General features: G+C 50.5%; 53 protein-coding genes and 2 tRNA genes (1 of these 55 running past the window's edge). 27 read left to right on the top strand and 28 right to left on the bottom strand.

The window, feature by feature from the left end; all coding sequences use genetic code 11:
• The 7 genes from PsB1_RS07660 to PsB1_RS07690 all read left to right on the top strand — a co-directional run.
• On the top strand, positions 1-197 hold a 197-nt coding region (locus tag PsB1_RS07660; protein ID WP_284360220.1), incomplete at its 5' end, for a hypothetical protein.
• Between the two features lie 20 nt (positions 198-217).
• Complete coding sequence (locus PsB1_RS07665) at positions 218-1,006, top strand: hypothetical protein (protein WP_284360222.1); 789 nt, start codon at positions 218-220, stop codon at positions 1,004-1,006.
• A gap of 192 nt (positions 1,007-1,198) precedes the next feature.
• The gene (alaS, locus tag PsB1_RS07670) at positions 1,199-3,841 is read left to right on the top strand and encodes an alanine--tRNA ligase (protein WP_284360223.1); all 2,643 of its coding nucleotides are present in this window, start codon (positions 1,199-1,201) and stop codon (positions 3,839-3,841) included.
• On the top strand, positions 3,842-4,294 hold the full coding sequence (locus tag PsB1_RS07675) for a hypothetical protein (RefSeq protein ID WP_284360224.1): 453 nt from the start codon (positions 3,842-3,844) through the stop codon (positions 4,292-4,294).
• Positions 4,295-4,372: 78 nt separating this feature from the next.
• Entirely contained in the window at positions 4,373-4,729 is a 357-nt protein-coding gene (locus PsB1_RS07680) for an Mpo1-like protein (protein ID WP_284360226.1), read from the top strand.
• 69 nt (positions 4,730-4,798) lie between these two features.
• A complete protein-coding gene (yaaA, locus tag PsB1_RS07685; protein WP_284360227.1) occupies positions 4,799-5,587 on the top strand; it encodes a peroxide stress protein YaaA in 789 nt (262 codons plus the stop codon).
• A 4-nt stretch (positions 5,588-5,591) separates the two neighbouring features.
• Positions 5,592-6,626 (top strand): patatin-like phospholipase family protein, encoded by a 1,035-nt coding sequence (locus PsB1_RS07690; RefSeq protein WP_284360228.1) that lies wholly within the window; start codon positions 5,592-5,594, stop codon positions 6,624-6,626.
• Here the strand turns inward: PsB1_RS07690 and PsB1_RS07695 are convergent.
• Complete coding sequence (locus tag PsB1_RS07695) at positions 6,615-7,301, bottom strand: SOS response-associated peptidase (RefSeq protein ID WP_284360230.1); 687 nt, start codon at positions 7,299-7,301, stop codon at positions 6,615-6,617. The genes PsB1_RS07690 and PsB1_RS07695 overlap by 12 nt on opposite strands.
• Positions 7,302-7,323: 22 nt before the next feature.
• On the opposite strand from PsB1_RS07695, the gene PsB1_RS07700 reads away from it, so the two are divergent.
• Positions 7,324-7,788 (top strand): NUDIX hydrolase, encoded by a 465-nt coding sequence (locus PsB1_RS07700; protein WP_284360231.1) that lies wholly within the window; start codon positions 7,324-7,326, stop codon positions 7,786-7,788.
• Here PsB1_RS07700 and PsB1_RS07705 read toward each other — a convergent pair.
• Positions 7,785-9,374 (bottom strand): hypothetical protein, encoded by a 1,590-nt coding sequence (locus PsB1_RS07705; RefSeq protein WP_284360232.1) that lies wholly within the window; start codon positions 9,372-9,374, stop codon positions 7,785-7,787. The genes PsB1_RS07700 and PsB1_RS07705 overlap by 4 nt on opposite strands.
• 255 nt (positions 9,375-9,629) lie before the next feature.
• On the opposite strand from PsB1_RS07705, the gene PsB1_RS07710 reads away from it, so the two are divergent.
• Positions 9,630-10,358 (top strand): class I SAM-dependent methyltransferase, encoded by a 729-nt coding sequence (locus PsB1_RS07710; protein ID WP_284360234.1) that lies wholly within the window; start codon positions 9,630-9,632, stop codon positions 10,356-10,358.
• On the opposite strand, the gene PsB1_RS07715 is transcribed toward PsB1_RS07710, so the two are convergent.
• The 3 genes from PsB1_RS07715 to PsB1_RS07725 are packed head-to-tail and all read right to left on the bottom strand — an operon-like array spanning position 10,355 to position 13,314.
• Positions 10,355-11,905 carry a hypothetical protein gene (locus PsB1_RS07715; RefSeq protein ID WP_284360235.1) on the bottom strand — a complete coding sequence of 517 codons (1,551 nt, stop codon included), beginning with the start codon at positions 11,903-11,905 and terminating at the stop codon, positions 10,355-10,357. The genes PsB1_RS07710 and PsB1_RS07715 overlap by 4 nt on opposite strands.
• On the bottom strand, positions 11,898-12,323 hold the full coding sequence (locus PsB1_RS07720; protein ID WP_284360236.1) for a GtrA family protein: 426 nt from the start codon (positions 12,321-12,323) through the stop codon (positions 11,898-11,900). The genes PsB1_RS07715 and PsB1_RS07720 overlap by 8 nt, the downstream gene beginning before the upstream one ends.
• Positions 12,310-13,314, bottom strand: a complete 1,005-nt coding sequence (locus PsB1_RS07725; protein ID WP_284360238.1) for a glycosyltransferase family 2 protein — start codon at positions 13,312-13,314, stop codon at positions 12,310-12,312. The genes PsB1_RS07720 and PsB1_RS07725 overlap by 14 nt, the downstream gene beginning before the upstream one ends.
• 144 nt (positions 13,315-13,458) lie before the next feature.
• Between PsB1_RS07725 and gcvA the strand changes: the two genes are divergently transcribed.
• Together gcvA and PsB1_RS07735 are read left to right on the top strand one after the other, a co-directional pair.
• Positions 13,459-14,379, top strand: a complete 921-nt coding sequence (gene gcvA, locus PsB1_RS07730) for a transcriptional regulator GcvA (RefSeq protein WP_284360239.1) — start codon at positions 13,459-13,461, stop codon at positions 14,377-14,379.
• Positions 14,380-14,425: 46 nt separating this feature from the next.
• A complete protein-coding gene (locus tag PsB1_RS07735) occupies positions 14,426-14,770 on the top strand; it encodes a chorismate mutase (RefSeq protein WP_284360240.1) in 345 nt (114 codons plus the stop codon).
• Positions 14,771-14,796: 26 nt separating this feature from the next.
• Here PsB1_RS07735 and PsB1_RS07740 read toward each other — a convergent pair whose 3' ends face one another.
• Positions 14,797-15,171, bottom strand: coding sequence for an Hpt domain-containing protein (locus tag PsB1_RS07740; RefSeq protein WP_284360241.1), 375 nt, complete (start codon positions 15,169-15,171; stop codon positions 14,797-14,799).
• A 150-nt stretch (positions 15,172-15,321) separates the two neighbouring features.
• Between PsB1_RS07740 and PsB1_RS07745 the strand changes: the two genes are divergently transcribed.
• The 4 genes from PsB1_RS07745 to PsB1_RS07760 all read left to right on the top strand — a co-directional run bounded on the left by PsB1_RS07745 (position 15,322) and on the right by PsB1_RS07760 (position 21,023).
• Positions 15,322-15,843: a hypothetical protein gene (locus PsB1_RS07745; protein WP_284360242.1), complete on the top strand. Its 522-nt coding sequence runs from the start codon at positions 15,322-15,324 to the stop codon at positions 15,841-15,843.
• Positions 15,844-16,009: 166 nt separating this feature from the next.
• Positions 16,010-16,085, top strand: a tRNA-Lys gene (locus tag PsB1_RS07750).
• 226 nt (positions 16,086-16,311) lie between these two features.
• Positions 16,312-18,231, top strand: coding sequence for a tetratricopeptide repeat protein (locus PsB1_RS07755; protein ID WP_284360243.1), 1,920 nt, complete (start codon positions 16,312-16,314; stop codon positions 18,229-18,231).
• Between the two features lie 272 nt (positions 18,232-18,503).
• Complete coding sequence (locus tag PsB1_RS07760; RefSeq protein WP_284360244.1) at positions 18,504-21,023, top strand: coiled-coil domain-containing protein; 2,520 nt, start codon at positions 18,504-18,506, stop codon at positions 21,021-21,023.
• Here PsB1_RS07760 and PsB1_RS07765 read toward each other — a convergent pair.
• From PsB1_RS07765 to PsB1_RS07780, 4 genes are read right to left on the bottom strand one after another with little or no spacing between them, the layout of a single operon-like run.
• Positions 20,990-21,646, bottom strand: a complete 657-nt coding sequence (locus tag PsB1_RS07765; protein WP_284360245.1) for an ABC-type transport auxiliary lipoprotein family protein — start codon at positions 21,644-21,646, stop codon at positions 20,990-20,992. The genes PsB1_RS07760 and PsB1_RS07765 overlap by 34 nt on opposite strands.
• Positions 21,646-22,740, bottom strand: a complete 1,095-nt coding sequence (locus PsB1_RS07770; RefSeq protein ID WP_284360246.1) for an MlaD family protein — start codon at positions 22,738-22,740, stop codon at positions 21,646-21,648. The genes PsB1_RS07765 and PsB1_RS07770 overlap by 1 nt, the downstream gene beginning before the upstream one ends.
• 1 nt (position 22,741) lies before the next feature.
• Positions 22,742-23,554 (bottom strand): ABC transporter ATP-binding protein, encoded by an 813-nt coding sequence (locus PsB1_RS07775; RefSeq protein ID WP_284360247.1) that lies wholly within the window; start codon positions 23,552-23,554, stop codon positions 22,742-22,744.
• The gene (locus PsB1_RS07780) at positions 23,551-24,681 is read right to left on the bottom strand and encodes an ABC transporter permease (protein WP_284360248.1); all 1,131 of its coding nucleotides are present in this window, start codon (positions 24,679-24,681) and stop codon (positions 23,551-23,553) included. The genes PsB1_RS07775 and PsB1_RS07780 overlap by 4 nt, the downstream gene beginning before the upstream one ends.
• A gap of 300 nt (positions 24,682-24,981) precedes the next feature.
• On the opposite strand from PsB1_RS07780, the gene dgcA reads away from it, so the two are divergent.
• Complete coding sequence (dgcA, locus tag PsB1_RS07785) at positions 24,982-25,959, top strand: N-acetyl-D-Glu racemase DgcA (RefSeq protein ID WP_284360249.1); 978 nt, start codon at positions 24,982-24,984, stop codon at positions 25,957-25,959.
• A 32-nt stretch (positions 25,960-25,991) separates the two neighbouring features.
• Positions 25,992-27,110, top strand: a complete 1,119-nt coding sequence (locus PsB1_RS07790; RefSeq protein ID WP_284360251.1) for a M14 family metallopeptidase — start codon at positions 25,992-25,994, stop codon at positions 27,108-27,110.
• On the opposite strand, the gene PsB1_RS07795 is transcribed toward PsB1_RS07790, so the two are convergent.
• A complete protein-coding gene (locus PsB1_RS07795; protein WP_284360252.1) occupies positions 27,107-28,321 on the bottom strand; it encodes an MFS transporter in 1,215 nt (404 codons plus the stop codon). The genes PsB1_RS07790 and PsB1_RS07795 overlap by 4 nt on opposite strands.
• A 42-nt stretch (positions 28,322-28,363) precedes the next feature.
• Positions 28,364-30,436 carry a S46 family peptidase gene (locus PsB1_RS07800; RefSeq protein ID WP_284360253.1) on the bottom strand — a complete coding sequence of 691 codons (2,073 nt, stop codon included), beginning with the start codon at positions 30,434-30,436 and terminating at the stop codon, positions 28,364-28,366.
• A 233-nt stretch (positions 30,437-30,669) separates the two neighbouring features.
• Between PsB1_RS07800 and PsB1_RS07805 the strand changes: the two genes are divergently transcribed.
• On the top strand, positions 30,670-31,575 hold the full coding sequence (locus PsB1_RS07805) for an SDR family NAD(P)-dependent oxidoreductase (RefSeq protein WP_284360255.1): 906 nt from the start codon (positions 30,670-30,672) through the stop codon (positions 31,573-31,575).
• 61 nt (positions 31,576-31,636) lie between these two features.
• Here PsB1_RS07805 and PsB1_RS07810 read toward each other — a convergent pair whose 3' ends face one another.
• The 3 genes from PsB1_RS07810 to PsB1_RS07820 form a co-directional block, all read right to left on the bottom strand.
• Positions 31,637-31,927, bottom strand: coding sequence for a putative quinol monooxygenase (locus PsB1_RS07810; RefSeq protein WP_284360256.1), 291 nt, complete (start codon positions 31,925-31,927; stop codon positions 31,637-31,639).
• A gap of 73 nt (positions 31,928-32,000) precedes the next feature.
• Positions 32,001-32,492, bottom strand: coding sequence for a hypothetical protein (locus tag PsB1_RS07815; protein ID WP_284360257.1), 492 nt, complete (start codon positions 32,490-32,492; stop codon positions 32,001-32,003).
• Positions 32,489-33,286, bottom strand: coding sequence for a crotonase/enoyl-CoA hydratase family protein (locus tag PsB1_RS07820; RefSeq protein WP_284360258.1), 798 nt, complete (start codon positions 33,284-33,286; stop codon positions 32,489-32,491). The genes PsB1_RS07815 and PsB1_RS07820 overlap by 4 nt, the downstream gene beginning before the upstream one ends.
• Positions 33,287-33,537: 251 nt before the next feature.
• Here PsB1_RS07820 and PsB1_RS07825 point away from each other — a divergent pair, with 251 nt between their 5' ends.
• On the top strand, positions 33,538-35,118 hold the full coding sequence (locus PsB1_RS07825) for a methyl-accepting chemotaxis protein (protein WP_284360260.1): 1,581 nt from the start codon (positions 33,538-33,540) through the stop codon (positions 35,116-35,118).
• Between the two features lie 143 nt (positions 35,119-35,261).
• Here the strand turns inward: PsB1_RS07825 and PsB1_RS07830 are convergent, their stop codons facing one another.
• From PsB1_RS07830 to PsB1_RS07840, 3 genes are all read right to left on the bottom strand, one after another.
• Positions 35,262-36,665 carry a putative 2OG-Fe(II) oxygenase gene (locus tag PsB1_RS07830; RefSeq protein ID WP_284360262.1) on the bottom strand — a complete coding sequence of 468 codons (1,404 nt, stop codon included), beginning with the start codon at positions 36,663-36,665 and terminating at the stop codon, positions 35,262-35,264.
• Positions 36,666-38,183, bottom strand: coding sequence for a tryptophan halogenase family protein (locus PsB1_RS07835; protein ID WP_284360264.1), 1,518 nt, complete (start codon positions 38,181-38,183; stop codon positions 36,666-36,668).
• Between the two features lie 117 nt (positions 38,184-38,300).
• Positions 38,301-40,820: a TonB-dependent receptor plug domain-containing protein gene (locus PsB1_RS07840; protein WP_284360265.1), complete on the bottom strand. Its 2,520-nt coding sequence runs from the start codon at positions 40,818-40,820 to the stop codon at positions 38,301-38,303.
• 327 nt (positions 40,821-41,147) lie between these two features.
• Between PsB1_RS07840 and PsB1_RS07845 the strand changes: the two genes are divergently transcribed.
• Entirely contained in the window at positions 41,148-42,269 is a 1,122-nt protein-coding gene (locus PsB1_RS07845; protein ID WP_284360266.1) for a glycoside hydrolase family 68 protein, read from the top strand.
• Positions 42,270-42,344: 75 nt separating this feature from the next.
• Entirely contained in the window at positions 42,345-43,355 is a 1,011-nt protein-coding gene (locus PsB1_RS07850; protein ID WP_284360269.1) for a LacI family DNA-binding transcriptional regulator, read from the top strand.
• Between the two features lie 5 nt (positions 43,356-43,360).
• On the opposite strand, the gene PsB1_RS07855 is transcribed toward PsB1_RS07850, so the two are convergent.
• From PsB1_RS07855 to groES, 3 genes are all read right to left on the bottom strand, one after another.
• Entirely contained in the window at positions 43,361-44,686 is a 1,326-nt protein-coding gene (locus tag PsB1_RS07855; RefSeq protein ID WP_284360271.1) for an MFS transporter, read from the bottom strand.
• A gap of 516 nt (positions 44,687-45,202) precedes the next feature.
• The gene (gene groL / locus PsB1_RS07860; protein ID WP_284360273.1) at positions 45,203-46,852 is read right to left on the bottom strand and encodes a chaperonin GroEL; all 1,650 of its coding nucleotides are present in this window, start codon (positions 46,850-46,852) and stop codon (positions 45,203-45,205) included.
• 36 nt (positions 46,853-46,888) lie between these two features.
• Entirely contained in the window at positions 46,889-47,179 is a 291-nt protein-coding gene (gene groES / locus PsB1_RS07865; protein ID WP_284360274.1) for a co-chaperone GroES, read from the bottom strand.
• A 228-nt stretch (positions 47,180-47,407) separates the two neighbouring features.
• Between groES and prmC the strand changes: the two genes are divergently transcribed.
• Positions 47,408-48,274, top strand: coding sequence for a peptide chain release factor N(5)-glutamine methyltransferase (prmC, locus tag PsB1_RS07870; protein WP_284360275.1), 867 nt, complete (start codon positions 47,408-47,410; stop codon positions 48,272-48,274).
• A 490-nt stretch (positions 48,275-48,764) separates the two neighbouring features.
• Positions 48,765-49,733 carry a DUF4167 domain-containing protein gene (locus PsB1_RS07875; RefSeq protein WP_284360276.1) on the top strand — a complete coding sequence of 323 codons (969 nt, stop codon included), beginning with the start codon at positions 48,765-48,767 and terminating at the stop codon, positions 49,731-49,733.
• A 443-nt stretch (positions 49,734-50,176) separates the two neighbouring features.
• Here PsB1_RS07875 and PsB1_RS07880 read toward each other — a convergent pair whose 3' ends face one another.
• Positions 50,177-50,545, bottom strand: a complete 369-nt coding sequence (locus PsB1_RS07880) for a hypothetical protein (protein ID WP_284360277.1) — start codon at positions 50,543-50,545, stop codon at positions 50,177-50,179.
• On the opposite strand from PsB1_RS07880, the gene PsB1_RS07885 reads away from it, so the two are divergent.
• The gene (locus PsB1_RS07885) at positions 50,536-51,117 is read left to right on the top strand and encodes a tyrosine-type recombinase/integrase (RefSeq protein WP_284360278.1); all 582 of its coding nucleotides are present in this window, start codon (positions 50,536-50,538) and stop codon (positions 51,115-51,117) included. The two genes, PsB1_RS07880 and PsB1_RS07885, sit on opposite strands and share 10 nt — an antisense overlap.
• Positions 51,118-51,161: 44 nt before the next feature.
• Here PsB1_RS07885 and PsB1_RS07890 read toward each other — a convergent pair.
• Positions 51,162-51,251, bottom strand: a tRNA-Ser gene (locus tag PsB1_RS07890).
• Between the two features lie 124 nt (positions 51,252-51,375).
• Between PsB1_RS07890 and PsB1_RS07895 the strand changes: the two genes are divergently transcribed.
• Positions 51,376-52,137 (top strand): HAD-IB family phosphatase, encoded by a 762-nt coding sequence (locus tag PsB1_RS07895; protein WP_284360279.1) that lies wholly within the window; start codon positions 51,376-51,378, stop codon positions 52,135-52,137.
• A 35-nt stretch (positions 52,138-52,172) separates the two neighbouring features.
• Complete coding sequence (locus tag PsB1_RS07900; RefSeq protein WP_284360280.1) at positions 52,173-53,150, top strand: mitochondrial fission ELM1 family protein; 978 nt, start codon at positions 52,173-52,175, stop codon at positions 53,148-53,150.
• A 93-nt stretch (positions 53,151-53,243) separates the two neighbouring features.
• Here the strand turns inward: PsB1_RS07900 and PsB1_RS07905 are convergent, their stop codons facing one another.
• Complete coding sequence (locus tag PsB1_RS07905; RefSeq protein ID WP_284360282.1) at positions 53,244-53,375, bottom strand: hypothetical protein; 132 nt, start codon at positions 53,373-53,375, stop codon at positions 53,244-53,246.
• Positions 53,376-53,799: 424 nt separating this feature from the next.
• Between PsB1_RS07905 and PsB1_RS07910 the strand changes: the two genes are divergently transcribed.
• Positions 53,800-54,360 (top strand): GNAT family N-acetyltransferase, encoded by a 561-nt coding sequence (locus tag PsB1_RS07910; protein ID WP_284360283.1) that lies wholly within the window; start codon positions 53,800-53,802, stop codon positions 54,358-54,360.
• Here the strand turns inward: PsB1_RS07910 and PsB1_RS07915 are convergent.
• The 4 genes from PsB1_RS07915 to purD all read right to left on the bottom strand — a co-directional run.
• Complete coding sequence (locus PsB1_RS07915) at positions 54,357-55,352, bottom strand: CorA family divalent cation transporter (protein ID WP_284360284.1); 996 nt, start codon at positions 55,350-55,352, stop codon at positions 54,357-54,359. The two genes, PsB1_RS07910 and PsB1_RS07915, sit on opposite strands and share 4 nt — an antisense overlap.
• 55 nt (positions 55,353-55,407) lie before the next feature.
• Positions 55,408-56,340, bottom strand: coding sequence for a response regulator (locus PsB1_RS07920; protein ID WP_284360285.1), 933 nt, complete (start codon positions 56,338-56,340; stop codon positions 55,408-55,410).
• Positions 56,341-56,411: 71 nt separating this feature from the next.
• On the bottom strand, positions 56,412-57,485 hold the full coding sequence (locus PsB1_RS07925; protein WP_284360286.1) for a phosphotransferase family protein: 1,074 nt from the start codon (positions 57,483-57,485) through the stop codon (positions 56,412-56,414).
• Between the two features lie 53 nt (positions 57,486-57,538).
• Positions 57,539-57,671 carry the end of a phosphoribosylamine--glycine ligase gene (gene purD, locus PsB1_RS07930; RefSeq protein ID WP_284360288.1) on the bottom strand. The gene runs 1,172 nt beyond the window's last position, so the window shows 133 of its 1,305 coding nt (coding positions 1,173-1,305); the start codon falls outside the window, past its right edge; the stop codon is at positions 57,539-57,541.

A 57,671-nucleotide genomic window follows, 5' to 3' on the forward strand; every position in this document is an offset into this window, starting at 1 on the left:
AAATGGCCTTGATAATAGACGTCACAGCGGCTGGGGTCGTAGTCGGCCATCACATGATCGGAGATCTTGATGATCTCATGATATGCGAAAACGCAGGGGATTTTGCCCGCTCCTTTGATATTTTGTTCTCGAAGACTTTGATGCAAGTTACGTCCAAGCTAACTTCTGTGCGTCTTCTTCGCGTCCAAGTTCGATAAGCGAAACTGCATGTGAGGAGATGACCATTGGAAGCGGGGGTTACGTCCTGATCAATCCAGGTAAACCTGTTATTGTAGACGTTGATGTAGAAGGAGACGGTAAACTAACTGAAATCAATATTCCGGTTTCAATTGTAGATTTACCACGTGCGAAACGTGAAACCACATCGTTTGAATTCCGCTTTGAACGTCCTTGGGATGGGAAGTGGCAATTACAGGGGTCTTATGTTTGGTCTAGGTCTTATGGAAATTATGAAGGCGGCGTCAAATCTGACAATGGCCAAAATGATACAGGCCTTACACAAGATTTTGACGAACCAGGCTGGATGGACGGCTCAACAGGATTGTTACCCAACAACAGAACCCATGCATTTAAACTGTTCGGCTCGTATGCGATTAAGAACAATTTGATTGCTGGCGCGAATTTGCGGGTTGTATCGGGTCGCCCCTATGGTTGTATTGGTACCTACCCTAAGGACGACGGACGGGCATCACTGACCGGTGTGTCTGCATGGTATTGTAACTTAACCGGGAAAGACGATGGCGCAAAGCTCACACCTCGCGGTAGCCAGTTTACAGGCGCATGGACAAGTAATTTAGACCTATCCCTGGCTTATAAACTTGAATTTACGAAGTTTGGCCAATCTACATTGCGATTGGATATCTTTAACGTTTTGAATAGTCAAAGAGCGGTTGATTATAATGAGATCGGCAATGAGGCTGATGGTAAGCCTAATTTGTTTTATCGTGTGCCAACTCAATACCAAGCGCCCCGCTCGGTTCGTTTAGGCTTCTCATACGAATTCTAATCTTACTGACACTTATGGAATAACATGCGGGCTCTAACATTCGTTGGAGCCCGCATTTGTTAGGCCAAGGATCAGGCGTTGAAACACTCCCCTGCAATCGATCGCGCGTAGCTCTTGGCGATGGGTGGCAGGCTCCCTATAGCTTTGATAGGACACCAGTAAGCTCTTAATTGAGGTGATTGGACGGAATGCATGGCCAGCCTTAATGATATTCGTACAGCCTTTTTGGACTTCTTTAGATCCAAGGGCCATCAAATCATGGCCTCAAGCCCCTTGGTGCCGCAAAATGACCCTACCTTGATGTTCACCAATGCCGGCATGGTGCAGTTCAAGAATGTATTTACTGGTGCCCAAACCCCGCCTGAGCCGCCGCGCGCAGTGACCAGCCAAAAGTGCGTGCGCGCTGGGGGCAAGCATAATGACCTTGATAATGTGGGCTATACTGCCCGCCACCACACATTTTTTGAAATGCTGGGCAATTTCTCCTTTGGCGATTATTTCAAAGCAGAAGCCATCAGCCATGCTTGGGAACTCCTAACCCGGGTCTTTGGGATAGATGCGGCCAAGTTGATCGTCACCGTCTATCACACCGATGAAGAGGCGCGAGGCTTGTGGCGCAAGATCGCGGGGCTCAGCGATGATCGGATTATCTCCATTCCAACCAACGATAATTTCTGGTCGATGGGCGATACCGGGCCTTGCGGGCCGTGTAGTGAGATTTTCTATGACCATGGCGAGCATATTTGGGGCGGCGTGCCTGGAAGTGCAGAAGAGGACGGCGACCGCTGGATTGAAATCTGGAACTTGGTATTTATGCAGTTTGAGCGCCACGCCGATGGCAGCCAAACAAGCCTCCCCAAGCCTAGTATTGACACCGGCATGGGGTTGGAGCGTGTATCAGCCGTGCTGCAAGGTGTGCATGACAATTATGACATTGACTTATTTCGAACCCTCATCGCGGCCTCTGAAAGCCTAACGGGCGTTAAAGCTGAAGGCGATCAACGCGCCAGCCATCGGGTGATTGCTGACCATATTCGGGCCTCAAGCTTTTTGATCGCCGATGGGGTAACGCCATCGAACGAAGGGCGCGGCTATGTGCTTCGGCGCATCATGCGCCGCGCGATGCGCCATGCCCATATGTTGGGGGCCAGTGAGCCGTTGTTGCACCGTTTGGCCCCGGTGCTGATCCAAGAAATGGGCGGCGCTTATAGCGAATTGCGCCGCGCAGAGGCCTTTATCACCTCAACACTGGAACAAGAAGAAGTGCGCTTCCGCCGCACCCTTGGCCGTGGCCTGTCCTTGTTGGACGAAGAAAGTGCGGCTTTATCGCAAGGCCAAGAATTGTCGGGTCAAGCGGCTTTTCAGCTTTATGACACCTATGGCTTTCCCGTTGACCTCACCCAAGACGTGCTACGCGCCCGTGGTATCGGCGTCGATATGGCAGGCTTTCACGCTGCGATGGACGAACAAAAAGCCCTTGCCCGTGCCGCTTGGTCGGGCAGCGGCGCGGCAGGCACCGATGCAGTATGGCTCAGCCTCAAGGATCAATATGGCGGCAGCGAATTTTTAGGCTATGGCCAAGATGAAGCCAGCGGACAGGTACTGGCTATCGTTGTGGATGGGGCCGAGATTGGCGAATTAAGTGCGGGTCAAGAAGGCGAACTTGTGTTCAACCAAACCCCATTTTACGCCGAAAGCGGCGGTCAGGCAGGCGATAAGGGTAAGATCCAGTTTGATACCGGGGCCATCTTTGAGGTTTATGATACCCAAAAACGCGCCGGGACGATCCATGGCCATAAGGGTCGTTTGATCCAAGGGCATATTAAGGTCGGGGATGCTGCAAGCCTTACAATTGATCTCGACCGCCGCACGGCCATTCGCGCCAACCATAGCGCCACCCATCTATTACATGCCGCCCTGCAAAATGTGCTGGGTCCCCATGTCACCCAAAAAGGCTCGCTGGTTGAGGCGGAACGACTTCGCTTTGACTTTGCGCATGGCTGCGGGCTCACCCGCAGCGAAATCGATGCGATAGAAGCCGAGGTCAATGCTGTCATCCGTCAAAACACCAAAGCAACCACCCGCTTAATGACGCCAGATGAGGCGATTGAAGAAGGGGCGATGGCTTTATTTGGCGAAAAATATGGTGATGAGGTGCGGGTCCTAGCGATGGGGCGCAAACTCAATCAGACGCCTAAATCCTATTCAGTGGAGCTGTGTGGCGGCACGCACGTTAGCCGCACAGGCGATATTGGCAGTTTCGTTATCGTCTCAGAAGGTGCCGTTGCGGCTGGGGTGCGCAGGATTGAAGCAGCAACGGGTCAAGCCGCCCTTGATCACCTCAAAGGTGAAGCCGCGATTGCGCGTGCGGCAGCCGAACCTCTCAAAGCCCAATTGCCCGATCTGCCTGCGCGGATTGAAGCACTTATGGGTGAGCGTAAACGGCTTGAAAAAGAGCTGACCGATGCGAAACAAAAGCTCGCCTTGGGTGGCAGTGGGGATGGCGCGAAAGCTGTTGAAGAGATCAATGGGATCAAGCTTGATGCGCGCATTTTAGACGGCATTGGTGCCAAGGATTTGCGCCCGATGGTGAATGAAGCCATCCAAAAACTGGGTCAAGGTGTCGTGGCCTATATCGCCTGCGCCGACGGTAAAGCCGCCATTGCAGTGGCCAGCACCATCGCTAGCGTCAGTGCAGTTGATCTGGTTAAGGCTGGCGTCTTTGCCATGGGCGGCCAAGGCGGCGGCGGTAGACCCGACTTTGCCCAAGGTGGCGCACCCACCGATGCGCAGGCAGCGGCAGGATTAGAAGCGGTAATGCAGGCAATGGCTTAGATGAAAGCGCTCAGCTATCTCATCCTGATCCCAACCGATCCCATTTATGTGCCGACCGAAGAGCAAGCCGAAACCGGGGCCGACGCGCTAGAGGCATTGATGCCAGCGGCCGAAGAAGTCACCTATGACATGTTTGACGACGTGCGCTTCATTGATGGTGGGCAAGCGTTCGAGGCAATCACCTGCCCATTATGCGGTAAGGATGCGCAGGCATGGTGGCATAATGCGATGGATAAAGCGGCAGAAGCCGAGTTTGAAGAGCTTGAGTGCACCGCCACGTGCTGTGGTGGCCAAACCAGTTTGAACGCGCTGATCTATCAACCCGCCGCGGCGTTTACGCGTTTTACTCTGGTTGCTACCAATGCGGGGGTTGGCGGCCTAAACGAGACGGATTTGACCGCCATTGGTGTGCCGCTTGGGTGTAAGCTTCGCGTGGTGACGCAGAGCATTTAGCAGCCATTGCACATGGTTTTTTGTTTTTTGCGAGGGCACACTCTTGCACTGCGAACCCTTCATGCGCATGTTCAAAATATGACCGACGAACACACCACCACCGCCCGCGACCATGAAACCACCCCTGCCCGCTTTGCGAGCTTTGAGGAGTTTTATCCGTTTTACATTTCTGAGCATCAAAATGTGATCAGCCGCCGCCTTCATATCGTTGGCACGGCTCTCGTTTGTTTATGTTTGCTCAATGTGGTACTTTGGGGCGTTGTGGGTGGCTTTCAATATTTGATCGCCGCACCCATCGTCGGCTATGGTTTTGCATGGGTTGGTCACTTCTTTTTTGAGAAGAATAAGCCTGCCACTTTCACTTATCCAGTTTGGAGCTTAATGGGTGATTTTCGCATGTTCGGCGAGACTATTATGGGCAAGCGTCCGTTTTAAGCCAAGCATGCATCGCTGTGGAGCAGTTGCCCCCTCGCCATCAGGGGGGATCAAGCCTAATTGAGTGGTATGCTGATACTTCTTTCCCCAGCTAAGAAACTAGACTTTAGCCCTGCCCCGATAGAGCTTTCGGCAACAAAGCCGCGCTTGACCGCCGATATTGCCGCTTTGGCCAAGGTCACCAAAAAGCTGAAGCGAAACCAAATTGTGAAACTGATGCATCTATCGGACAATCTGGCAGAGCTTAATTATCAGCGGTTTCAGGCATTTGATCCAGCCTTGGACGGGCCAGATGTGCTGCAAGGCGTGTTGGCCTTTAATGGCGATGTCTATCAAGGTCTGCGCGCCCGCGATTTGAGCTGCAATGATTTGGCCTGGGCGCAGGAGCATGTGCGCATACTCTCAGGGTTATACGGGATTTTGCGGCCACTCGATGTGATTGCCCCCTATCGACTGGAAATGGGCACACGCCTTAAAACCAGGCGTGGCGAGAGCCTTTATGCATTTTGGGGAGACCGTTTGGCCAAAGCGCTCAATGGCGATCTTAAGGAGCAAAGCAACCCCATCGTCCTCAATCTGGCTTCGACAGAATATTTCAGCGCCATCGCAACCAAGGCCCTCAAAGCGCGCGTAATTACGGGAGTTTTCAAAGAGATCAAGCATGGCCAAGCCCGTACCTTAAGCTTCTACGCTAAGCATGCGCGCGGGGCGATGGCGCGGTTTTGCATTGAAAACCGCATTGACGACCCTGAAGCCATCAAAGCCTTTAATATTGATGGCTATCGTTTTGATGCGGCGGCTTCCAAAATGGACACTTGGGTGTTTTCCCGCCCACAACCACCCGGCAAGATAGGCTGATCCCATGATCAAACCCGCCCTGAATATCGCGCTCCAAGGCGGTGGCTCGCATGGCGCTTTTGCGTGGGGGATTTTGGATGGCCTACTAGAAGAAGGCCGCTTTGAGATTGCGGCCATCACCGCAACCAGTGCCGGGGCGATGAATGGCGTCATCTGTGCGGAGGGTTGGCGCACGGGCGGACGAGAGGGTGCGCGCACAGCACTTGAAACCTTCTGGCTTAAAATCAGCCAAGCACGGGGCCCCTTTAGCCCGGTTAGCATGAATGCCATCGCCAAAGCGCTTGACCCATTTGGCGTATTTCGTGCTGCCCGCTTTCAATGGTTTGACGCTTTAACCAGCGTCGCAAGCCCCTATGAGTTTAATCCTTGGAACTTTAATCCCCTGCGCGATACTTTGTTGGAATGCGTGGATTTTGATGCACTGGTTCAAGACGCGCCGTTCCAATTATTCGTTGCCGCCACCAATGTGAAAAGCGGGCGTGCGAAAGTCTTTAAAACCGGGGAGCTTTGCGTCGATGCCATCTTGGCGTCGGCTTGCCTGCCCTATCTATTCCAAGCGGTGGAAGTAAACGGAGAATCCTATTGGGATGGTGGCTATATGGCCAATCCTGCACTTTGGCCGCTCTTTTACGAGGAGAGTTTGCCCAATGACGTTCTTTTATGCGCGCTTAACCCACAGACTTTAGAGAGCGTCCCCAAGACCAGTGCGGCTATCATGGACCGCCTCAATGAAATTACTTTCAATGCGAGCCTGATTGCAGAGCTGCGGGCCGTTGCCTTCGTGCAAAAGCTGCTAAGGGACGAGGTCGTAGCGGACCAACTCAAAGACCGATACCGGGCCATCAAAGTACATGCGATCAAAGCCGATGAGGCCTTAAGTGGCCTGGGTGCGGCCAGTAAATTCAATACCGATTGGGACTTTTTGCTCGACCTGAAGAATAAAGGGCGGGCGGCTTGGCAGGCTTGGTCAAGCGAGAACGGCGATGCTGTTGGCCACCATAGCACAGTTGATTTAACCAAGGATTTCTTAGACCGCTGATAGAAGCTCATTATCCAAGGGTACCAGACAGTTGGGGTCATCATGGGCGACCTTATTGACATGATCGCTGACCTGATAAGCGACCATGAAATCCGCCGGCGGTGGCGCGATCAGGCTTTGTAATGTAGAGGCCGGCGTATCATGGGCCAACCAATCGCGCCAATCGGGCTGTTGGACCACCACTGGAAAACGATCATGGAGCGGGCGAAAGCTGTCGTCGGCGGCGGTTGTAACAATCGCCATCGAGATCAGAATTTCTCCACCCTCAAGGCTTGCCGCCTCCCAAAGCCCCGCGAACGCAACGGGTTCCTTTGAAGGCTGCGCAATAAAATGGGGCGTGCGCAGCTTGCCATCGCGCTTCCACTCATAAAAACCATCCGCCGGGATCAGGCATCGCTTGCGTGCGAAGGCACCCCGAAACGCAGGTTTGTCGGCGACGGTCTCACCGCGCGCATTAAACAATGGGCCTGTTGGGGGATCCTTGGCCATCCAAGCGGGCCTTAAGCCCCAGCGTGCCATGATGATTCGTGTGTCACCCGCTTTACCGATCGCCACCATCGGCGCGAATTGGCTCGGGGCAACATTATAACGTGGGGCAAGATTGGGCCGATCAAGGGAGCCATACATATTAGCCATGGCTTCGGCGGGTAAGGTAATGGCGTATCGTCCACACATGCTTCCATGCTAGCATAAAGCCATGATGAAAAAAGCCACTCCCAGCCCGGTCCCTTCTCCGATTCCTGCGGTCGGCATTGTTTGTTTTGATGACGAAGGTCGGGTCCTGTTGATCAAACGCAGCAAACCACCGCGCCAGAATGAATGGTCCATTCCTGGTGGCAAGATTGAATGGGGCGAAAAAGCAATCGACGCCGCGCACCGTGAGCTGTTCGAGGAAACGGGCATTGTCGCAGATATCTTTGGCTTGATTGATGTGGTGGACGCGATTTTTTCATGCCGAACAAGTGGGCTGATTCATGGTCACTATGTGTTGATTGACTATGTTGCCAACTATACGCGGGGCACGTTGCAAGCAGGCGACGACGCGTGTGAGGTTTGCTTTGTCGCGATGGATGATTTGGATCGGTTCAATCTATGGCCGCAGACACGTGCCATCATTGATAAGGCTTGTGTTCAATGGTGCCAGACAGCCAAATTGGCTTAGGGCTGGCGTTTACACACCTGATCACGCGGGCGATCACCCGATAGCCGCCAGACAAATTGATGATATCCCAAGGGCTTTTCAAACTTGTAGTGTTTCTCAAACCAGCTATCGAAGAGCGGATCCTCACGCAGATAGGTCAAGGTGTTGAAACTGACAGGACGATTGGAAAACACACGACCAGATTCTTCAATCACCACATCGGGCGGACGGCATGTAAGGTCGGCGATATATTCGCGGCGTACCCGGTCTAATTCCTGGCGCCGCAGCATTTCTGCATTCAAATCCTTTTGTGGTACTTCAAGGCCAACCAACATCCACATGCCATAATGACGCGAAATGATCGGGCGATATAATATGCGAAGAATGTAAAAGGCATGCTCTGGCGAGATCGACAAGACCGAAATCCGGCTGTCTTCTGGCTCATGCATCACAAATGTGCGCAAAGTCGGATAGACCGGCTGCCCCTTGGTGAGGAGAACACGTTTGATCGGCTTATAAATAGCCTGATGAGAAAGAATAGCCAGACCAAGGCCCGCAACCGCAGCAATCAACCAACGTTTGTCGGCAAGAAACTTGGCACCAATGCTGGCCACAATCACGACGGAAATCCCTTGAGCAGCCAATAAATGATAGCGCCAGCCCTTAAGCTGTAGCCAAATCGCCAGCACCATAGCAGCCAGAGTCACTAAAAGACCCAAGATTAAAACGCGTCGATCACGCGCCACCAGAACTACCAAGAAAGCTACCAGTGCAAAATCGGTTTTCTGGAAGATAAACCCAAGGCGATGGCTAGGCGATAATTGCATGACCGGCCCGAAATTCGTATAAGCCAGCATGACTAAAGGCACAATCCGTGTGAAAAAGTCTTGGGCAAATAGGACTAAGGCCAGGGTGTAAAGCACGGCGCAGGCCGCTAAACCCAATGTCTCAAATCGGATCGGGCGATAATTACGCCCCATGCGCAGCCCCATAAAGCCTTCAATCAGAACAGGTACCAACACAAAAAAATGTTTGAGCGCAAAGCCATAAGCGCTAAAAGCCAGAGTAATTAATAATGCGGGCGTTGAAACCCTGTGCCCCTCGATACGCGCTGCCGCTAAAGCCGTCCATAATAGTGATGCCACCAAAAACGCATGCTCGCGCTGGCCGGTCTCACCCAAGGGTAAAAGGACATAAGACAAAGCAATAGAAAGCAGAATGACCTGACGCTGGCCCAAATCGACACTATCACGGGTCAGGTTGTTAAAGGCCCATAATGCCCCACCCGCTAGAAAGATAACCCCGATCGCCAAGACGTTATAGGCGGGCACATGCAGGAGTTCGCCAACATAATGCCACGGCAAAGCGGCCCAAAACCACAAGGGCGGATTGATCTCAATCACATCTTGATAAATGACTTTTCCAAGCGCCACTTGCTCCGCGACATAAAGCCGCCAAACGATATCCCCGGTTGGCGTAAGGTTGAGCATTGCCCATAAGCCAATGGCCAATATCCCCGCCAAACACATACCAAAAAGCGTCGTCCAGAACGGCCTGGTCCAAAACCTTGGTCTAGTATCAACTAAGATCGAGGTGGCAATGTTCATCAAGAGCTTCATTTCCGGGGTGGATTTCAAGGTACGCAAGCACTTCACCTAGCAGTTCTTGTGCATTGCTCATACGTGTGGTGCTGCGCTAGCGTACAATGGATGCAAAATAAAGGGTCAATTACCCCAAACGTACAATCAAATCGTCCATCTAATTGCAGCAGCAACTGCGATGTCTGCCCCTTTGACCATACTGTTTTGCTAAACAATCTGCAAAATTACGCGCCAGTTCGCACACTTTAGGAATTAAAGGACATGGAACGTTCAGCCTATACTGAAATGGCTGCCATTGACGAAAACCATTGGTGGTATCGGGCACGGCGCAGCATTGTGGCGGACGTCATTCAAAAAAATATCGTAAAGGGTCACCCCTTATCGATTGGTGAGATTGGCTGTGGCACGGGCTCAAACTTGCCGACATTACGCCACTTTGGTGACCTAATTGCGGTGGAGCCTGACGCGCAAGCACGCGCAATTGCCGCCAATCGCTGTGACACAAAAGTCCTTGCAGGCAGACTTCCAGATGACTTGCCACTTGGTCCTAACAGCCTAGATTTGGCCGTCATGCTCGATGTGCTTGAACATATTGAAGATGATGTGGCGGCACTCAAGGCAGTCCTACAAACTTTAAAGCCACAGGGTAAATTGTTGTTGACGGTTCCAGCCTTACCCTCGCTCTGGAGCCCCCATGATGAAGAACATCATCATAAAAGGCGTTATACGGCCTCCAGTCTTAGTCTAGTTCTAGGGCAAGCTGGTCTACGAATTGAGATGAAAAGCTATTTCAATACTTTATTGTTACCCATGATTGCGGGCATTCGGTGGCTAAAAAACCTAACCGGAAGCAAAAGTGTGGATACGGGTATTCCCGCCCCATGGCTCAATGGCCTTCTAGAAGCGATTTTTGCCTTTGAGCGCTATTTAATCGGTACACTGCCAATGCCACTGGGCGTGTCTTTGATTGTGATTGCGCGCGCGGATTAGGGGTAAAACCCGCACAATTTTGGTGCCGGCCGCTTATCTTTCAAGCGCCAAACCGGAAATGGCCCAGACTGGGCCCCTTGTTGATAAAACTCATCCAGCCATGCCTTCAGTTGAAGGTCTTGCGTCATGAAAGCCATAGCATCAAAAAGCTTGCGCTGGGGATTTCGATAAAAGCCCACTTCGCCAATGATGAGATCGGGCGAGCTGCACATGAGATCCGCCACAAATTCGCTGCGAACGCGCTTAAGCTCTTCTTGACGCATGGCTTCTAGGTGCGGATTTTGGCGCGGCGTTAGCAAAGCGGGCAGCATCCACATTGAATAATGACGTGACCCATAAGGTCGGCCGGCACGCGCTAAGGGATAAAATGTTCGTTCCGGCGCGGTTGAAAGTATCATAATTCTGTTATCTTTTGGTTGTTGGGCGATGAGGACCTTCAGTGCAGGTTCAATCCATTGGCCCTCATTTTTGACGGAAGCTAGTGCGGGTTGGACAATGGCAGTCCACACCAGAGGCGCTAATGCCAAAGGTGGTAAGACCCTTGCTAAACGGCCTGATCGCTGGCTCTCCCCATCGGGACAACACATCAAGCTAAGAACCATGATGGATAAGCCATTGGCCGCGATAAAATGATAGCGCCACCCCTTTTGCTGTAGCCATACAATCACACAACAAGTCAAGCTGGCCAGAAGGAGAGCGCTGGCCATGGTGCGTCGCTCCTTCACGCAAACAAACGCTATAATAGGGAGTATAATGAAGCTGCATTGGGCTATTAATTTTAGCAGGCGTTCTTGCGGAGTAAAAGCATTCCAAGGACCAAACCCGTAATAACTCAACTGGACTAGGTTCAATACACGGGTCAGAAATTCCGGTGCTAGCTTGAAGACCAAGCCAGCATAGAGGCAGGCGCACCCCAGTAAGACCACATTTTCAGGCCGCCATGGTCGCCAGATACGCCTTTGATGCCAAAGAAGCCATGCTTCCAACACCACAGGGATCAGGATAAAATAATGCTTTAGGGCAAATCCGTAAGCACAGAAAAAGCCTGTTAAACATGCAATAGGAAAGCTAATCGGATGCTTTTCTGCCCGTGCAGAGATCAGGGCAACCCAAAGGCCACTGGCTAGAAGCAACGATTGCTCCCGTTGGCCCAAATCCCCCATACTCATCAGGCATAAGCCAGCAATATAAGCAACTGTGACCCAACGGGCACTGCCCCCATCCAAAGTCTTGCGGGCAAGATGTATGAATAAGAAGGAAGCACCCACGATCCCCCAATTATGGAAGATAGCCAACGCCAAAGTGCTCGATAAAGGCGTAATCTGCGCCACAAAGGCGGCTGGCAGTGCCGCCCAAAACCACAAAGGCGGATTGACTTCTATGATATCACGATAGAGTTTCTGGCCCGCTAAAATCGCTTCCCCAATATGAAGACGCCATAGAATGTCGGGGCCTGGGGGTAAGACGATAGAAGCGGCAATACCTAGACCAAATATACATAAGCCCACAATAATTGGACCGGCTATACCTTGTGTAACATTAATCATCTGTGTCTGATTTATTGGCATTTGTTTCACCGGCAAAGACCCAAAAATTGAAGAATAAAAAATTGGTACCAGCAATAATAATCATCACGATGACCGAAACTAAGACGTCGGGTAGGTTATAGAGTTTTCGATTGGCCTGACTAATCGCTGCAGCGATTAAAAATCCAACGCCCACGGCAATCAAATAGCGCCATAAAGTGCCGGAATTGTGGAGTCGGTGGCCAAAAGTAAACTTGCCATGCGCGCTGTATTGCACCAGCAAAGCAGCACCATAGGCCAGATTTGAGCTTAAAAAGCGTACCAAACCAACGTAAACAAATGCGTTATAAACAAGGATATAAACCAAGGACGTCACACCACCAGCGATGACGTAGCGCACAAAAACAATGGCGCGCTGGTGCCATTCAGCCGCGGTCATGAAAACCAAAATGGCGCTTGATCAGATAAAGCGGGCGCTCTTTGGAGGCCATATAAATGCGCCCGACATATTCGCCAATCATACCCAAAACCATTAATTGTACACCGCCCATAAACATGACGGCAATGAATAACATGGTCCACCCACTGACCCATCGATCGGTAAAGAGGCGGTTAATCAATGCATAAAAGATGCCAAAATTGGCCAGCACTAAAATCAGGAGACCTAACAGAATAACAACGCGCAAGGGCACTAGAGAAAAAGACAACATACCGTCAAGTGCAAACAAAATCATTTTCCGTAGCGGATATTTGCTTTCCCCCGCTGCGCGGGCTTCACGACGATACGGGAGCCCAATTTGACGAAAACCTACCCAACTGACCATGCCACGTAAAAACCGATCCCGTTCCGGCATGGATTTGATGGCATCCACAACTTGGCGGTCCATCAAGCGAAAGTCACCGACATCAAGGGGAATATCCACATCAGAAAGCCGGTTCAGACCCCGATAAAAAGCCTGTGCTGTAGCGAGTTTAAATGCGCTTTCGCCATCACGGTCTGTACGCTGACCATACACAACATCATACCCACTTCGCCACAATGTAACCATATCTGCAATCAATTCGGGGGGGTCTTGTAAATCCGCGTCAATGAGGACGACACAATCTCCATTTGCCAAATCTATCCCCGCCGACACAGCCGGCTGATGGCCGAAATTACGCGACAGCATCACCACTTTGACCGCAGGATCAGCTTGGCTTAGGTCAATCAATTTTGAGGCCGTGGAATCCTTACTGCCATCATCCACATATATGATTTCATATGCCGCCAGATCATGTTGAGCCATGCCTTTAAGAACTTGGCTAAGTCGAGCATGGGAAATATTAATCACTGCTTCTTCGTTAAAGCACGGCACCACCACGCTAAGCCTGATTTTAGCGTTCCGGCGTGGTTCAAGGATTTGGGTGGTTTGAGTATCTGTGTGCAACATCAAATTTGTCTTAGCCTGTCGTGCCTCTAAGCACAAACAAGTATGCACCCACTAAGAAAGTTGGCGTCTATCAAGCGCGACTGACAAGTCACAATAGTATATCTAATCGTTGTGAAATTATACGTATGTTATTAGAGATACTTAATGAACAATGCTTACCCTCCCCTCAATGCCCTGCGCGCTTTTGAGGCAGCAGCGCGCAGACTCTCATTCACGAAAGCTGCCGAAGATCTTGATGTAACACCAGGGGCCATCAGCCAGCAGGTCAAGATTTTAGAAGATTTTGTCGGCCAGCCCCTTTTTCGCCGTCTGGGCCGCGCGGTTGAATTAACTGACGCTGCGCGCGTTTCCATGCCTTTACTGCGCGAGGCGTTTGAGCGGATCGACGATGCTGTGCGCCAAATGCGTTTACCATTACGGCGAGAGAGGGTATCGGTATCCGCTGCCCCTTCCTTTGCATCCAAGTGGCTGGTGCCGCGCATTGATCGGTTTCAAGCAGCTAATCCAGACGTTCAAGTCTGGGTAGCCGCGGATATGAACCTTGTTGACTTTGCCTATGCCGATGTCGATTTAGCCGTCCGTTATGGCCCTGGATATTATGAAGGTGTGACCTCTGAAATGCTGATGGGGGAAGAAGTGCTGCCGGTTTGTAGCCCGGCACTTTTAGAAGGCGGACGACCCCTTAAATCCCCGCAAGACCTTGTTGGCCACACCTTGCTGCATGATGTGAGCCCAGATAATGATCCTTCTTGCCCCGATTGGTCAATGTGGCTGGCCGCGCGCGGCATTGCGCGCGCCGATGGCAATCAAGGTTTGCGGTTTAACCAATCTGCTATGGTCATTGATGCTGCAGCTTCCGGGCGTGGGATCGCTTTGGCCAAGCGTGCGATTGCGGCTGCCGACCTTCAATCCGGGCGTCTGGTCGCCCCATTTGCCGGTGAAGGAGATAAGGTTGGCTTTGCTTATTGGCTTGTTCGCCCCAAGGGGCGTACCATGACCCCTGCGTTGAAGTCTTTTTTGGACTGGATCAAATCGGAAGCCACTGGAGACGATTGGGTCATCTAGTGATTGAGGCTTTGCCTCGGATGTCGGTCTAGTCTATCTGGCCGCCATGACAGATCTTGCATCCTCACCCCGCCATAGTGCACAAACCTGCCAGACTATGGCCGATGTCCGCTTTGAAATTGACCGCATAGACCGTCAACTGGTGGCCCTTTTGGCTGAACGCCAAAGCTTCATGGACGCTGCTGCCCGCATCAAGGGCAATCGAAACTTGATCCGTGACGAAGCGCGCATAGCTGACGTGATTGCCAAGGTTGAAATCAGTGCTCAGGCTGCGGGCCTGTCCATGGCGATTGCAGAACCGGTTTGGCGCACCTTAATGGATCGGTGCATCGCTTATGAGTTCAGAGCCTTTGATAAAAACCAAGTTCCAGCGGATCCAACAGGAAACTAAACTGGCTTACGCGCAGTTTGCTTACTTTAAGACGCCAGAGCGATTTGGTGCTCAATCACGGCAATGGCCCCCATTACCTCCTGCATCTGAATGGTCATGGCTTCATAAAAGGCGCGCTTTTGATCGCGGCTTAATGGAGCATCGCGACTTGCGGCCTCCGCCTGCGCGCACACCTCCCCCAAAGCCCATGCGCCAATACCGCGCGCTGCACCTTTGAGCGAATGGGCGGTATCACTCCAATCCTCCTGCGCCACATCTGGTTGAAGTGATTGACTCCATAATGCCATTTGCTGGCGGAAAAGCCCCAGAACTTCAAGAGTAAGTGCCTGGTCGCCACCAGTCATGCGATCGAGATGCGCACGATCAATGACAGGCCCATGTTCATACTTGTGCGGGTTCATACTCATGGGTTCTTGTTACCAGATCGAAATGAAAGGCGCATCTACAAACTAAGCAATCATAACAAATCAAAGATGAAGGCATTGTTCATCCCTGTTTCAGCTAAGCTTTGGCAAAATCGCCTTTGGGGCAACGAGCAAGGAAGTTCTGACATGCGACTTTTTTTTCCCGCAATGGTGCTTGGCACCCTCATCACCTGCACGACATCGGCTTTTGCGCAAACGGTGATCTATAAGACTTCACCACCCACGCCTCACTATGTAGGCGGTCGTGGGGATAGTTATTTTGGGCCACATGGTTATTGGCGGACATGGGATCAAAGTTGGGGTGATCCGGTCCGATATGCCCACCAATGGGGCTTTGATGAATATCATCCAAGGCGTGGATGGCGCCGCGAGCGCGACTGGTATGCCCACCCATCTGATTGGCGCGGTTGGGGTGGCTGGAACTGGTCATTTGAACTGCGCGGCGGCAGGGACCGCTGGGACGGGTATGACCGTCGCCATTACCGCCGCGACCGTGATGGCCCCCGCTATATCGCCTGCTATCGCCAATTTGGTCACGACTGGGTGCGTGGCCGCATGGCGCAAGTCAGCTTTAAGGTCTGCACCGACCGGCATGGAAGCAGCTATGAACAACCTGGCACACGACGGTTTGAAGCCTGGCTGTGGTAGTTAGGCAAGGCGACGGCGGACACAGGGTGGCGCTCATGCAGACAATAATGTTAAAGGACTTGAACCCTGCCCACTTTTAGGCCATACGCCCCAGCCTTGCTTATGCCGTAAGGATCGCGAGTTTGACTTTCACCCGTCACACCCGCCCGAAATGGCAAAGCCGGTCGGGTGATTAGCTCAGTTGGTAGAGCAGCTGACTCTTAATCAGCGGGTCGCAGGTTCGATCCCTGCATCACCCACCAAGTTTTTGCGGGCATGGGCGGTATCATAGTTTAGGTCGCTCGGAGCCTACCGCTTAACCTGCCCACCCCTTTTTGCTCCAAGCGCATGCAGCGCGGCGCAATAATTCCCAATCGGCCCAAGTTTGTTGGCTATCGCATTCAGCCTTAGATTGACAGAATATCTAGCTTCCTAAATATTGTCGCGCGTTAATCTCAATTGGATTTCGTTGATTGAAGGGCCACAATAATGCGACTGAAAGTAAAGCCTTCGATGATTGCGGCCATTGGCGCCTTGTTAAGCTTAAGCGGAACGGCATTCGCTCAGCAGACCGAAATTGTTACCGAGAATAGAACGCTAGAACTTGTTGCTTCTTCCGATCAAGGCATCGCGGCCTATAAAGCAGGCGATTACAAACGGGCCTTAAGTATTTTTGAGCCGTTGGGCCAAGCCGGAGATGCTCGGGCTCAAAATATGCTTGGTATGATGTACCGTTTTGGGAGAGGAGTAGAGCGCGATGGCGCAACCGCCGTCGACTGGTTTCAAAAAGCTGCGGAGCAAGGTTACGCCGAGGCACAATATCAGCTTGGATTTATGTATTCCAAGGCTCGTGGTGTGAAGCGAAGCGACGTTGAAGGTGCCGCTTGGTTCCTCAAGGCCGCTAACCAAGGGCATATTGATGCTCAGGTGGAGCTAGCCCTCCTGTATCAAAATGGACGCGGTGTCCCTCTTGACATTGCCGTGGCACTTTTTTGGTATCAAAAAGCTGCAGCACAAGGGCATTTGCTGGCACACCGCCAAATCGCAAGAATTTATCTTGAAGGCTTTGGCGTTCCAAAGGACGACGCATTGTATGCAAATTGGTTGGAAAAGGCGGCTGCGCTGGGGGATCCAGACGCTCAAACGTACCTCGCATGGAGCTATTTAGATGGTGTTGGAGGGAGGAAAGACTTTAGCAGTGTGGAAAGCTGGCTGCGAAAAGCAGCTGGAAAAAACTATCCCCCAGCGCAACAAGCTTTGGGATATATGTACCGATATGGCAAAGGGGTCCAAAAGGACTTTTTAACCGCCGCAAGCTGGTACACAAAAGCTGCTGACCAAGGCTTTGCCCCTGCTCAACATGGCCTTGGTGAACTTTACGAGAAGGGCGAAGGGGTTCCGCTCGACGATGTTGTGGCACTGAACTGGATTCGGAAAGCGGCAGATCAAGGGGATAGAGCGGCGAAGGCAAACCTAAGAAAACGGAGTGCCGTGGTTTCTGGTTCGAGGGGCGCCTTATCCATAAGCCGAAAGCGTTTCTGGGCTGAAGCAGGAGAAGCGAAAGCGCAATATGATCTTGGGTATTTGTACTTTGACGGAGATGGTCTGCCTCAGGACTTTATGGCGGCCGCATCTTGGTTTCGAAAGGCCGCTGAACAAGGGCACAAAGGCGCTCAGCTCAACCTCGGCAATATGTACCGATTGGGGCTTGGGTTGCCAAAAGATTACGCCAGTGCGGCCAGTTGGTACCTAAAGGCTGCCGAACGCGGGGATGCTGACGCTCAAAACAATCTCGGCAGCCTTTATTCCATTGAAGACAGCTCCATTCAGGATTATTCAACCGCTTTAAGTTGGTTCGAAAAAGCAGCCAAAAAAGGCCATTGGGCAGCAAATATCAATATTGGGCTAATGTATTCAAAAGGTCAAGGTGTACCAAAAGATGATTCAATTGCTTTTAGTTGGTACCTAAAGGCTGCCGAACGCTGGTCTTGGACTGCCCAAATAATTGTTGCAAATAGCTATGCATCTGGAAAAGGTGTGAAACAAGACTTTGCGACTGCGTTCAAGTGGTATGAAAGAGCAGCAAAACAAGACGTCGACTCCCAGTTTTTACTGGGACAGTGGTACGAAATAGGCCGCGGGAAAGAAAAGAGTGAAATAAATGCCTTTACATTCTACAAATTGGCCGCAGAAAAAGGCCACCCTGGTGCACAACTTGCGATTGGATCTATGTTATCTGACGGTCGAGGCATGACGCAAGACTTCATTGAAGCTTATAAATGGATTGAGATCAGTGGCAATTGTATGTGTGCCGAGAGTAAGCAAGCTAAAGATCAGCTCGCAGCGGAAATGACCGTCGCCCAAATAGCGGAAGCCCAAAGACTAGCACGCGAATGGCAGAATAAATGAGGGCAGTAAGGACGGCAGACAGTCGCTTTCCAAGAGAATGGTTTTATTCAGAGATAAAATTCTCGGCATATCGTCTATACAACCACAGTAATCGACCAGCATCCACGCCATGGCGGAATTGCCCTTCCACTGAAGCTATCACACCCCACCCACCCCCAATGTAAATCAATTTGCTTGGCCACGCTTGGTGAGGCATGTTGGGGCGATGTAGGGGCCGGATGGCACCAAGCGTTGACGAAGTTCTGAAGTTGCTGCGGGTTGGGCACGAAACAATGAGTAATAAGTCACATAAGGATGCTTCTGAGTTGGGGCCAAAAGATAAGTCAGAGCATATACACAAAGTCACTCAATCTATGGAGGCTCCTGCACCTGCCACAAAGACTGCCAAGGCTATGCATGCCGACAACCAAACAGAGGTAGAAGCCACGGCTCAGAAAAAATCAGTGCCGTCCCTATCGACATCCGTTGAACTCTCTCAAGCCTCAGGCGGGGATCTAGCGGCGCGCTCAGATAGCGACCTAGACAGCACTGAACCAATGCAAGCGGCTGAAGCCAAAATGGCGTGGCAGACGGCTGCGGAAGAACCAGATGGCAATGTTTCGATCAAAAAACGGCCAGCATACAAATCGACACCAACCTTGCTTTTTAGTTCTATTGGTTTAGCTATGATTTGGGTGGCCGGGGTTGGTCACTATATCGTTCAGAACATCAACACGCTTAAGACTGATGAAGCGACGATGCTTGTCAGTTTTGCTGTCTTACTTTTTGGACCGGTATTTGCGCTGCTTTCTGGCCTATTGGGGGAAAGTTTAGCTAAGTCACAACGCGAGTCTAAATTATTGTTGACTGCAGTGAGGCGCTTGTTACATCCCAATCATGTTGCTGAGGGTGCCATTCGATCCACGGCGCAAGCTGTACAAGGTGAAATTGGCCGTCTTGAAGCAGCACTCGACCAGGTTGAAGAACGTCTTGCCCAAATTGAAACCCATGTTGACCAGCGTACGAAAGCCTTAAACCAAGCCGGAGAAATTGCCCGCCACAGCGCACAAAGCCTTGTCGTAACAATGGAACAAGAACGCGATCACCTAAAGCAGGTGTTGGCTTCTTGGTCAGAAATAACCACACTTGCGGCCACCACAACCGCCCAAGCTACGGTGGATTTAGATCAACGTGCCGCGCGATTGACCGAAGTGGCACAAAGCTTGGCTGTCCAATCCAGTCAAGTATCGGAATTAGCAGCTGGGTCGGCTGAACGCCTAGACCTTGCTGCCGGGCGGGCTACGAGTGCGATTGCGGATTTAGATAGTGCCGCGATGCGGGGCGAGGCTGCCCTAACACGCGCGCATGATCTCATGTTTCTTGCCCGCATGCGTGCGGACGAAGCTATCACAAGTTTGGAAACTGCGGTGCAATCTCTCAATCAAGCCGCCACCGGGGCGAGCCAGTCTGCCCGCGAGGCATCCGCTACCATTGTCGGGCAGGCAAAAGAAACACGCGACCTGTCGCTCGCCACCCTTGATGATGTCCGCACCACTGCAGAAGCCAATGCGCGCGCCGTAGTGGAAGCGCTTCGTGCTGAAGCCGCGGCTGCCCGCCTTGCAGGGGAAGAAACCCTAAAAAGCTTAAAGGCAAGTGGTGAGGTCATGCGTGAAACAGCCGAAGAAGCGCGCGAAAGGGCAAGCCAGCAAGTGATAGAAAACCAGCAAAGACTTGAACAGGCACGCCAAACGGCCTTTGATGTTGGTCACGCTGCAGATGAATTCCTTGAATCTCGGGTGAAAGAAGCTCAGGCCTTGATTGAACAATCATCTGGCCTGTTGGATCAAACCGGTGTCCGTATCCAAGAGCGCTTTAGTGCTCTGGCGGCTGCTTGTGCCGATCAAGCACGTTCGGTTGAAGATGTGTTGGATGCCATGGATCGGCGGCTTGATCAATTACCACTTGAAGCTGAAGCGCGGGCGCATGCAATTGAAACCGCTTTGAATGAAACGCTAGCCCGCCTCAATGCAGCTGGACGAAAGGCAGCCGACGAAACAGCAGCTTTGGACGAGGCTTTCCAAGTGCGTTTGCGCGATTCCTATGCTGCCTTAGCCGAAGTGGTTCATCGCCTTGGCGGGCTTTCCAGTGTTATGGCTCCTATCGGCCTTGGGGGTGCACAATCCGCATCTACGCTCACTGCAATGCAAACTGCCCCATCTGTGCCCCCACAACCAGAGGTTTCGCCTCCAAATCCAATGGGTTCTAGTTCACTGGGTTCTAGTCCTACCGACACCCACATTTCAACACCCAATACCTATAGGCCCCCTGACGGTTTGAACGCTGGTACACCTTCATTAAGGGGACGTTTGGCGATTTCCAGCCCAATCCCCTTAGAAGAGGATCCATTTGCAGAGCTACAGACGGATCGAAACGCGGCAGCCAATTCTGGTAGAAAGGGGAATTGGAGTTGGAAACAAGTCCTATCAACCCTCGACTCTAAAGATGGATCAACAGAAACATCCATGGTTTCAGCTTTAGTGAGCGATCTAGGCCTTGACCTATCCCTTAACGAGACGGCACTAGAAGAGCTCAATGGATTAGCAAGCCGATCCCGCGATCAAGCACGTCGTGCCGTTCGAAATATCATCCCAACCAAAGTCCTCGCGATGCGTCACCGCCTCTCCTCCGATACAGATTTACGAGGCGCCATTGTGCGATTTGTTGAGGCCCGTCGCGAAGCCGCCTCTAGAGGGCGGCTTAGAGATCACGAAGCCCGTCTCTATTTTACCGCAGATGCGGCCCTTGAAGCCTGATCGGCCTTGATGGCTTCAAGTGACCAGTTCATGGTCTTTAAAGCAAAGTCCCTAGTGGCCAGTTCAAGCGCACGTGCAGGTTGGGTGACATTGCCGCGGGGCGCAATTGCTTCGCCAACGATAACCCTGGAAGCAATTGGTTTACCGCTATAAGCGTCGATCAGACGGGCTGAAGCCTCAATCCGTGCTACACCTTTTTTACGTCCTTGGGGTTCAGTGACTTGAAAATCACTAACGTCAAAATGAACTTCATAGTCAGGGCGGGCTATTGTGACCGCACGAACCGCCGACACAAAAGCTCCAGCACGGTCAAAGGTTTCGAGCACGACGTTTTGGATCGATATTGCCGAAGATGCAGAAAACTTTAATCCTTCAACATAAGCGTAAGTCTTATCCTCCCGCATCACCGCAATGCCATTCCCATCTAAAACCGTTGGCAGGTTTGGCAGGCCAATTCCAATGCTAAAGGGGCTTTGCTGAGCCAAGCGGACCGTATTTGGATCCGCGCGCATGGCAACTACCAATGGGGCTTTTGCGGGTTTTGGCAGTAAAGTGATACATCCTGCCACAGGGATTAAGACCAACATAACCGCCAGAATCAAACCAAGTCGTTGAGGGTGCATTATTGTTTCCATTTCACTGTCGCAGGAGGTGGGCGATTAACCAATTCCATTGGATTGCGATTGATCTGCTGACCAAGTGCATCAAAAGTCATCGCTGTATTGCGAATTTCCTGCGATGCCCTGCTCAAATCAGGCAAGGTTTGTTCGGCACCCGTTTTGAAAAAATGATCAATCGAGACCACGGCACGGTTTGTATTCTCGGCCACAGCTCCAAATTGGTTGGTCGCGATACGCATAGCAATGGCGGTATCATTAAACTCTTTCATGGTAGCCTGCGCTTGGGTTAGGGATTCCATGGTTTTAGCTAATGTCAGTTCCGCGCCCCCAGACAAAGAATTGGCATCCTCATTGAGACCTTCAACTAAAAGACGGCTCGCACGGATTAAGCCATGAGACTCATCACTTAAAGTCTTGGATTGAACAATTAGGTTTTTTCCTAATACATCATAAGTGACTGCTACCTTTAAACTTTGGTCTGAGAATTTTCTCGCTGTGCGAGCCAAAACAATTGCTTCCTGATTGGTCTGACGAAATGCTTCAGCGGCGAGGCTCGCTTCCTTTAAGATATTGGTAAAATTGTCCATGTTTTCAGCGCTTAAAAGCTTATTTAGGCGCGTGACGGCTTCAAGGGAGGATGAAAGTATACTTTCCCCATCCTGTAACACACGATCTAATTGGCCACGTTGGCTACGAATAATTGGCGGGTTTTGACCGATGCGTGGATACAGGCGTTTTGCGCCATCTGAACCTGCCAGAATTTGGATATAGGCAGATCCGGTTAATCCAGAAGGTTCCAATTGGGCTATCGAATCAGTCTTGACCGGCGTCGCACTTTGAACGCGTATCCTTGCCACCACGTCCTTGGGGTTTTTCACACTGAGATTTAATGCCGTGACTTCACCAACTTTGATCCCATTAAACCTAACTTCGCCGCCGACTTCCAATCCTCGGACTGGACCTTCAAAAATGACTTCAAAATGGGATTCTTGTTTATCAATCCCTGAATTGCTCATCCAGAGGGTAAAAAAGATCGCGGAGAAAAGCGCTAATATGGTGAACAATCCGATCATCACATAATTGGCACGTGTTTCCATCTCACCCTCCAACCAATCCCAATGCGGCACGCCCGCGCGGCCCACCAAAATACTCAGCCAACCAACCCGTGGCGTGTTGGCGTAAATAATCTAAAGGCCCGATAGCTATAACTCTGCCTTCTGCCAATGCTGCAACACGATCGCACGCGTCGCGCAAGGTATCTAAATCATGCGTAATGAGGAAAATTGTTAGCCCTAAAGTCTCTTTAAGTTCATTAACCAGTTCATCAAACCGACCAGCCGTGATAGGGTCAAGACCGGCTGTAGGCTCATCCAGAAACAAAATATCTGGATCAAGGGCGATTGCGCGCGCTAAGGCTGCGCGTTTGCGCATCCCACCAGATAATTCTGAGGGCAATTTATGGGCAGAGGATAAAGGCAGACCCGCCATTAAAATCTTCAAATCAGCAATCTCGGACGCTAAACTCTTGGGCAAGTTTGTATGTTCGCTGATCGGAACCAACACATTTTCATGCACGGTTAAGTTTGAAAATAAAGCGCCATCTTGAAACATAACGCCCCATTTTGAATCGAGTGCTTGGCGCTGGCCTGCATCACCCGACCAGACATTATAGCCAAGGACATGGACTTGGCCTTCAGAAGGCTGGCGTAACCCGATAATGCCCCGCATCAAGACCGATTTTCCAGTACCCGAACCACCGACAATACCGATGGTTTCACCCCGCATTACGTCCAGATCCAAATTTTCATGAATGGTAACTTTGCCAAAGCGATTGGCAATACCCCGCAAACGGATCGCGATTTGATCCTCCGGCAAATCCAGAATGGGGGTGAGGGCATGCGCCGGGTTCATATCCCTAATTCCATATAGATTAATGCAAAAACCGCCTCGACCACAATGACCATAAAAAGAGCTTGCACCACCGAAGCGGTGGTGCGCTGACCAAGTGAAATGACATTATTGGCCACATTTAGTCCTTGGCGACAGCCAATGATAGCGATGATAATGGCAAACACTGGTGCTTTAGCCATGCCAGCCCAAAATTGATCTACACCGACATTATTGGTTAGGCGTGTGAAGAATAAAGTCAGACTAAGGTCCAAAGTGAGTACCGTGACCAATGCCCCGCCAGCTATCCCCGCAAGCATCGCTAAAAACGTCAAGATCGGGAACATCACTAAAAGGGCAATGACCCTTGGTACCACCAGCATATCCATAGGATTCATTCCCAAGATACGTAACGCATCTATTTCTTGAGTCATTTTCATGGATCCAATTTGGGCGGTAAAGGAAGAATCTGACCTTCCAGCCAATATGATCGCAGTGATCAAGACGCCAAATTCTCGCAAAACTGCAAAACCAACCAATTCGATCGTGAAAATCGATGCCCCAAAATCTTGCAAAATCGTTTTGCCTAAAAAAGCAAGAACCGATCCGATAAAAAAAGATAAGGTCATGACGATTGGTACTGCGTTAACACCAGCACTTTCTGCTACCGCAAACGTCGGCAACCATCGAACACTACTTGGATTTAAAATGGCGCGCCAACAGGCCACAATGGTTTCGCCTAAAAAACCTAAAGTATCGACCATTTCATCATAAATCTGAACGACACTGCGGCCAATGTGCTCCAAAAATTGGTGAACAGATGAAGTGATGCGGGTTTCAACATTTCTTCCCTGCGTGTGTTTGCGGACTTCGCCCAACATACGCCCTGCTACTGGGTGATCACCAATTAAAATGGCAGGACTTTCTAGCGAAGAGGCTAATGCCTTTTCGATGGCATAGGCACCGGCTGTATCGAGATCTTTTAACTGCGCAACATCTACAATAGCCGGGCGATGTGCATTTAGCCCACGAACAACGCGCAATCGCGCATCCAACGCACCAATTGTATGAATGGTCCAATCACCAGACACCCGCAGGACGGGCCCCTTACTGCTCGTAACGATCGAAAATTGGGCCTCTAAGGGTGACAATGAATGGCCTTCCTCATTTGTCAGCCGACAACAGCATAGTTGGTTGAAACATGAATGGCCTGTTTATCCCAGAGTTCCAATGCAAAATAGGGGGGGCATGCCTCTTATTTCATCAGATTGTTTCGACCTATATCATGCCCGCCTAGCATTATGGATCAACGGTTTTATGTGACTTCTAGACGTGCATGTCACCTACTGCTTGACCTGCTTCAACGTGATTAGACCGTAAAATCGAAACGATAGTTGGATCGTGGATGGAATGTCTGTTAAGCAGATGTTGATCAAGCAAGTAGAAGCAAGATGCAGTTTCATATCACTCAAGAGGTATGGCCCTTAAAAGGGGTGTTTCGCATAGCACGCGGTGCGCGAACCCAAGCCGAAGTCGTCACTGTTACCTTGTCGGCGCATGGATATGTCGGGCGCGGTGAATGCGTACCCTATGCCCACTATCAAGAAGATTGCAACACCGTGATTGCGCAACTAGAGGCTGTTCGCCCCCTAGTTGAGTTAGGGATTGATCGAACTAGGTGTCAGGAAATCTTACCAGCCGGGGCAGCGCGAAATGCACTTGATTGCGCGTTGTGGGACTTGGAAGCCAAGACATCGGACCAGCCAGTTTGGGCTTTAGCAGGCTTACCTGAACCCAAGCCTGTCATCACTGCTTTGACCATTTCACTTGATACCCCCGAAGCTATGGCACGGGCGGCACAATTTGCCCACCTTTGGCCGGTACTGAAAGTCAAATTGGGTGGGGAGCATGACCTAGAGTGTGTACGCCAAATTGCCAGCGCCCGTCCCGATGCCCGATTGATTGTCGATGCTAACGAAGGCATGAGCGCGCAAACCTTGCCAAAGCTCTTAGCTCAAGCGCGCAAGCTGAACATCGACCTAGTTGAACAACCCTTTGGCGTTAAAAAAGATAAAAAATTGGGGCAATTGGCTGCCCCTATTGCAATCTGCGCCGACGAGAGTTTTCATACCAGTGCCGATATCGAGCACTTGGTGCAAAACTACGATGCTGTGAATGTCAAATTGGATAAAGCGGGAGGCTTCACAGAAGCCCTCGCCTCGATCAAAGCTGCACGTGCCGCTGGTTTGCGGGTGATGATGGGATGTATGGTTGGTACAAGCCTTGTCACAGCGCCAGCTGTCCTTTTGGCCCAACTGGCCGATTGGGTTGATTTGGATGGCCCCATATTGTTGGAGCTCGATCGTGAACCCAGCTTAGTGTATGAAGGTCCTTTTGTTCATCCCCCCCTTAAAGCCTTATGGGGATGAAGGCTTGGTATGATCACCCTAACGTGGCTTGAATGACTTATTGGACAGACCTTACTCCGATTAGTACATATTTTTCGGCTACTTATCTGGAAGCGCGCGAAAAATTTTTAATGGTGGCGCAAAGCCACAATGCAAAGATTGAGCGACATATCCTCCCCCACGCGCGAGGGCCTGGAGGGCTTGAACTTTCACTCGATTGCGCTATCCTTGGGCCAGATCAACCCAGCGCGGCCATCGTTATCATTTCAGGCACCCATGGTCCTGAAGGATATTGTGGGTCTGGGGTACAGTTCGGACTAATGGCGAGTGGCTGGGCGCAAACTTGGGCCAACAACATAAGGCTGGTCTTCATTCATGCTCATAACCCTTTTGGCTTTGCCTGGGATAGTCGGTTCAACGAAGACAATATCGACCTGAACCGAAACTACTTACCAGATTTTTCAAAAGATTTGCCGGCAAACCCCATCTACGATTTGTTGGCGAACTGGGCAGCTCCTCGTCAACGCGATGCAGGCACGCTTACACAAAGCCATGTGAAGCTATTGGAGTTTGGTCGTGAGCATGGTCTCGACTTATTGCAGGCAGCTCTAACTGGGGGGCAGTATAGCCATCCCAAGGGCCTTTATTTTGGGGGATTTGCACCTAGTTGGTCCAATCGTACCTTGCATGAGTTAATCGCGCGTCATTGTGTAGGACTGGATTGTGTTGTCACCTTAGATTTACACACAGGCCTTGGGTCTTATGGGCATGGCGAACTCATCACGCAGGCGAGTTTTTCCTGCGATCATTATCGTCGCCAGCGCGACATTTGGGGTGATCAAATACGCTCAACCAAGGACATAGATTCAGTTTCGTCCGATCTTTCAGGCACGCTGGATGGAGCAATCTTGGCAGCACTAGAGCCAACATGGACGGTGTGTGTAGCCCTTGAATTTGGTACCTTGGATGCCTTTAGTGTCTTTACAGCAACGCAAGCCTCGAGCTGGTTGCATTGCTATGGCAACCCAGAAGGACCAGAGGCCGCTGAAATTCGACAAGCCAGCCGCGCAGCCTTTTACCCAGAGGAGGAAAGCTGGAAAGAGATGGTCTGGGCCCGCAGCTTAGACGTGATCGGCCGCGCTGCTGACTATTTAGGAAAATCTGCGACCTAGTGGCCTCTTTTCAGACTTGGCCGAGCAAAGCCCAAAAGGGTGAGCAAAGTAACCAGTCCAGCCAGTGCCCAAAAGACCCCACTCCAATAACCACCTGCCCCAAACCGATCATAAAATGTTCCAGCCGCCATGCTTGAAACGCCCATCATAGGTGACATGATCAAAGAAGAACCCAATTGTTGACCACTTGGTCGTGATTCAACCGCAATCTCATCCTCGATCAGGTGCATGAAGCCCATATGGGTTGCAGCAAAAGATAAAGCGTGCAGTCCTTGGACTATAAAGGTGATCACCAAACCTGGGCTTAGCGCTAAGACACTCCATCGCACCACACTGGCGCAACCACCCCACAGAATCAGGGCTTCGGGCTTAAAATGGTTCAGGCGCCCTGCCAGCAATGCAAAAAAGCCAATCTCCATAATCACGCCTGTGGCCCAAAGGCCACCAACTTGGGTGCCCGAAAATCCTTGTTCAAGCCAAAGCTTACTTGAAAAGCCATAGTAAAAAGCGTGGGCAGCTTGGATGCAGCTTGCGGCAATGATGGCGAGCAAAAATCGCTTGCGTTTTAACAAGCCAAAATTTTCCATCAGCCGTGTTGTCATAGGGCGAACATTGGGCTTCTGAATAGGTTCTGGCGTGAGCCAACATGCACTCGCAACCGTTAGAATGCATGCAATTGCAAACCAGATGTAAACAGCGGGAACGCCGAAAGCTTGAATGACCGCCCCGGCCCCAAGATTAGCTGTAACAAACGCCGCCGAAGCGGCGGCACGCGCGCGGGCATATGGCCAACGGTAAGAGTGGGCGGTAACACGCATAATGCCCGCCTCCCCAAAGGGAAATAGGCATTGAAACATAACCCCCGCCAGAAAGCACGCCAGCGCCACAGGCCAGAAGACACCCAGAAATGGTAAACTGAGATAGCCAAGAGCGGTTGCCGCTGAAAAAACAATCAAAGGCGTGCGTCGATCGGACCGCCCTTCCGCCCAGGCCGCAGCCAATGGACCAACCAGAATGCGGCCAAAACTGGATGAAGCGAGTATGACCCCAATTTGCGCGCCGGTTAGGCCCTTTGTTGTCGCAAGCCAAACTGGCAGATAAGGTAAAATTGCCCCCAACGAGACATGCGCCAGCATCATAAAAAGGGTCATACGCGCGATCAACGGCATGGTACGGGCATAGGGTGCTATGCCCATAAACGGCAAGGTCAAAGCGCACCTTATCGCTCATGCAACAAAGTGCGCTCTCAAGGCTTACTTACTTTTCAATTCCGCCACCAAGCGATCGGCTTTATAGATCTTACGCAAGGCTTCTGTGATGGAGGCGGTGGTCACAGAGACCGTGCGGTTTAACCGCCCGTCATAGGCATAATTGCCACCCAGCGAGTGAATATTGCCATCAAAGACCGCCCCAACGACGCGCCCTTGCTTATCGATCAAAGGCGAGCCAGAATTACCGCCAATAATATCATTGGTGCTCACAATATTGAACGGGGTTGATTGATCCAAACTTGACTTTGCGGCAAGCCAAGATGGGGCGGCAACGTATGGAAATTCACCTGAAGCGCGCTCAAAATAACCCCCTATAGTGGTCGTCGCGGGTACGGTAACGCCCGCATAGTTCCAGCCCTTCACGACGCCATAGGATAGACGCAAGGTAAAGGTCGCATCGGGATAGACATTGGTACCGTAAATAGCAAAGCGCGCTTTGGCGATTTTTTCGGCTGCCTGAGAAATCGGTCCATTCACCTCTTGGTTCATTTTAACATTGATCGCCCGTGCATCGGTTTCAGCGCGACGCGCCAAGACAATCAAAGGATCAGTGGAGGCATCAATGGCAGCTTTCCCGCCTTTGATCAAAGCTTCACGAGCGGCCTTATCTGTCAGCTTCGTGCCAGCAATCGCGCGTGCAGCCAGCCCTTCAGGGCTCTCAGCACCCAACAAGCGCTTGATCGAAGGATTATCAGCGGTCAGATATTCGCGCGCTTTAGAAAGCCACAATTCTAGGCCTATAACCTCCATGTCCTTATAGATGGGGGTTTCGGTTAGAAGCTGCTTCTCGGTTTGTCCTATCGCCGCGTCAGAAAAGCCGGGCAATCTTTCAGCTAATGGCTTAGCACGTTCATTGGCGATGCGCACCAATTGCCGGGCAGCACCATAGAGTCCTGAAATTGAACCCGCACGCGCTTCCAAAAACTCATGCTCCAAGAAAAGATCTTGCTGCTTGGTCAAAGCGGCATCAATCTCTGCCCAGGGATCGCCAATTGTGGCCAATAGTTTTGGATTGGCGCGAACTTTAGCTTTCAGATTGGCTTCTTCCTTTTCTTTGATTGCGAAAAAATGGGGGTCCATTAGGGCGCGCTGCTGGCCATATTGGGCTTTAAAACTATTTTCAACACCAAAGAGGGTTTCCTCGGCACTACGCTTGGCCTCGTCATTTTTGGTGCGATATTCGATCAAACGCCCACGCAATTCTGAGCGGACCAATTGGCGGGTAAGGAGGCGATAGTCGCGCTCGAACTTCAATTGGCTGGTGGTCCGCAAACGCTCGGTTGAGCCGGGGTTGCCCGCCACAAAGACCACTTCGCCATCTTTTGGCGTTTCTGTCGTCCAGGTCAAATGGGTTGGTGTGGATACAGGCTTGCCGTTCTCATAGGCGCGTAAAAAGGCACTATCGAGATTATAGCGGGGGAAATTGAAATTGTCGGGGTCACCGCCAAAAAAGCCCATCACGTTTTCGGGCGAGAACACCAAACGGACGTCCTTATAGATCCGATATTTATATAATTTATATTGCCCACCTCGAAACAAAGAGATCATGTCGCAGCGAAACAAGTCTTTGTCTGCATCTTTACAAGCTTCTTCTTCCAACTTCGTGATGGCTACACTACGAATTTGGGCGACTTTAGAAGCCTCAACGCCTTTCGTTGCGGCTTTCACTTGCGCAGTCTTATCGGTGATGGAGACAAGCACTTCAGCTTCCATTCCAGGGCAGACCTTTTCGTCTGTCAAAGTGGCCGCTAAGAACCCTTTCAAACCATAATCTCTTTCCGCGCTAGATAAATCTGCGACGCACGAAGAGGCGCAATGCCAATTGGTCAAAATTAGACCCGTATCAGAAACCAAGCTTGCCGAGCAGCCAACCGAAAGCCGAACCGCTGATTGTTGAACCTTGGTCAACCAAGCTTGATCTGGTGCAAAGCCATAGGTCGATTTCATTTTCGCCGCTGGGAAAGCGTCAAATGTCCACATGCCTTCGTCCGCACGGGCCCCACTGCTGAGAAGTAAAGCGCTTAGGCTTGCTGCAAGTAAAAACTTAGAATTCATCGACTTAAATCCTTTATTGGCCTGTCACACCATGCGCCAAGGCATCTAAAATCCTAGCGTGGCGTCTTGGCAGACAAAAGGGGATTAACAGGATAATGTCTAACAATTTGCAGATCAGGTATAAATCAAGCGTAAATCAAGCCATGCCACTTTCCCTTGACGCCCGCGTAAGCTGTAGGCAAGGCAACTTTATAATTCAATGCCAACAACTATAATACTCAGGAGAGATGGGGATGTCAGATATTCGCTTTGATGGCCAAGTTGCCATTGTGACTGGTGCCGGTGGTGGTCTGGGCAAGCAGCATGCTCTAGAGCTTGCGCGGCGCGGGGCCAAAGTTGTGGTCAATGATCTTGGCGGCGCGATGGATGGTACCGGGGGCAATTCGGCGGCGGCACAAGCCGTTGTCGCTGAGATTGAAGCCTTTGGCGGAGAGGCCATCGCCAATGGAGCCTCTGTTACCGACGATGCGGGTGTCGCCAATATGGTCGCCCAAGTCATGGAAAAGTGGGGGCGGATTGATGTATTGATCGCCAACGCTGGCATTTTACGCGACAAAAGCTTCTCCAAAATGGAGATCGCCGATTTTGAAGTGGTGATGAATGTGCATCTGATGGGCACAGTAAAGCCCGTCAAAGCTATCTGGGAAATCATGAAGGCCCAAAACTATGGCCGCATTGTTGTGACCACTTCATCGAGCGGCATGTACGGCAATTTTGGCCAAACCAATTATGGTGCCGCGAAACTAGCGCTTTATGGCTTCATGAATACTCTCAAACTGGAAGGCGCGAAACACAACATCAAGGTCAATGCGATCAGCCCGGTTGCAGCAACACGCATGACAGAAAACCTGATGCCGCCCGCCATGCTTGAATTGTTGAAACCAGAATACGTGACCCCTGGGGTGATGTTTCTGGTCAGCGAAGATGCACCGACCGGCACTGTGCTTTCTGCGGGGGCAGGCGTATTTGCTGTCGCCAAAATCTATGAAACAGACGGCATTTGTCTAAAGACCGACGGCATTACAGCCGAAGAAGTGCGTGACAATTGGGATCGGATTTGTGATCCAGCTGGCCACGAAGCCTATGAGCAAGGTGGCGGTCAGACTGGAAAATTCATGCGCAAACTAGCGGGCGGCTAAGCCCGCGCATTTGCCTTCTTTAGCTTTTGCATGCTTGGCCCTGTGCAAACCCAATCTCGACCTAAAAAATCGCAGGGCCTCGCATAATCTTGGGCGGATGCGCCAGAAAATGTCCAATTTTACCACCCAGTGCCGCCATATGCTCGGTCTTGGCATGTGCATCGAAAGCAGCTTGATCTGCGTAAAGTTCCAACATGAAATAGTCATCTTCAGCTAGAGCACTTTTGCACAATTGATAAACCGTGGCACCAGGCTCTGTGGCTTTTACCTTGGTCACAAACTCTGTCATCAAGGCCTCAAATTCTGCCTGTTTCCCGGGCTGAATGGTAAAATGGGCGTAAATTCCGATCATGCTATCTCTCCATTGTGATGGTTGCGTTAGCTCTCGACTTGGTTCGAGTGAGGGGCAGCTAGAACAAGGTGCATTATTTGCTACAGGCCTTCATAAAGACCGGTAACACATTGGCGGAATGGCCAGACACACTTTGATAGACAACCTCACCCGACATTAAGGTCAAATCACTTGCCGCTAGAATAGTTGCAGCAACTCCGGAACGATCTAAACCAATCTGGCCTTCAACTAGCTTGCGGTCACTCGCCCGCATACCGCCTTGGCGACGCACTTGTTCAAACCTGATTTGGCCGCCAGAAGTTTTAAGTATCAAATCTGGATTTGGTTTAGGATTAGCAAACACATGCGCGCGTAAAGTCACCTCGCCATTGCCATCGCACCAAAGCACCAAATCAGGTGCCGCTCCTGGCCGGGCCAAAAAGACAGCTGCACCGCCTTGTTGCTCTACCAAACGCCAGCTCAAGGTTCCACCACTTCTACCTCGGTCACGTGGATCTTGATAGGCATCGCCTAGGTCGCAAGCGCCTAGCGCGGCAAGCCCAAGCCAGCAAACAAGTTGCTTCATTGGCCGGTGAAGCATGGCGTTCGCTTTTCAAGAACAGCTGCCACCCCTTCTGCATGGTCGCTGGTATGATGCATTAAACCTTGCGAAGCCGCCGATAATTCCATGATGGTCTCAAATTGAGCACTTTGTCCCTGCCGCATCAGGGCCTTGGTCACCCGCAAAGCATGCACGGGTTGGTTGGCGATTTTTTGAGCTATGCTGCGCGCTTCGTCCATCAAGGCTTCAGGTGATACCACGCGGGTAACAAAGCCCCATTCGCGTGCGGTCTCTGCATCAATCACCTCTCCGGTAAACAAAAGCTCACACGCCCTGCTCCAGCCAATAATGCGTGGTGTCAGCCATGCGCCGCCATCACCTGGGATCAAGCCAAGTTTCAAGAAAGTGACGCCAAATTTTGCTGTTTCACTCGCTATTCGGATATCTCCCATGCAAGCAACATCACACCCAAGCCCGATCGCAGGGCCATTCACTGCACTGATTAAGGGTACTTCAAGGTTCCATAAGGCTTTAATGATTTTATGGATATTGCCACGATAGGATTCGCGAATTTCAGCTGGACTGCCTGCAAAAGCACCGCTTCGTTCCTTCATCGCTTTAACATCGCCACCAGCAGAAAACGCCCTGCCCTCACCGGTCAGGATCGCAACTTTGATGGCACGATCGGCATTGATAACGCCACACAAACCTGAAATCACATCGCCGTCGCCAACTTGGCCCAATGCATTCAAGGTATCAGGACGCGTGATCGTAATGGTGGCAATTGCCCCATTTTTTTCCAATTTAGCTACTGCCATACCAAAACTCCAATCTTATCAAACAAAAGCAAAGTGATCGTAGCCAGAAGGCTAATATTTTTCCTTAGTTTTTATATTTATAATGTAATGTCAAAAAAGATCATGCTCCCATAAAATAAACGATTCTTTAGTTTTATTCATATCCAATAAGAGTGGATACCAATTGCTCGAGGAATACTATGTTTCTGTACTTTACCAGACATGCACCAGTTGCCCAAAAAATCAAAATCTCCTTTGGAATTCTCATTGTTATGGTAACTGTCGCCCTTGGCTTCCTTGCTTTGGAAGCCAAGAATATGCAAAGTCAAGTCAACAATTATCTGATGATTGCCAACGAGTCGATGGTCGTAAGCAAGGCTGCTGAGCAATTCCAAACAATGCGCATCCACGCCTTAAAATTTGAAGCAAATTCCAACATCGATGAGCTTAAAAAGGTCCGACAACTCAAGATAGAAGTCATCGACGCATTGAAAAAAGCCCGTCAATTGACAACCAGCTCTAAAAGGAAAGCTCTCATTACGACTATGATTGATTTAACCAATCAATATGTGGCTGTTGCAGAACGTATCAAGATTGATGTCAAGGCCGTTGCACTACGTAACCAGATAGGTCCAAAACTTGGCGATGTGAGTGAGGCCCTCCTGAACCAAACCGAAGCAGAACAAAATCGAATTGGTTCTTTATTGAGTGAAAAACTGGTAGAGACAGTCAATCATTCCATCATTATGATTGTTGTCAATCTGATTGTTGGTGGTGCGATGGCTTTATTCCTCTCCAATATCATTGCCAACCCATTTGCGCGAACAACTGAGCTGATGGAAGAAGTTGCCAAAGGCAAGATTGACACGAGTGTCGATGATCTAGACCGGCGCGATGATGTGGGTAGGCTTCGTAAAGCCCTGCAAGTTTTTGTTGCGAATGCTCGAGAGATGCGTCGCCTTGAGATGACTAATCAAGAGCAACAGAAAGCAACAGAGGCCGAAAAACGTGAACTTATGCTTGAGTTGGCCAATAATTTTGATGCCTCTGTCGCACAAGTCGTTGACACGGTGACTGCAGCGGCAACCGAACTTGAAACCACCTCAGAAACATTAAGCAGGACAGCGCAAGAAACTTCCACCCACTCCAATGCAGTTGCACGCACCGCAGATACTTCAGCCGCCAATGTTCAGACAGTTGCATCTGCGTCAGAAGAAATGTCGGCATCGATTTCTGAAATTGCAAACCAAGTTCAAATGGCTGCACAGATCGCCCGTGAAGCGGAACGAAAAGCATCAGAAACCAATGCGACTGTGATTGCTTTGTCCGAGGCGGCCGGAAAAATTGGTGAAGTTGTCAGCTTGATCTCAGATATTGCGAGCCAAACCAATTTGTTGGCTCTTAACGCCACCATTGAAGCGGCCCGCGCAGGTGAAGCAGGCAAGGGCTTTGCTGTGGTTGCGTCCGAAGTTAAAAGCTTGGCAGAACAGACGGCCAAAGCAACCGAAGAAATTAGTTCCCAAATCAATGGTGTTCAAAATGCTACCCAATTGGCCGTTGGTGCGATCGACAGTATTTCAAGCACGATTGTAGAAATCAACGAAATCTCGGCAACCATTTCTACTTCGGTGGAACAGCAAATGATTGCTGTACGCGAAATCACTCAAAACACGTCCGATGTGGCTGCTGCAACTTCAGAAGTTAGCCAAGCTATTGGCCTGGTTCAGCAAGGCTCCACAGAAACAGGCGCTGCAGCCGAACAAAGCCTCGCCGCAGCTCGTGAATTGGGGGTGCAAGCCGTTAATCTAAAGCGCGCGGTGGTAAGCTTTCTAGATCAGGTGAGGGCAGCTTAAGCACGATCGAAGTAAGTAGCCAATGATGGGCCCAGATCATGGCGTTAGCACCTCAAACGGTTGATCATTATCATGGAGGACAAAACCACTGGCAAGGTATAAATGATCGGTGAAAAAATGGGAATTGGCTAGGGTGTAAGGATCTAAATTGGTGTGTTGTCAGGCTTGGGGATTTGAGGCAATGTTACATCAAAGGCAATGGTTAAACGCTCGCCTGTTTGAAATGGCTTGGTGGCGTGCCATTGGGTTGATGGGAACAAAACCAAACGCCCGGGCTTTGGCTCTATATGTGTATAAGCTGGCAAACTAAGGTTCAAATTGGGTGGTGGTGCCCCCAATTCCAGCCAACCAGCAGGCGGTGAACCAAGATTTTCGGTGCTGGGCAGATCGACATAAAATGCTGAGCTAATAACGCCTTGTGGGTGGGTGTGGGTTGAGTGAAATCCTTTAGACATCAGCCAGACCGACCAGCTGCCCGCAAATGCAATGGGTCCGCGCGCACACCCCAACAAAGGGTGACCGAGCTCTTGTGGCGGCAAAGCGTCAAGATAGCCCTTAACCGCTGTCGTAATCCGACCGCGAATGACTTGAATGGCTGGGTCATGGTGGAACAGGATTTGGCCATCGGTTTGGGTGCCGCCATGCACCGATTGTTCCAGATAGGGTGATTTTGCCTTATGAAGGTCGCGTAAAACCTGCGCTAAGTTTGCAAGGTCATCGGGCATGAGTGCGATTTCAATAGTCTTGATCAGCTGAGATCCCCGGTCAAGCCAGTGGGCCTTGGGATCGTCATTCAAGCGCCAGATCAAGCTCAAATAGGGCAGAAACAAGGATTGAGTTTGGCTTTGAAGATGGCGATTCGCAAAAAAAGCTGCCCGCTCAATCTCACCCCGCCTTAAGAAGTAACGCACCCGGCATAGATCAAAGCCCGGATCATGCCAATGATCATAACCCACAAACAAATCACGGGATAAATCGGGTTTGGACTGCTCAAGTTCAATTTGGCTTGCCAGAAACAATCGCGACATGATCAGGCCCTGGGTTTCACCCATGCGGGCCTTTGCAAGGTCCAAAATTTCGCGAGCTTTGTCCCAATTCTTGGCCAAGGCCATCAGTTGAAACCACGCTAAATGCAGCCCCATGTTAGTGGGTTGGCGGGCGCAGGCATTAGCGTAATTGGCGCCAATGGGATGGCCGCAAATGGTTCGGATTTTGGACAATAAAGCATGGCCAGCTAACCAGTCGGGGTGGCGGATCAGATTTTCTTCCACCAAGCCGATTGCGCGATCGGTTTGCCCCTCTTGAACCAGGGCCGCAGCGTGGTTGTGGGAGATCTGTAAGTTCGACGGATCAAGTCGCGCCGCTTTCTCAAATAGGCCAGCTGCTGGCCTGCCGGTCTCAAATGCCAATTGTGCATGGCCAAAGGCGGTTACGGGATCTTGGGGCAATAAGGCTGCAGCCTTTTGGATCCAGCCAAAGGCTTCTTCTGTTTCTTGGCGTTCCCGGCAACCAAAAGCGCGTTGGCGTAACCCAAGCCCATCTTGCATCTAAGAAACCGCTTCGGCTTTGCAATGCTGATCGATAAAGCTTTGATGGGTCGGCGCGCGCTCTGCCTCATGGGTCATGGCGGCGCGCAACTTGCCAAGATATGCGGCGGCGTCGACGGTGCGGTAATGGATCAAGGGGTCTTGGCTTTCTGGCCAATTGCCCTGCCCTAAATGAACCGCGAGCCAACTGGGTTGCCCAAACAGATCCATATCGCGCGCAATATGGCGGCCAAAGCGCTTAAAATGATCAATCTTAAACTGAACGCTGTCTGGGATCGACATGGCCGCACAATAGCGCCAAAGGGCCGCATCATCGCGCGTGGTTAGCTTGTAATGCAGGATGATGAAATCGCGGATGCGCTCAAACTCCGTACTGGCTATCCGATTGTATTCATCGCGCACCAGAGGGTCGAAATCCTTAGTCGGGAACAGCGCCAATAGCTTGGAAATCCCTGCTTGGATAAGATGTAGGCTGGTTGATTCCAACGGTTCCAAAAATCCACTGGATAAGCCTATAGCAACGACATTCTTGTTCCAGAATAGTTTGCGTTGCCCGGTTACAAACGAAAGTCGATTGGCCTTGGCTAAGGGTTCGCCGTCCAAAGAAGCGCGCAAGGTGGCTTCGGCTTCATCGTCGGAGATAAACTGGCTGCAATAGACATAGCCATTGCCGGTGCGATGCTGCAGCGGAATGCGCCATTGCCAACCAGCCGCCTGAGCGGTGGAACGGGTATAAGGGGTAAAATCTCCAGCCTTGGTGCACGCCATCGCAACCGCGCGATCACAGGGCAGCCAATGGGACCAATCTTCATACCCAGTTTTTAAAGCATCTTCGATCAATAGCCCGCGAAAGCCCGAACAATCGATGAAGAGATCGCCACCAAAGCTGCGCCCATCTTCAAGGGCAACTTGGGTAATACATCCTGTCTCACCATCTTGATCCACTTTGGCGATCTTGCCTTCCACCCGCTCCACCCCGCGTGCTTCGCTATAGGCGCGCAGGAATTTGGCATAGAGCCCAGCGTCAAAATGATAAGCATAGTCAAAAGTTGAAAGCACGCTACGCGGGTCCTGGCTTGGGCGCATGAACTTTCCAGCACGCGCTAAAGCCCAAGCCATGGAATGCGCATCAAAGCTTGCGGTTTCGCCTTCCTGTTTGGCTTTCAGCCAATGTTGATGCAAGCCGACAATATCAAAGGCGCGACCGTGGGGACCAAAAGGGTGGAAGTAACGCCCACCAAGCTTGCCCCAATTCACAAACTCAATGCCAAGTTTGAAGCTGCCTTGGGTGGCGCGCACAAAGTCGCGTTCATCAATCCCCAGCATCTCATTAAAGGTTCGGATTGGCGGAATGGTCGCCTCACCCACACCGACTGTGCCAATTTGTTCCGACTCGATGAGTGTAAGCTTGCAGCGGGTTTGGAGCGCATTGCACAAGGCAGCTGCCGTCATCCAGCCAGCCGATCCGCCCCCGACAATAACAATTGATGAGATGAGACGATCTTGCGCAATGATCATGTAGCTTTGTCCCTATACCGTTTATAAGCTCATATCATAAAGGCCGACCGCGGTTGCGATCGGCCTGACTGATCTCTTAATATCCAAGCAGAGAGCAAGAAGTCTAACCGTCAATGGTTAGAAAGTATAGCGGATGGCCGCTGTGACTGTACGCCCCAAAGCAGGATTACCGCTGATCACATTGGGGATAACAGAAGTATCAGCAACACCACCATTTCCACGTAAGTCAAACGTGTCAAAAAGATTATAAGCTTGCAGACTTAGCTCCAAATTATTGACCAGAGTGACTTTAGCAATCGCGTTAAAGATCGCCGCACCTGGATATTCGCGCCCTGCATCATCGATGGCAGCTGTTTGTCCAGTTGTGCTGATGCCTAGGGAAGCACGCTCACCAAAATCATAATTGGCAGACAAAGTATAGCTTAGATCCGCAATCCCAGGTGCACGACTAAATGGCGTTGGTTTACCGTTGCTATCGGCCCCTGAACGTTTTGCATTCGAATAGGTGGCATTACCAATCAAAGACAGGGGGCCACGTCTATAGGTGGAATAAAACTCTGCCCCGCTTGATTCATAGCGTGCATCAATAATACAACCACCAGCCCCACCCGGGCAACGCGTGGCGGTCAATTCATAGGTGCTTTGCTTAAAATCCCCTTTGAGTAAGGTTACTTCTAAGGTGTAGCGACCGTCAAACACTGCACCACGGTTTTTGACCCCCAGCTCGGATTGATTGACAAAATCAACCGAAGCCGTGCGGCCTGCTTGGTTTAAACTTCCATCGGGGTTGATCTTGCCGCTAACGGTTTGACGATCGCCATTAAAACGCCCACCTTTTGAAGTGCGGGCAAAAAGACTAGTGTCCGTGTTTAACTTATACAACCCGCCGAAAGACCAAGATGTATAAGTGCGGCTATAGTCCAGGGTTTCACGGTTACCATTGGCGGTTATGGCGGCGATTTGCACACCATTATTAGTGACCAAAAATTCCTTCCCACCCGCGATGGCATAACCAGAGGCATTAATGGTTTCAAAACGCACGCTTCCGTCTAAACCGAATTTCTCGCTATCAAGATCAAGGGCGATGTAAGGTGCGGTATTGGTATAGGACAAATCATAGTCGCGGGCGCAGCATTCACCCCAATTATTATTGTAGCCTGAGATACCATCTTGGGTCAGTTTGTTGCCAGCGGCATCATAGAGATCAAGCTGAGCGGGATTTTTGCCACTTACTTCACGCAAAGATTTGTTCACATGCCAATCCATGGCAATGTTTTGGTCCATATAGAAATAACCGGCCCGCGCAGTGACTCGGCCCAATTGGGTGTCAAATTTTCCCGAAACAGTTAAATCATTAGCAAAACTGCCAATATCGCGAATATTGGTTCGCACATTGACGTTGTTGTCGACATAACGACCAGTAAAAACCTGACCTGATTTGGGGCCATTGGCATAGCGTATGGATGCAACTTTAGCGTCTTCAAGGCCCGGTCTTGCAATGACAGACCCAATGACGCCAGAAGCCAAGCTTAGATTAAAGAACGGAGACGCAAAACCACCACTCATCTGAGTCCAGCGCATATTGTTGTCCACACTAACCATGTCCGAAAATGCGTATCGGAACTGTGCACCCAAGGAATTAGCCTTAGTGGTTATGCCGTCCATTTTCACGCGTTCTAAAACGCCTTCACGGTTAAGAATCTGGAAGCTCTGGTTATAAATCGAATAATTAGAGCCTTTGCGGCCATCAAAACCTGGGAAGGCCTTAACATTTTTGACGCTGAGACCATTGATGGTCGCAATTGCCGGTGAACCCGTATAATTGGGTTCTTGGGTGTTTGCTGTTTTAAACAAGACACGTAAATAGCCTTTACCACCATCTAATTCCTTGGTGATATTGCCTTTGATTTGATAACTTTGGCTGACATCATAGCCTGCTTTCAGCGGCCCCCGGCCATTTTTCACAAATCCACCGACATGAAAACGAGTCGTATCGTTGATGGGGCCACCATAGCGGAAATCCAATTTGGTTTCTTTAAAGCCAAGGCCTTGACTCAATTGAACAAACCCACCTTCTTGTAGGCCAGTATGGCTGATATAATTGATGACGGCACCGGGTGCTTGGGAAGCATAAGTAGAAGCCGACCCGCCCCGTACACCTTCTACACTAGCGACTGTAGCATCAAACTTGGTCCAATAATCATTGTTCCCAAACTGAATGTCGCCAAACAAAACCGTTGGTAATCCATCTTCTTGGATTTGTACGAATGGCGAGCCGCCGGTCGCAACAGGCAAGCCACGTACAGCTATATTAGCATTACCACCAGGGCCCGCAGTACCCGCAACTTGAATTCCAGGGATCATTCGCAATAATTCTGATTCAGAACTAGGTAGGAAATCTGAAATCACAGAAGCATTGACCGATGTCACCGACACTGAACTGTTGAGCTGGGTTTTATCGCGTCCAGAAGCTGTAACAACAATCACATCTAAGCCTTGAGGTGGATCGTCCGTTGCCGCGACAGGTGCTGCTGGATCGGGTGCAGCCGGTTGTTGCGCAAAAGCAGGGGCATAAACCGCCATAGCGGACCCCAGTGCGAGCGCAGACACATAGGATTTAAGTTCAATGGCCTTCATTTGTTTCCCCTCAATGATCTTAGTGCGATCTCATTTAAGTTCGCTTGGTGAGAAACTAGCAAAGACGCAATCGATTGCAACACTTTTATGCAATCCTTTGCAGTCAAATTTATGCATATTTCATGATTTTACGATGAAATATATGGGATCAATGATTTGCTATTAGACAGAAGAAAGGAGAAAAGATTGCACGAAATGCAATCGATTGTTGAACTGGATCAATTCCAAGTCTAGAAGCCGAATATGGAGATTTTCGTTCACTCATCGGCGCAATACCCTTTAGAATCATCGCGAAATGTGACAAGCAACGTTTGGCGAAACCATGATGTGCGGGGTATTTTTGATCATCCTCTGCCTTGTCCGCGGGTATTTGAAGCACAAGATATTTGGCACTTTGATCCCAGTCAGACCTTGTGGGACATTTGGGGTGTGCAGACCGATGCAGGTGATTTGGCGCAGGTCGATGGGGCTAGTTTATGGGTAATGTTATGCGCCCCGCGTGCGCAGGACCCCGATATGCGTCATACCTGTGCGCGCTTGCGGCTTTTGATGCGGCGTGATCGGGTTTGGCATGACTGCGGGAATTTACTTCCCGATGGTTTTTCGCCGGGTAGCCGGGAATGGTCTGGCTCCACCCGACTTGATCTAAAAACCAATGTTATGACACTTTGGTTCACCGCTTCTGGCCGGCGTGGCGAAGAGGTTTGTAGCTTTGAGCAGCGATTATTTCATGCCCAGGCCGATTTAGTCTTCACCCGCAATGTCCCAGTTACAAGGAATTGGCGCGATCTTACCCAAAGTGTCATCAATACGGGTCAACTTTATACCGATGTTGCTCGAACGCCTGGCATTCCAGGACGGATCAAAGGCTTTCGCGATCCTTATTGGTTTCGTGACCCTGCTAATGGTCAAGGCTATCTTTTGTTCACCGCGTCCAAGCCTGAACATCAATCCACTTCGCATTATGATGGCGTAATCGGTATAGCGCAGGCCTCAGATAGATATGGGCTGAAACCTTTTGAGCTTATGCCAGCCTTAATTGACGCAGACGGCCTCACCAATGAGTTAGAGCGGCCACATGTTTTTGTCTATCATGGTCTTTATTATTTGTTCTGGTCCACACAAAAACAAGTGTTCAATCCAAGTGGCGTTCAAGGCCCGACCGGCCTTTATGGTATGGTGGCCCCCAGCCTTTTTGGCCCCTATCAACCCCTCAACGGCACAGGATTGGTTCTAGCCAATCCTTCAGAGGAGCCACTTCAAGCCTATGCGTGGCAGGTTCTCCCATCACTCGAAGTAGTTAGTTTTGTTGATTATTGGGGTCTAAAGGGCCGCGATCCACGGGCTGACCATGTTTTAAAGGCGCGCCAATTTGGGGGGTCGATTGCCCCATCTTCTTACCTTGAGTTGCACGGGGCAAAAACGCGTATTGTATCGACTGGCTCTTAAACGTGAAGGGGCCAATTGAATGGCACAATTTCTGTTCGCTTGCCACATGCAAGCTGTCATGGTTCAAGATTGCCCATGAACCAGTCAATCCGCATTAAAAATATCGGCGATCTTGCTAAACTTGCGGGAGTATCCACCGCAACTGTTTCGCGCGCTTTATCTAACAGTAGCCTGATCAGCATCGACACGCGCAACCGTATCCAGACGCTCGCCAAACAATATGAGTTTCAGCCCAGCGTTGTTGCTCGTAATCTTCGCATGCAAAAAACCGGTGCCATAGGTGTGGTAATCCATGTCGGCCATGAACGCAATCAACACGTGTCTGACCCCTTTTTCATGGCGCTTTTGGGGCATTTGGCAGACGGATTAACCGAGCGCGGCTTTGATTTATTGCTGTCACGTGTGATACCTGAAAATGCAGAATGGCTTGAACGCATGATCGATAGCGGGCGCTGTGACGGCTTGATCATTATTGGCCAGTCCGACCAGTCAGCTGTGTTAGACAAAGTGGCTGCGACCTATCACCCTTTAGTCGTTTGGGGTGGATATAAGCCTGGTCAAGTGCATTGCTCGATTGGTTCCGATAACTTTCTGGGTGGGAAGTTGGCTGGGCAGCATTTGCTCGACCGGGGTTGTCGCAATTTAGCTTTTTTTGGCGATCCCCGTGCGATGGAAATTGGCCAAAGGCTGGAAGGATTCCGCGCAGCACTAGAGCCTATGGGTCTTGCACATCAGCTACAAGTGGTGCCGACCCACCTCACTGCGGATGGCCAAGATTCAGAGATCACCGCTTGGCTTGAAAATGGCGCCAAGCCTGATGGCATTTTTGCAGCCTCAGATGTGATGGCGATGAATGCCTTGCGCGCTCTATCCGAACAAGGCCTAATTGTTCCCGATCAAGTTAGAGTTGTGGGCTATGATGATTTGCCCTTAGCCCAGCAATTGGTGCCACGCCTGACCACCATCCGACAAGATATTGCGGCGGGTGCTCATTATTTGATCGATTGCCTGATCAAGCGCATAGGAGACCAAGAAACAGCCTCCATCGTCATGAAGCCCGAATTGATTGTGCGCATGTCAAGCTGAACCCATTAAGCAACAAAGATTTTGGGGGATTTATCGCGCACCCAAAACACCGCAACAGCTGCGCAAATCATCAAAATCCCAGACATAGTTATGACATTGCGCGCGTCGCCACCCATCAAAGGCTTATAGTAAAACGGTAAGGTGGCCGCGATTAACAACATGGGGATTACGATCATCATGTTAAAAATGCCCATATAAACCCCGGTCCGCTCTGGGGGAATTGCGTTAGCGAGGATGATGTAAGGGTTGCCCATGATGCTGGCCCAGCCAAGACCAACCCCGATGGCTGGAATAAACAATAATGCTTTATGGGTGATATGGGGAATGGCCAGCATACCAAGTCCTGCCAAGATTAAACAAACTGCATGCATGGTAGCCGCACCAAATCGACGGGTGAAGGGCACGATGGCAAATGCTGCTAAAAACGCGATACCATTATAAAAGCCACCAATCTCGCCATTGGTCACTACTGCCATACGAAATCCGGTCGATGTGGGATCCGATGTGCCATAGACAGAGCGGCTAATCGCATAGACGATATAGCCCCAATAAGCAGCCATACCATACCATTGAAACAAGCTCATCACTGCAAGTTTTCTCATCGCAAGTGGCATTTCCAAAATCGCGTGCCAAATCTCCATCAATGTTGCCTTCACCGTTAAGGGCTTACTAGAGATTAATTGAATTTGCGCTTGCGTCAGTGGTAATTCACGTACCCGTAATACTGACCATAGGATGGTTGTGAGTGACAAAACAGCACCGATCGTAAAAGCGACTTTGGTCACATGGGGGATATTGCGCGAATCCACATCATCAATACTAAAACCCAAAAGATTAATCATGATGGAGGGTGACAGATAAGCGAGCATTTGGGCAAGCCCCGTAAATGCGCTTTGGGACAAGAAGCCGAACTGACGCTGATCGGGTGCCAAACGATCACTAACATAGGCGCGGTAAGGCTCCATCGTGATGTTATTGCCAGCATCCAATATCCATAGGAGCGATACCGCCATCACAATGCTGGAGCTAAGCGGCATAAAGAACAGGCCAAAGGAGCACATAATGGCCCCGACAATAAAATAAGGTGTGCGCCGACCCCAACGCGAAGCTGTCCGATCACTCATCGCTCCTACAATCGGCTGAATGATCAATCCGGTGAGTGGCCCGGCTAATTGTAACAACGGTAAGGAAGCTTCATCCGCTCCCAAATAACTATAGATTGGGCCCATATTGCCCTGTTGCAAGCCAAAGCTGAATTGTAGTCCCAAAAAGCCTAAATTCATTTCTGCAATGCGCCATAGCGACAAACGCGGTTGGAGACTCGTGGACATCTTTTCCTCCCAAGGCCACATCGATGCTATGACCCCTTTGTGTAGCCATATCACCCATCTCCTTGAACGGAGCGGCTCATTGAATTTATCCATATCGCAATCGATTGCACCCGCCAAGAGGCTGTGGTGGGCATGCAAGTTAGAAGGTTACATGATCAGCATGGCCTTCGCCATGATAGATCGGGAGTATATCATCATGGCGAGGATCAATACCAATCAGGGGGATGTATCTTGAAAGAAAAAAGCATTAAAATGAATGGGATAAGCTGACTTCAAGCCTATCGCGACCATCAATCAACACTTAGCTAGTGCAACTTTGGATTTGCATAGCAAATCCCAGCACTTTTAATGATGGGCGACTTTATGGACTTCTTAGAAGTCCATGTCGCCACTGGGATTTGCATAGCAAATCCCAGAATAAATAATGGTCATTTGCATAGCAAATCCCAGAATAAATAATGGTCATTTGCATAGCAAATCCCAGCACTTTTAATGATGGGCGACTTTATGGACTTCTTAGAAGTCCATGTCGCCCATGCCACCCATACCACCTGGCATGCCCCCTGGAGCACCGCCTGGGGAAGGTTTTTTAGGTGCTTCAGCGATGGTAGCTTCGGTGGTGATTAACAATGAGGCAACCGAAGCGGCATCTTGCAATGCAGTGCGGACAACTTTGACGGGGTCAATGATGCCGGTTGCGATCATGTCAACATATTCTTCGGTCTGGGCGTTGAAGCCGTAGGAAACCGAAGCGTTTTCAAGGATTTTCGCAACAACGATTGAACCTTCAACGCCAGCATTTTCGACGATCTGACGGATCGGGCTTTGCAGCGCCCGGCGAACAATGTTCACGCCAGCTTCTTCGTCATCATTGATGCCTTTGACCTTAATAGCCTTGGAAGCGCGCAACAAAGCACAACCGCCGCCAGCAACTATGCCTTCTTCAACCGCAGCACGGGTTGCGTTCAATGCATCATCGACGCGATCCTTGCGCTCTTTGACTTCAACTTCAGTCGCACCGCCAACCTTGATCACAGCAACCCCGCCAGCCAATTTGGCCAAACGCTCTTGCAGCTTTTCACGGTCATAGTCAGACGTGGTTTCTTCAACCTGACGCTTGATTTGTGCGATGCGGCCTTCGATGTCGGCCTTTTCACCAATGCCATCAACGATGGTGGTGTTTTCTTTGGTGATATTGACCTTCTTGGCCCGGCCCAACATTTCGATGGTGACGGTTTCAAGTTTGATGCCCAAGTCTTCAGAGATCACTTGGCCACCGGTCAAAATGGCGATGTCTTCCAACATAGCTTTGCGGCGATCACCGAAACCTGGTGCCTTCACAGCCGCAACCTTCAAGCCACCACGGAGTTTATTAACCACCAAAGTCGCCAAGGCTTCGCCTTCAACGTCTTCTGCAATGATCAATAATGGGCGACCCGATTGGACGACAGCTTCAAGCACTGGCAACATAGGTTGCAAGCTTGACAGCTTTTTTTCGTGGATCAAGATTAAGGGATCGTCGAGAGCAACTTCCATTTTATCGGCATTAGTGATGAAGTAAGGCGAAAGATATCCACGGTCAAACTGCATCCCTTCTACGACGTCTAGTTCAGACTCAAGGCTTTTTGCTTCTTCAACGGTGATGACGCCTTCGTTGCCGACCTTGCTCATGGCCTCTGCGATCATCTTGCCGATGTCTGCTTCACCATTTGCGGAGATGGTGCCGACTTGTTCGATTTCAGCGTTGGAAGAGACTTTTTTGGCCGAGGCTTTCAATGCGGTGACAACTTCGGTCACGGCCTTATCGATGCCACGCTTGAGGTCCATGGGGTTGCGTCCAGAGGATACAGCCTTCATACCTTCGCGCACGATGGCTTGGGCCAGAACGGTTGCGGTTGTGGTGCCGTCGCCGGCAGTGTCATTGGTTTTGGACGCAACTTCACGCAGCATTTGCGCGCCCATATTCTGGAACTTATCTTCCAGCTCGATTTCTTTGGCGACTGAAACACCGTCCTTAGTTGTACGGGGTGCGCCAAAGGACTTTTCAATCACCACGTTACGGCCTTTTGGGCCTAGGGTGACTTTTACGGCGTTTGCCAGGATATCAACGCCCTGAAGCATACGGTCGCGTGCATCAGAACCAAACAATACAATTTTTGCAGCCATGATTGGTGCCTTTCAAAGTTTAAAGTGGAGGAAGAATTAGGATTCAAGAATGCCCATGACGTCGCTTTCCTTCATGATAAGAAGGTCGTCGCCATCGATCTTCACTTCCGTGCCAGACCATTTACCAAACAAGATTTTGTCGCCAACCTTTAGGTCCATGGCGATACGATCGCCATCTTCATCGCGGGCACCGGGTCCTACAGCGATGATTTCACCTTCTTGCGGCTTTTCTTTAGCGGTATCTGGAATGATGATCCCGCCTTTGGATTTGGTTTCTTCTTCAACGCGCTTTACCAGCACGCGGTCGCCAAGCGGACGAAATGCCATTTGACTTGCTCCCTTAGAGAATTGTCAGGTTAAATTGAGTGTATAGATGCCTGAGGGTAACCGAGATTTAGCACTCACTATCCTCGACTGCTAACACGACATGGAGGTAGGCACCCAAGTTGGGTGTGTCAACAGGCAGCTGCGAAAAAAGATCAGATTCATGATTATGGTCAACAAGATTAAGAGAAAGACGATGACATAACCTCTCCTACATTCTATGGGACCACCATGACCGAAACACCCCTCACCCTTGTTAAAGCCTGGACTAAAGCGCGTAAGCGACTGGAACATGCGGGCATTGATATGCCGGTGATTGATGCACGGATTTTATTGTTGGCAGCAACAGGTTTGGATCGGGCGACCTTGATCAGCGAACCCCATTTAACCTTGACCGAAAATTCTGCGGCGACTTTTGAAACCTATGTCGCACGGCGGGCGGCGCGTGAACCCGCCGCCCATATTATAGGCAAGAAAGGATTTTGGACCCTAGACTTGCATAGCGACCGTCGTGCCTTGGTACCACGTCCAGAAACCGAAGTCATTGTCGATATGGTATTAAAGACCTTTGTCATGGACGAGCCGAAGCGGGTACTTGATCTTGGGGTTGGTGCGGGCACGATTATAATGTCACTATTGGTTGAACGCCCGGCATGGTCAGGGGTGGGCATAGATGTATGCCCAGATGCGTTGAGCCTGGCACATGAAAATGCTGCATCCTTGGGTTTGCTAAACCGGCTTAGCTTGCAAGTGGGTCATTGGCATCAGGGGATTGAAGAACGCTTCGATTGTGTTGTCTCTAACCCGCCCTATATCCCCAGTGCAGACCTTGCAACACTTGAAGATGAAGTAAGATTATATGATCCAAGAATGGCACTTGATGGTGGGGCTGATGGCTTAGACCCTTATCGAACTTTGTTTTCTGCTCTACCCAGTCTCTTAAAGCCCAACGGCATTTTTGCCTTTGAATTTGGGATGAATCAAAGCGACCCTGTGTTAGCGATGGCGCGTACCACACAAGGATTAGGGAATATATCAATCATCAAAGACCTTTCCAACATCGACCGGGTCATTATGGGCACTTGGCATCCCACCTGATTTTGAGGGGGTTGAAGCCGGTTTCGAGACACAATTATGCACAATGATGATGAACATTACATACAAGCTCTTTTCAAATGCTTCTAATCAAGCTATTGAAGATTCGTTCAAGATGCGTCCCGGAGGGGGGCTGCATTTGATAACGACACATCATCAACTCTTTTTCAATTCTTTGTGTAGTGCTCATTATGTACCCATATGCCTGCATTGGGGCCCAGCATCATTCTTAGATCTTTGATTTAGAGTTTGATCATGTGTTTACAGTTGATCGGCTAAGCATAAAATCCAAAGTTGGATGTGTTTGCGAAATACTGTTTGGGGTTGTTTGTGCGCAGTCCATGTACAATGTTCACAATCCATGCCCCCATTTTAAACCCTTGCGCGCCAAGCTTTCATTGAAAGCGGTCGCGCAGACGCCATGAAACTGGCTTGCAAGCTTGCTCATGGCATTAATTGGCCAAACAAAAGCCAGGAAACATACAGGGCTTGCATGATGAAGCGGCAACGCACCCGGGGACGTAATCCCGGACAAAAACCACAAAACAATAATCCAAATCGCGCTTATGAGTCGAACGGCCCAGATATCAAGGTTCGAGGCTCGGCACAGACTGTCTTTGAAAAATACCAACAACTCTCCCGCGACGCCAATAGCGCTGGCGACCGGGTTCTTGGTGAAAATTATCAGCAACATGCTGAGCATTATTTCCGCGTATTGCGCGCCATGCAGCCCACCTTTGTGCCACGTTCTGAAATGATGATTGCAGGCTATGATGATGATTTAGACGATGGAGATGAGAGTGGTGAAACAGCTGAAGGCACTGAGAATGAAGCCAATGAGGCTGATGATAGCCCTTCTACGCGAGACTTTAACCCAAACCGCCAGCAACGCGACAACCGGCTAGAGGGGCGTGGCGAAACCCGTCAAGATGGCGAGGAGGATCGATTTAGCCGCCGCCGCCGCAGACGGCGTGACCGCTTTGGCAATGACATACCCTATAACTCTAATGCCGGTAATGGCATCGGCGATGATGTCCAGCATGATGTCCAACGCATCCCTCGGATTGAGCAACGCTCAGACAATCGTGCTGACAACCGAAGTGGTAACCGATATGATTCTCGCACAGATGTGCGCGAGGTCGGTCAAGATAGCGTTCGTGAAGGGCGGTTTGAGAAGCAAGGTGACAAGCGTGGTTATGATGATACGCTCACGCCTATTCACTCTCAGGAGGTCTATTCACTGCCCGTCCGATCCACACCTAACGAATTTGATGGCCAGGCCAGCTATAGTGAACCTGATGAAATCATCAAAACGCCTCAAGACGCATCAGCCCGCACACGCCGGCCACGTCCCCCACGTGCACCCCGCGAAGCACGTAAAGCCAATGAAGAAGATCAAGGCTTTGGTTCTGAACTACCGGCCTTTTTGTCAACTCCCGTTCCAACACCGGGCGGGGAATAGGGCGTTCAAGTAAAAGGAGCGCGCAGCCAAGCTGCACTTATCAATATCGGTGCGTGCCTCGTGGTCCGCGCTCATGCCTTGCTTCATTTTGTGGGCTGAAAATCGAATAAGCCTTTGCGCAAGCATAGTGCGGCGCATAGGCGCGCCGAAAACGGACCTCGTTGGTACCGTTGGGGGCGAACACGATGCATTCCCTATCGAGCGCACCCTACGCGTTATTTGTAGCTCACGTGCCAGATCTCATGACTTGAGGTGTTTAGGCTCCGATTGGCTGCATAGGCCTTCCTAACCGCCGCCCATGCTTTGTCACTTTCTTGCAACTCACAAACATCCGCGTCACCATTTTCACCACAATAAGCCCACTCTACTTCAATCAAACGCGGTCGACCTAGACGATCTGTTTCGAGGCTGCGTGCTAGCCCGTACACCGCCGATTTTACGCCTCAGGGTGGGTCGTTTGAAGCCTTTGGGGCGTTTTGCATCTCTTTGCTTTGGAAAAATGGGTGGATAAGTGCAAACCCAAGTCCATCAGAAGCTACTCGCCGAAAATAAATCCTACCTTTCGCCGGCTTTTGGCCCGAAGTATGGGCGACTAGGGGATGACCCGCCACAACAAAACCGCGACTTATCTCAGCATAATCGGCTTTTTTGATTTCATCAGCTAATAGAAAAAGCGGATTCCCCGAGGTCACAACGATGCGCGATGCATCGCCAAATGGCCATTCTGAAGTCTTTGGCGGTGGCCCGGTCACAATGTTACAGGCAGCAACATAGATCATAGCAAAAAATCCAAAGAGAATTTTTGGCTTCATCCTTATTTGCCCCAAGTTATTTGGGTCGTGCCTTTAAGAAATGCGTCAAAGAGATCAGGAATACCGTTAGGGCCGCCACATGCTCACGCGTCAAACCGCTGTTCAATGCCAAACGCACCGCCTCATATCGAACCTCTTCTCCTTATACCTGTGTCATGGTTCTACTCCTGATTAGGTGCTTTACATCTCACCCCACCGGAACGAAACCGTTACAAGTCCAGAACTCGATCAATACCCTGACTGAGCTGTCCCCGGATGATCGCCTGTTTCCCTTCAACAACGGCTTAGCATGGTACCGATGGGATGCACTGCGAGAACGTATGAAAGAGATCGGGACACCTATTGATGATGTCGTGCTGCACTCACTGCGCCACACCTGCCTGACCCGTCTGGCTAAGCGCCTACCGATACAGATTGTCAGCAAGTGGGCCGGACATGCGGACTTCTCGATCACCGCCCGTGTTTACTCCCACCTTTCTGTTGATGATCTGCTTGGAGGTCTCGATGTTTTGAATAACAGTAGTGCTGACATCCAATCTTCCACCAATACGGCGTTATCTGTGACTGGATAGTCACACTCTGATCCAGTTAATACCTAGTTTCTATACGAAAATAATGGCGGAGGAGGAGGGATTCGAACCCTCGATAGGCTTGCACCTATAACGGTTTTCGAGACCGCCGCATTCGACCACTCTGCCACCCCTCCGGTGCGCGCTTAGGATTGCTCAAAACCCCAAGTCAAGGGCGCGGGTTTAAGCACCATTCGACCTGCTGACAAGATGGGGTGTGCAGGGGGCTGGTGGTTATTGTCTCATTGGTGCACATGTTAAATGATGACCTACGATCATGGCCCCAGCCTCGCCCCCGATACCTCGCCTGTGGTACCTGGTATGGCGACGCGCGCTATACCAACCCCCAGCACTGTAGCCCCCATTGCCGCTTTCGACGTCGATGGCACACTGACTTGGGCTGATTCCTTTAGTTTATTTTTGCGCTTCGTGGCTGGGCGTTGGGGTTTTTTGTTAAAGATGGCACGTTTAGTGCCAGACTTTGTAGCCTATAGTTTTGGGATGATGCCACGTGCTGGTCTGAAAGAAAAAATCATCCATGCTTTTTTAGGCGGCATGAAGGCCGCCCATTATCACCACTTATGCGCCGATTTTGCGCGCTTTATCTATCCCCTGATCGCGCGACCCGACGCTTTGGCGCGGCTGCGGGCGCATCAGGGCATTCATGACCAGGTGGTGTTGGTATCAGCTTCGTTGCAAGATTATCTTGCCTGCTGGGCCGCTGACTTAGGCGTGCCTGCAGTCTTGGCAACGCGGGTGGAGGTGGTGGCGGGCCTGTTAACTGGCAGGCTTGATGGCCCCAATTGTTGGGGCCCGCAAAAACTGGTGGCCATTCAAGGTGCTTATGGACAAACGTTTTTAGCGGCGGCATATGGCGATACGCGCGGGGATAAAGAAATGCTAGAAGGTGCGCAAAATCAAGGTTATCGGATATTTCAGGAGCGGCCTCGCAACTATCAATCGCAAATTTTAAGCCTGTATTTGGGCAATCAGATAGAGCGATGGCGGGCCAATCAGGGCTGAACATCTATTTGGTTGGAAATTGGGGATGGTGTTAGATGGGCGATAAGCCGGTGTCGATTTGGTGCGTATCAGATGGTCGCGCCGGGATAGAACGCCAAACCATCGCTGTCGCCGATGCCATGAGCGAGCTTAAGCCTGTTGATATGAAAGTCGTGCGCCTAGAGCCCCGCGGGCTTCAACTTGGCCTGCCCCCCACTTTATGGCCCTTGCCACGGGCTGCCCTGCCCGTTGAACAAAGGCAACATCTCAAAGCGCCTTGGCCCGATGTTTGGATTGGTAATGGCAGGCGCTCTATCCCCTATTCCTTGCGCGCCAAAAAATGGAGTGGAGGGCAGACATTGGTGGTTCAACTGCAAAATCCGCGCGTTAATCCTGCCCGATTTGATGTCGTCGCCCCGCCTTTGCACGATCATGTTCGCGGTCCTAATGTGGTTTCAACCCTAGGCGCACCAGTCTGGTATACGCAACACCAAATCAGGCATGCACTATTGGCCACCCAACAAGAAGATAAGGACGAACGATTGCCTGTGCTTGTGATACTCGGCGGTTCGTCCAAACATCACACCTTCACCCTCGATCGCGCCCATAGGATCGTGGCCGATTTACAGCCTCTTCTCGCTCAAAATCTCCGGCTCATGATGACCACATCGCGGCGGACGCCACAGCCGGTTGAAGCGGTATTCCGTGCATTTGCTAGCAATAGTGGATTTGAATTTTTTGCCGATGAAACCCGCGATGGCCCAAACCCCTATTTGGCTTGGTTGGCCCAAGCTCGCATCGCGTTGGTAAGCGAAGATTCTACCAATATGATGACCGATGCCGCCTTTTTTGGGTTGCCCATTTATCTGATTAGATTAGATGGCGGCGATGCTAAATTCACCCGCTTACATGATGGATTGATCAAGCATGGAGCTGCACGCTGGTTTGAAGGACATTTGGCAAGCTGGACTTATAGGCCTGTGCGGGACGCCATGGTGATTGCTGAAGCTATTGTGGCTAAGCTGAAGGATTAAAGCACCGGAGAAGGAAGCCTACCACTGCAGCAATTGTGCGCCCAACAAAGCACCAGGTGCTGATGCAACGCCATTTGCGGCCCCATTAATGGATTATTCCTTGATTTTAACCAGCTCAATGGCGATGCGTTGCTTGTTGGTAAGTGTCGTGAGAAGCCGCACAATATCGCGTGCGGGGAAGCCTGCTTCCCCAATTGAGGCAGAAAAAGCTTGTTCGAAATCCAAGCGGTACTTCTAAACCGCGTTTGGCTGTTCTGCGCCATCGGTCAATCATGCGATAGCGGGCAATGGCATAGACCCAAGCCATTAAGGGTTGCCTCTGATCATACATGGCCCGTTGGTATAAATCGCGGTTAAGGACTCCCGCACCAAATATTCACCATCTTCTTCCGCGCACCTTTGCACCAAAAAGGCCCGTAAACGTGGGGCTAACGCAGCTAAAAGCGCACGCGTGGCTAATGGGCTGCCCTTTGTGGGCTTGCTATCCATACCTCTAACCGATGCTCATCTATGACCATACGGTCCTCGTTCATCGGTTTTCGCGGCCGCACTATGGTTGTTTACATCAAGGTCAAAGCTTTTCCCACAGGTTTACAGATCACAGGCTTGTACTTTTCCAGTTTAATGCCACCTTATAATGATGAATTTGATGATCCGCCGTGCCGAACATACAGATGCGCCCGCGATCGCGCAGCTGCAGCAACTTACATGGCGGGAAGCTTATGCGGGTATACTCCCCGCTCCAGTTCTTGATGGCTTAGCTTTGCCGAGATTGTTGCGCAATTGGCGCACGGAACTCATGCGCCAAGATGTGGATTTAGATTATGGATTATTTGTCGCCGAAAGTGAGGATGGTCAAGCCTTAGGCTATGCTGCATGTGGTGCGACAGAGGGGCATGAAAGTACAATTCTGGGCGATGGTGAAATCCATCAGATCTATGTGAAAGCATCCCACCAAGGCCGTGGCCTCGGGCGTGCATTTATGCTGGCGTGTTCACGTTGGCTGGTGATGCGTGGTTTGTTCAGTGGTGGCTTATGGGTTGTTAAAGGTAATGAGAAAGCACGCGCGTTTTATGATCTAGTCGGGGGCCAATATGCTGGGGCTAAACGCGATCGCTTTCAGGGCTGGCAAATCCCAGTGGTCGCCTATTCATGGCCAGATTTGTACGAATTGGCCGGTATTGAATCAGAAGTGCCAAGCTGGCTTTAAAGCCATTTACCCAGGCGGGCGAGTGAATAAATGACCACTGAGGAAGCAATCATCAAAGCCGTAGCCCAATAAGGTGCCGACGGGTCAGCAAACACGCTCATATGCTGAAAATTCATGCCAAAAAACGAGGCCAGCAAGGTCGGCGGCGCAAATAGGAGTGTGACAATCGCCATGACCTTCAAAATCTCATTCTGCCGTGCATTCACCAAGCCCAAAGTAGCATCTAAGAAGAAGGTGAGATCATTGGTGAGTGCCTCGCCTTGACGTTGCAGAGTTTCAATGTCGGTGGCCAATAAATGAAGACGATCCTTGGGCATCGACCACGGCCCTCCATGCGCAATTGCAAACCGGATTAAGCGTGACATGCTAGACAAGGAGTCGCGTGACTGACTGGCCCCTGCCCCCAATTGTCCAAGACGTTTAAGGATAACTTCGACCCGAATGCTACGACGTCCAACTAAGATACGTAGATTGAGCGCTTCTAATTCCTGTGCGCTGGCACTTAGAAAGTCTGCGACCCGCTCCACAAGGCTTTCAAGCAAAGCCAGCAGCACATCAGGCCCGGTTTCCACATCGCTTAAATCCGCCGACGCACGCCCAGCATTGGCTTCAAAAGCACGTAAAGCGCAATTTCGTACAGTAATGAGTGCGGATTTTGTGACAAAAAAGCTAACAATTTCGCGCTTATGCCGGATGCCTAAGCTTTTGCTCGCCATGTCATCAATCGCTGTGGGCTTGACGCGAGCAACCACGGTGGAATGAAGAACCAAGACTTGGTTATCGATGTAAAATCGCGCCGATTCTTCTATGGCAGAGCGCTCGCTATCGGTTGGGACATCAATGCCAAAAACCTGCTCAACCAAGGCTTCTTCATATTGGTTGGGTTGGACCAAATCAATCCACAATACATCATCCCCACCAATTTGCTCAGGCAAAGCCTGGCTTAACTCAACCGGTGCAGAGGAAGACTTTGTAAAAAAGGTAAGGCTCATTGGGTGGGTATTAACCCAGTTTCAGCATTTGCCAATCCATCAAAGCACAATCACCCTAACCTGTCATTTTTTTGACCTGTGTGCGCTTGGTCACAGCATGCTCAAGTGAATCAACAACTTGATTAGATAGCCTCATGTCGCGACCGGCAATGTCGATCAATTGCTTGACGGCAAAACCATGCATTTCCACAATATCATCTTCGAGATTGCCCTGTGCGCTGGCCAACGCCACATATTTAAGCAAGGAATTGGCCGCCCGCTGCAATAAGCCGTCGCGCATCTCAATGTTCTGCACCGTTATTGGGGCAGTGATTTGGGTGATTTGGCTGTCCAAAGAGTCCATGCTTGCGCTTACTAGCTCATCACTGTGCATCGCCTCATCCTCGCTGGGGCCCCATGGGCGTTCCTTGACATCAAAATCAGTCAAATCAAGGTTTTGGAGGTCAATGTCAGGGGCATGGTCTGACCGTCTACGCTTTTGATGCACCAACATAGGATCGATTTTGCGCCTGCGACATGGGCCAATATAGGTGTCTGAAACAATAAATTCGCGGTGCATATTCAAGACAGCATCCAAACGCTCTGCCACGCCTATTGTGGTAAAGGGTTTTGCCAGAAACTCGTCAATACCTGCATCACGGGCAGCAACCAAACAATTTTTTGTTCCAAAACTTGTGATCATGATAATCGGAATGGCGGCATTGAAACGTGGCATCCTCGCACGTGCTTCAGAACGGATCCTTTCGGCCAAGGCAATGCCAGACATGCCTGGCATCCGAAAATCGGTGATGAGGATATCAATATGCTCTGATTCAAGGCGCTGTAAGGCACGATCCGCCCGATCAGCTGTTGTCAAATCAAAAAGGCCTAAGCCATTTAAAATACTGGTTAGAATTATCCGAATATGGCTGTGATCATCCACCAGCAAAATGCGCTTGTTGGTAAAATCCTGGGACCGTGATTGGGTAATTTTACGTATGGACGACATCGCTCACCTAACCATGATGGCGGAAGTTTAACCTAAATTGAATAAAAATCTGTTTATCTGGTTTAAGTCAATTAAGCCATCATGCCAGCTTTTTGAGCAAAATGATAAGCGGCTTCTGCCAGCGGGCGAACACGGTCAATATGATCTTGTGCATGGACACTTGCAGCCGTCCCGTCGCGGACCCGCCCGACAATGCCTTGAATAATCCCAGCCAAGCGAAACATGTTATAGGCAAAATACCAATCGATATTCTCAATTTTGGCACGCCCTGTTCCCTCACAATAAAGCGCGCTATAGCGTTCAATCGATGGGATACCCATAGCCTCCAAATTGAGCCCAGCGAGGCCAGAACGCTGGCCCGATGGCATCACCCAATTCATGAGATGATAGGTGAAATCCCCTAAAGGATCGCCAAGTGTGGATAATTCCCAATCTAATACAGCTAAGACTTGCGGGTCGCTTGGGTGTAAGATCAAATTATCAAGGCGATAATCGCCATGCACAATACTGGTGGTTTCACCTTCTGGGATGGATTTGGGCAGCCATTCAATTAAGGCATCCATCTGTGCTATTTTGGTGGTCTCAGATAATTGATACTGGCTGGTCCAACGGCTGATTTGGCGTGAAAAATAAGAGCCGCTTTTGCCAAAATCTTCAAGCCCAATCGCTTTGTAATCAGTGGTATGGAGCGCTGCGAGCGTTGCAATCTTAGCCTCATAAATCGCTGTGCGTTCGCCAGGTGTACTGGCAGGCAACGACCCGTCCCATAAAATCCGACCTTCAACACAATCCATCACATAAAACATTGTGCCAATCACGCCTTCATCCAAACAAAGCCCATACGGCTTGGCGACTGGAAAGCCGGTAGGGTAGAGGGCAGAGATCACCTTATATTCTCGATCGACAGCATGGGCGGAGGGAAGAAGTTTTCCTGGCGGCTTACGACGCAACACATATTTCTGGCGCGGTGTTTTAAGCTGATAGGTCGGGTTGGATTGTCCGCCTTTAAATTGGACGATCTCCAATGGACCCTCAAAGCAGTCGATATTGGCCTGCATCCAAGCCGTTAGTGCGGGCGTATCGAGTTGGTATCGGGGATCAACAGGCTTGGTACCGCTATAAAGATAGGCTTCAGCTCCTTGCATAATGAAGGTTCCCACCTGGCCAAATGTGTTTGTTGGTGCTGGCTTAACCGAATTTAGGATGTCAATAAAGCTGGATTATCAGACTTCCGGTTCAACTCCCGCCAGCCAATGTCGCGACGGTAAAACCCAATTGGCCAATCAATAGCATCAACAATCTCATAGGCCGTTTCAAGTGCTTTTTGAAGG

It is taken from the genome of Candidatus Phycosocius spiralis (assembly GCF_030158815.1).
GTDB classification, from domain to species: Bacteria; Pseudomonadota; Alphaproteobacteria; order Caulobacterales; family Aquidulcibacteraceae; genus Aquidulcibacter; species Aquidulcibacter spiralis.

What these genes read in the sequence shown, in the direction of transcription:
- PsB1_RS07665 (WP_284360222.1), top strand. Translation starts at nt 218, where the DNA reads ATGACCATTGGAAGCGGGGGTTACGTCCTGATCAATCCAGGTAAACCT.
- alaS (WP_284360223.1), top strand. Translation starts at nt 1,199, where the DNA reads ATGGCCAGCCTTAATGATATTCGTACAGCCTTTTTGGACTTCTTTAGA.
- PsB1_RS07675 (WP_284360224.1), top strand. Translation starts at nt 3,842, where the DNA reads ATGAAAGCGCTCAGCTATCTCATCCTGATCCCAACCGATCCCATTTAT.
- PsB1_RS07680 (WP_284360226.1), top strand. Translation starts at nt 4,373, where the DNA reads ATGACCGACGAACACACCACCACCGCCCGCGACCATGAAACCACCCCT.
- yaaA (WP_284360227.1), top strand. Translation starts at nt 4,799, where the DNA reads ATGCTGATACTTCTTTCCCCAGCTAAGAAACTAGACTTTAGCCCTGCC.
- PsB1_RS07690 (WP_284360228.1), top strand. Translation starts at nt 5,592, where the DNA reads ATGATCAAACCCGCCCTGAATATCGCGCTCCAAGGCGGTGGCTCGCAT.
- PsB1_RS07695 (WP_284360230.1), bottom strand. Translation starts at nt 7,301, where the DNA reads ATGTGTGGACGATACGCCATTACCTTACCCGCCGAAGCCATGGCTAAT.
- PsB1_RS07700 (WP_284360231.1), top strand. Translation starts at nt 7,324, where the DNA reads ATGATGAAAAAAGCCACTCCCAGCCCGGTCCCTTCTCCGATTCCTGCG.
- PsB1_RS07705 (WP_284360232.1), bottom strand. Translation starts at nt 9,374, where the DNA reads ATGAACATTGCCACCTCGATCTTAGTTGATACTAGACCAAGGTTTTGG.
- PsB1_RS07710 (WP_284360234.1), top strand. Translation starts at nt 9,630, where the DNA reads ATGGAACGTTCAGCCTATACTGAAATGGCTGCCATTGACGAAAACCAT.
- PsB1_RS07715 (WP_284360235.1), bottom strand. Translation starts at nt 11,905, where the DNA reads ATGATTAATGTTACACAAGGTATAGCCGGTCCAATTATTGTGGGCTTA.
- PsB1_RS07720 (WP_284360236.1), bottom strand. Translation starts at nt 12,323, where the DNA reads ATGACCGCGGCTGAATGGCACCAGCGCGCCATTGTTTTTGTGCGCTAC.
- PsB1_RS07725 (WP_284360238.1), bottom strand. Translation starts at nt 13,314, where the DNA reads ATGTTGCACACAGATACTCAAACCACCCAAATCCTTGAACCACGCCGG.
- gcvA (WP_284360239.1), top strand. Translation starts at nt 13,459, where the DNA reads ATGAACAATGCTTACCCTCCCCTCAATGCCCTGCGCGCTTTTGAGGCA.
- PsB1_RS07735 (WP_284360240.1), top strand. Translation starts at nt 14,426, where the DNA reads ATGACAGATCTTGCATCCTCACCCCGCCATAGTGCACAAACCTGCCAG.
- PsB1_RS07740 (WP_284360241.1), bottom strand. Translation starts at nt 15,171, where the DNA reads ATGAACCCGCACAAGTATGAACATGGGCCTGTCATTGATCGTGCGCAT.
- PsB1_RS07745 (WP_284360242.1), top strand. Translation starts at nt 15,322, where the DNA reads ATGCGACTTTTTTTTCCCGCAATGGTGCTTGGCACCCTCATCACCTGC.
- PsB1_RS07755 (WP_284360243.1), top strand. Translation starts at nt 16,312, where the DNA reads ATGCGACTGAAAGTAAAGCCTTCGATGATTGCGGCCATTGGCGCCTTG.
- PsB1_RS07760 (WP_284360244.1), top strand. Translation starts at nt 18,504, where the DNA reads ATGAGTAATAAGTCACATAAGGATGCTTCTGAGTTGGGGCCAAAAGAT.
- PsB1_RS07765 (WP_284360245.1), bottom strand. Translation starts at nt 21,646, where the DNA reads ATGCACCCTCAACGACTTGGTTTGATTCTGGCGGTTATGTTGGTCTTA.
- PsB1_RS07770 (WP_284360246.1), bottom strand. Translation starts at nt 22,740, where the DNA reads ATGGAAACACGTGCCAATTATGTGATGATCGGATTGTTCACCATATTA.
- PsB1_RS07775 (WP_284360247.1), bottom strand. Translation starts at nt 23,554, where the DNA reads ATGAACCCGGCGCATGCCCTCACCCCCATTCTGGATTTGCCGGAGGAT.
- dgcA (WP_284360249.1), top strand. Translation starts at nt 24,982, where the DNA reads ATGCAGTTTCATATCACTCAAGAGGTATGGCCCTTAAAAGGGGTGTTT.
- PsB1_RS07790 (WP_284360251.1), top strand. Translation starts at nt 25,992, where the DNA reads ATGACTTATTGGACAGACCTTACTCCGATTAGTACATATTTTTCGGCT.
- PsB1_RS07800 (WP_284360253.1), bottom strand. Translation starts at nt 30,436, where the DNA reads ATGAATTCTAAGTTTTTACTTGCAGCAAGCCTAAGCGCTTTACTTCTC.
- PsB1_RS07805 (WP_284360255.1), top strand. Translation starts at nt 30,670, where the DNA reads ATGTCAGATATTCGCTTTGATGGCCAAGTTGCCATTGTGACTGGTGCC.
- PsB1_RS07810 (WP_284360256.1), bottom strand. Translation starts at nt 31,927, where the DNA reads ATGATCGGAATTTACGCCCATTTTACCATTCAGCCCGGGAAACAGGCA.
- PsB1_RS07815 (WP_284360257.1), bottom strand. Translation starts at nt 32,492, where the DNA reads ATGAAGCAACTTGTTTGCTGGCTTGGGCTTGCCGCGCTAGGCGCTTGC.
- PsB1_RS07820 (WP_284360258.1), bottom strand. Translation starts at nt 33,286, where the DNA reads ATGGCAGTAGCTAAATTGGAAAAAAATGGGGCAATTGCCACCATTACG.
- PsB1_RS07825 (WP_284360260.1), top strand. Translation starts at nt 33,538, where the DNA reads ATGGTAACTGTCGCCCTTGGCTTCCTTGCTTTGGAAGCCAAGAATATG.
- PsB1_RS07830 (WP_284360262.1), bottom strand. Translation starts at nt 36,665, where the DNA reads ATGCAAGATGGGCTTGGGTTACGCCAACGCGCTTTTGGTTGCCGGGAA.
- PsB1_RS07835 (WP_284360264.1), bottom strand. Translation starts at nt 38,183, where the DNA reads ATGATCATTGCGCAAGATCGTCTCATCTCATCAATTGTTATTGTCGGG.
- PsB1_RS07840 (WP_284360265.1), bottom strand. Translation starts at nt 40,820, where the DNA reads ATGAAGGCCATTGAACTTAAATCCTATGTGTCTGCGCTCGCACTGGGG.
- PsB1_RS07850 (WP_284360269.1), top strand. Translation starts at nt 42,345, where the DNA reads ATGAACCAGTCAATCCGCATTAAAAATATCGGCGATCTTGCTAAACTT.
- PsB1_RS07855 (WP_284360271.1), bottom strand. Translation starts at nt 44,686, where the DNA reads ATGTCCACGAGTCTCCAACCGCGTTTGTCGCTATGGCGCATTGCAGAA.
- groL (WP_284360273.1), bottom strand. Translation starts at nt 46,852, where the DNA reads ATGGCTGCAAAAATTGTATTGTTTGGTTCTGATGCACGCGACCGTATG.
- groES (WP_284360274.1), bottom strand. Translation starts at nt 47,179, where the DNA reads ATGGCATTTCGTCCGCTTGGCGACCGCGTGCTGGTAAAGCGCGTTGAA.
- prmC (WP_284360275.1), top strand. Translation starts at nt 47,408, where the DNA reads ATGACCGAAACACCCCTCACCCTTGTTAAAGCCTGGACTAAAGCGCGT.
- PsB1_RS07875 (WP_284360276.1), top strand. Translation starts at nt 48,765, where the DNA reads ATGATGAAGCGGCAACGCACCCGGGGACGTAATCCCGGACAAAAACCA.
- PsB1_RS07880 (WP_284360277.1), bottom strand. Translation starts at nt 50,545, where the DNA reads ATGAAGCCAAAAATTCTCTTTGGATTTTTTGCTATGATCTATGTTGCT.
- PsB1_RS07895 (WP_284360279.1), top strand. Translation starts at nt 51,376, where the DNA reads ATGATGACCTACGATCATGGCCCCAGCCTCGCCCCCGATACCTCGCCT.
- PsB1_RS07900 (WP_284360280.1), top strand. Translation starts at nt 52,173, where the DNA reads ATGGGCGATAAGCCGGTGTCGATTTGGTGCGTATCAGATGGTCGCGCC.
- PsB1_RS07910 (WP_284360283.1), top strand. Translation starts at nt 53,800, where the DNA reads ATGATCCGCCGTGCCGAACATACAGATGCGCCCGCGATCGCGCAGCTG.
- PsB1_RS07915 (WP_284360284.1), bottom strand. Translation starts at nt 55,352, where the DNA reads ATGAGCCTTACCTTTTTTACAAAGTCTTCCTCTGCACCGGTTGAGTTA.
- PsB1_RS07920 (WP_284360285.1), bottom strand. Translation starts at nt 56,340, where the DNA reads ATGTCGTCCATACGTAAAATTACCCAATCACGGTCCCAGGATTTTACC.
- PsB1_RS07925 (WP_284360286.1), bottom strand. Translation starts at nt 57,485, where the DNA reads ATGCAAGGAGCTGAAGCCTATCTTTATAGCGGTACCAAGCCTGTTGAT.